This window comes from Azohydromonas lata, assembly GCF_034427735.1.
Taxonomy (GTDB): domain Bacteria; phylum Pseudomonadota; class Gammaproteobacteria; order Burkholderiales; family Burkholderiaceae_C; genus Azohydromonas; species Azohydromonas lata.
Genome location: NZ_JAXOJX010000043.1, coordinates 1 through 57671, shown reverse-complemented (window position 1 = coordinate 57671; position 57671 = coordinate 1). Strand labels below are relative to the sequence as shown.

Genomic DNA, 57671 nt, shown 5'->3' with positions numbered 1-57671 from the left:
AAGAAGCGCGCCGCACGGGCTCCGCGCCCTGCAGGCCCGCCGGGCCCGGCAAGGCCGCCGCGCACGGGTTCGCCCCGGCTGGGGCTCAGGGCCCCTGGCGTGCGGCGGCGGCCGTTGCGCCCTGGCCGGCCAGTTGGGCCGCCATCCAGTCCGACACGGCGTGCGCGCCGTAGACGTTCACATGGTCGGCGTTCTGCCACAGGGTGGAGGAGCGCAGCAGCTCGCGCGCGTCCAGCAGCGGGCCATAGGCCTGCGTCCAGCGCGCCACGCGTGGCAGCCGCCGGGCATCGGGCGCCGGCAGGTACAGGAACACGACCTGTGTGCCCTTGGCGCGGGCCAGCTCGGCGATGCGGCGCAGGTAGATCTCGTTGTAGCGGAACAGCAGGTTGGCCTCCAGCGGCAGCGCGTCCAGGCGCCGGGCCAGGGCCTCCTTGCCGTCGGTTTCGCGGCGCAGCCGCATCAGCTCGGCCTGGTGGAACTCCCAGCCCATCCGGCGCGTTCGCGGCTCGGTGAAGCCATGGCCGACGTAGGTGTCGTTCCAGTGCGGCCCTTCGTAAGTGGCGGGGTCGAAACCCGGCTGCACGCCAAAGGCGCCCGGCATGGCGCTGGCCAGCGCGTACTTGGCCTGGCGCAGCGGCAGCCGCACCAGGTTCTCGAACAGGCCCGTGTTGAGCAGCAGCGGCGCCTGCACGAAATCCAGCGGCAGGCCCAGGCGCTGGAAGCCCGGATGCGGCGCGCGCGCCTCGGCCTCCTGCAGCTCCACCACCAGGGTGCGCACGCGACGGTGGGCCAGCAGCTCGCGCGCCACCACGAACTCCATGTCGCGGCCCAAATGCGGCACGGCGAAGTTCACCACGCGCTGCGCCACGCCCAGCTCGCGAAGCCCGGCCTCGACCCGGGCGTCGTCTATGCCGCTTTGGGTGTGCGAGGTGCCGATGAAGGCGACGTCTATGGGCGTGTCGTCAAAGTGGATGCGCTCGTAGATCCACTTGAGCCGCAGGTAGTGCACGCTCTCCCGGCTCACGAGTTGGTAGCGGACGTAGCCGTCATGCGGCAGCAGCGCCAGCGCCAGCAGGACCACCAGGGTGGCGCCCATGAACCAGAGCAGGAACGCCCGCGCGGTGAGGTGTCGCATGGACCCGGGCCCTCAGAAGTTGAAGTAGAGGAACTGCGTCGGCTGGGACACGTGCATCAGGCCCACCGCGGCCACGACGCCCCAGGCGATGGCCACCCACAGCGGCGGGCTGCGCCAGGCCAGCGCGCCGCTGCCGCCCACGCCGGCCGCGCGCGGCGCGGGTTCCTGCACCAGCCAGCGCGCCACGAGCTGCTGCGAGTTGGGCAAAGCCGCCACCGCCGGCAACAGCACCGCCAGGGCGCCGAACAGCGCCAGGTAGTCCAGCGTTTGGGCATCAGCCAGGTTGAGCGTGAAACCGCCCACCCCATGCAGGCCGGCCATGCCGGCAATCACGCTCCACGCGCTGGCGAAGTCATGCGCGCGGAAGAACACCCAGGCCACGACCACGGCCACGAAGGTCAGCAGCCAGGCCGCGGCGCGCTCGGCCGCACCCGCGCTCCGTTGCCCGCGCACATGCTGCCAGGCATGGTTGATGACCAGGTAGCTGCCGTGCAGCCCGCCCCAGACGATGAAGGTCCAGCCCGCGCCATGCCACATGCCGCCGATGAGCATGGTCAGCAGCAGGTTGGCGTAGCGCCGCACCCCGCCGCAGCGGTTGCCGCCCAGCGGGATGTAGAGGTAGTCGCGCAGGAAGGTGGACAGCGAGATGTGCCAGCGCTTCCAGAAGTCGGCGATCGACAGCGCCTTGTACGGGGAGTTGAAGTTGTAGGGCAGCCGCACGTTGAGCGCCAGCGACAGGCCGATGGCCATGTCGGAGTAGCCCGAGAAATCGAAGTAGAGCTGGAAACTGTAGGCCAGGGCGGCGCCCCAGGCGTGCAGCAACTGCGGCGCCGCGCCGCCGTCGAACACCGGCCCCACGTAGGGCACGAGGCTGTCGGCGATGAACACCTTCTTGAACAGCCCAAGCATGAAGAACGCGGCGCCGGCAGCCACGTTGGCGCTGCACCAGCGGCCCACGTCCGCGCGCTCGAACTGCGGCATGACGTCCTTGTGGTGGATCACGGGGCCGGCCACGAGGTGCGGAAAATAGGTGACGAACAGCAGGTAGCGCAGGAAGTCCGACTCCTTCACCTTGCCCTGGTAGGTGTCCACCAGGTAGGCCAGTTGCGTGAAGGTGAAGAACGAGATGCCCAGCGGCAGCACGATGGCCGGCACCTGCCACTCCTGCCCAAGCAGCGTGGTGGCGGTGGCAACGAAGAAGCCCGCGTACTTGTAGTAGCCCAGCGCCGCCAGGTTGGAAATGACCGCCAGCGCCAGCACGCGCCGCGCCGGCAGGCTCTTGGGCGCTCCCGCGTGCACGATCCAGCGCCCAACCAGGTAGTTCAGCACAATGGATGCCAGCAAAACGAGCGTGTGCTTGGGCAGCCACCAGGCGTAGAACACCAGCGACGTCAGCGCCAGCCACAGCGTGATGGCGCGCGCACCCGCATTGGCTCGGCCCAGCGCGAAGAACACGCCAAAGGTCACGGGCGCGAAGGCAAGCAGGAAAATCAGCGAGTTGAAAAGCATGGCGGAATCAGAAGGAGCGGAGCGCGCCGGCTGCCGGCTGCATCACGGTTTCATGGGGCCGATGTAGCGCCGCGCCACGACGAGGTTGTCCAGGTACAGCGTCAGCCGCTGCGGCGCGGGCGTCTTGCCGCCGTGGTACACGTCCACCCACACCGTCTCGATGTGCAGCTCCGGGGTCATGCGAAACAGCAGGTTGGAGCGCTCGAAGGCCAGTTGCCCATCCACCCAGCCGCGCACCGCGCCGTCGTGCTCGCCGGGCTTGTTGAGCCGCACGTACTGCTCGATGCAGTACCAGCGGTTTTTCTCCAGCAGCCCGGTGGGCCCGGCGTTCCAGCCCTGGAGCTCGCCATAGCCGCCTTGCCGGGAGTCGATGTGGTACAGGTAGAGGCCCACGCCCCTGCGCTGCGCCACCACGGTGTCCTCGCTGGCGTGGGAATAGAACCCGCCGCGGGCGGACCAGCCGTTGAAGCCGTCGGCGGTGCGGCCGCCCCAGCCGCCGCGCCCATAGGTGCCCGCCAAGCCAGGCAGCTTGCCCACGTCCGACGGGTCCCAGTCGCCGCCCAGGCGAAGGTAGTAGCGCAGGTAGAGCTCGTCGGGCTCCACCCCCCCGGCCAGCGCCTTGAGCGGCCGCTGCAGGTCTATGCCCGCGAACTTGCCCTGCTCCACCGTCACCTTCAGGGCATTGCGCTGCAGCGGCTCGAAGCCGGCATCGCTGCCTACCAGGCCGAAGGTCTGCACGCGCTCGCCGGTACGCCAGCCCGTGGACCAGTCGTTGCGCTCGAAACGCTCCACGAACAGCACGTCGGCCTGCTGCTCCAGGCCCACGTCGCCGCGCACGCGGTCGGCCAGCCCTTTGCTCACCGGCACCGGCGCCATGGCCGGCGTGCGCACCGCGAAGGCACCCAGCACCATGGGCCCCCACACGCGCTGCATGGACAGGCGAAGCGAGACGCCGGCAGGCTTGTGCCCCGGCCGATGGGGCACCGGAAAGGACAGCAGCGCCACGTTGGGGCCACCCGCGCGCACCATGGGCTGGCTGCCCAAGCTGCTGAGGGCGGGACACGCGGTGTAGGTGTCGGCCACCGGGTCCAGCAGCTCGCGGCGACCGTCGTCCCACGTCACCAGCAAGGCCGGGCGCTGCAGCACCTGCTCGGATTCGCGGCTGGCGATGTCGGCAATGCCGCTGCTCCCCCCAAGCGCACGCAGCATCACGGCACCGGGCGCCGCACTGCCCTGCCGCCATTTCTCCGCCAGGGTCGTGAGGTCCAGCGCAATCGCCACGGCCCCCGTGCTGCGCCGCAGCTCCATGCTGGAAAACGGCTTGTCGCCATAGGCTTGGCCGGCAGCGTCGCTCCAGTCGCCTCCCGTGCGCTCCCAGCGCAGTTTCGCGATGGAGACGTAGTAGTCGCACGTGACGCCCCCGGCGCTGTCGCTGAGCACGGCCAGCGGCTCCGCCTTGTGCTCGTCAGCAAGCGCCGGCGCTGTGCCGGCCACGAGGCCGGCCACGGCCCATGCCAGCCGGCACGCAGCGCGGCGCGCCATGCCCGCCAGCCGGTGGTTGCGAAAAATCATCGTCACAGTGCCACCTCCGTCGGCTGGCGCTTGTTGAGCAGCATGCGCAGCCTGAAACGCAGCGCCGTGCGGTCCCAGGGCGTGAAGCGCGGCAGTTGGTACAGGTCGGCCCCGGTGCGCGACACGCCACTGGCCGTCGTGAGCGCGGCGCTGTAGCCGGCGCGGCGCACCATCTCGCAGTGGCGAGGGTGGTAGTCGGTGCGTGGACGGCCGTTGGGATAGGCGAACAAGGTCACGGGCGCATCGATCACCGCTTCAAGGTCGTCGCGGCTGGCCACGATCTCGTCACGCGCCACGTCGTCAGGCACGGTCGTCAAAATGGGATGCGTGCGCGTATGGCTGCCTATGGTCATGCCCGCGCCGTGCATGGCGCGCAACTGCGCGCGGCTGAGCATGAGGTCGTCAGGCAGGCGCGCGCGCGCGGCACGCGCCACCTGCTGGGCGCAGCGGTCACGCGCCCCGGGCTCCATGTACTTCAGCCTCGTGAGCAGCAGCCTCGCCGCATGCCTGCGGGCAGCCGGCGAATCCAGCCGGTGCCGGCCCAGCAGCAAGTCGTCCAGGTCCAGCACGTCGGCGCTGCAGCGGCGCACGGCCTCAACCAGGGTGTCGGACCACATCCGGCCGCCGTCCAGGTAGGCCGAGGAGATGAAAAAGGTGGCGCTCATGCCATGGCGGCGCAGTATGGGCAGCGCCACGTCATGGTTGTCCGCGTAACCGTCGTCGAACGTGATGGACAGCGCACCCGCAGGCAAGCTGCCCTCGCGCAGCCGGCGGATCGCCTGCTCCAGCGGCAGCACGGTGTAGCCGCGAAGCCAGCGCAGCATCTGGTCAAAATGCGCCGCATCGGGCTCGTAGGGATTGAGCGGATCGGGATGCGGCAGCACGCGGTGAAAGATCAGCAGCGACAGCGGATTCGCAGACGCCGCGCTCCCGCCACCCCACTTGGCCCAGCTCACCGGCCAGCTCCCAAACCCAGCGCGGGCGCCGGGCGCGCAGGCACATTGCGCTGCACGGCTCCAGGGGCCGCCTTGGCCGCGGACGCGGGCGGCGCCAGGTTCTGCTGGACCCAGCGCGCCGTGGTCACCACGATCACCAGCAGGTTGTACTGCAGGTCGGCATAGGCGAAGCTGAGGAAAGCGCCGCCCATGAAGAAGCCGATGAGGGCGACCTGGCACAGCCCAAGCAGGTCATACGCGTTCTTCAGGTGCGGGAGCTTGGCTATCTGGCGCCTGACCTTGGCCGCCAGGTGCAACGTGGTCAGCCATGTCGAGATCCACAGGAACAGGCCAATCCACCCATGCTGGCCCAGCACCTGAAAATAGATGCTGTGCGCAACGTAGACGTGGTGGGTGTCGGCCACCGCGTTCTCCACGACCGGCGCGTACAAATCCTGGACATGCTGCGTGTAGGCCTGAAACCCGGCCCCGGTGATGCGATGGTTGGCAATGTTGATGGCGGTGATCCACTGGTGAACGCGCGTCATCGCCGACTGGTCCTGGTCATAGGACTTCACGGTGTTCATGCGGTTTGTCCACTTTTCCGGAATCGCCGGAATCAAGGCAACCGCCACGCACAGCACGATGACGGCAATCTTCAGCCGCCGCCCCTTGGCTCGCCACCACAGGACGCACAGCATGCCCGTGAGCGACAGGAAGGCGCCTCGGGAATAGGTGCCCAGCACGGCGATTACGGTCAGCAAGATGACCACGCGCATGATGCGCCGCGTCCAGAGATGCGGCGAGGTGCTGTAAAGATAGAACAGCAGCGGGACCGTCATGATCATCGACAGTCCCAGCAGGTTGTTGTCCATCATGAAGCCGCCAGGCCCCACCATGGTGCCGCCGCCGCCGGTGGCCAGGGCGTAGATGCCGCTCTTGAAGCCGTAAAAGCCAATGGAGCCGGCATCCACCCACACGAAATACCGGATGTGGCGCTCGGAGTGCAGCACGCACATGCCCACGATCGACATCAGCAGGACCTTGGTGACCTGGCTGCCCATCTCCGACGATTCGGCCCCATGGATCGCCATTTGCGTGGTGATCCACGTCCAGATCACGAACGCCCACAAAACCTTGACGGGCAGCGACCGCGGCATCCTCACCGGCGTGCGGCTGACGAACAATCCCACAATGGTTGCGCCCGCGGCCATGGCGGCAAACGGGGCGCTCTGGGCAAAGCCATAAGTCAGCTTGTGCGGAACGCCAACGCCCAGCCAGGTCCACAACAGCACACCTATCCAAACTTGCCGCAGCGAGCCCACCAGCATGACCAGCACGATGGAGGCAAGGATGAGGTCCCGCATGCCGGATCAGCGTCGCCGCGCCGCGGTCCTGGCCGCGCGAACATAGCCCAGCCCCAGCACGGCGGCAGCCAGGCACGCAGCCACGCTCACGCCCAGCACCGCCAAAAGATGCACACGCAACGCCCGCATCTTTTCAACCATGCCCCGGTTGTCGGGCTCCGCCAAAACGCGAATGCGCGGATGCACGCCCTGCGCAATGGCCCCGAGCTGCTCCAGCGAACGCGACAGCGGGCCCAGCAGGTGTACCAGCAGCGCATCGTCGTAGGTGTAGACCGCGTTGCCCCACCACATGTACCACTGGTGCAGGCCGCGGCGGTAATAGCGGGCTGCGGCGGCAGGATCGGCAAAGCCCTGCAGCGCCCTGGGCTCCACGGGCCGCGTCGCAGTATCGTCCGCGCCAAGGCGCACACGCTCGCGAAACTCAAGGCCGGACATCGGCTGGCCCGCTTCGTCCAACGGAAAGAAGTTGTTGGCCACATCGATCATGAGCCAGCGCCCGCGGCGCTCGTCCCACACTTCGTTGAAGATGTGGCCGCGGCCGCCAAAGCCTTCGAACGAGAACGCCCAAGTGCGCACCTTCAGCCCCGCCGCCAGCGCCATGGCGTCGAAGACGTCCGAGAAATCCGCGCAGTAGCCTTTGCCCTCGCCAAGAATGAGAGCGTAGGTCTGCTCAAGATCGGATTGGATGGCCTGGCCCATGGTGGCCTGGTTGGCCCGGTTCTGCAGGAGGTGGCGGCCTATGGCCACCGCACGCTCCCAGTCGCCGGGAAGCCGCTCCAGGCCCAGCGCCTGCACGCGGGCGCTGAACTGCGGCGACGGCGCAGCCCGCTCCAGCACGAAATCGGCCGGCGTGGCCTGCGGCTTCCAGTCGAAGCTCGGCGTGTCCACAAAGTCCATCAGCAGCGCATTGCGCATGCGCACGAGCTCCGCCGAGTCCTTGAAATGGGGCAGCAGCGACAACGCCGCAGCCGCCACCACCAGCAGGCAAAACAACAGTGCGCGCAGCCTGGAACGTTGGGTCATGCACCTACTCCCGCCAAGTGGATCACGACGCGACAGGCAACCCGCTGGAAGCGGCACGCCAGCGGCCGACACAGCGGTCGATGATGGCGTCCAGCCGCTGCATGGACTGCGGCCAGGCATGGTTGCTCAGCATGCGCTCACGCCCGGCTGCCGCCAGCCGTGAGCGCTCGGCCGGGTCCTGAACGATGCGCAGCACCGCATCGGCGTACTCCTGCGGGGTGTCGGCCACCAGCAGGTGCTCACCGGCCACCGCATCCACGCCCCCGGCGGCAATGCGGCTGGAGACCACGGGAACCCCCATGGCCATGGCTTCGAGAATCTTGTTCTGCGTGCCGCGCGCAATGTTGAGCGGCGCCACCATCGCGGCCGAGCGCAGCACGTGCGGCCGCACGTCAGCCACCGAGCCCGTGACGGTGACCCCGGGCAGCTCGGCCAGCTTGCGTATCGCGGGCGACGGATCGGCCCCCACGATCACCAGCTTCATCCCCGGCCGGCGCTGGCGCAGCAGCCCCCAGGTGTCGCCGCAAAAGCGCAGCATCGCCTCCTGGTTGGGGTAGTAGTCCATGCGGCCGATGAAGCTGATGGTGTCGGCGTCATAGCCCTGCCCGTCCGGGCAAAAGTACTGCGCATCCACGCCGTTGGGGAACCAGTCGGTGGCCACGCCCGTGCCGTAGGACTCCAGCGTCTGCCACTCGGCGCGCGTGGTGGCGGTGCACAGGTCGAACTGCCGCGCCAGGCGCTTTTCCTCGCGGAACATCTTGCTGCCTTCGAGCCGGTAGCCCAGGTTCAGCGGGAAAGGCTTGAAGCTCACATACTCCAGCCACTTCTGCGAGTCCATGTCGCCGAAGTCCAGGATCTTGGGAATGCCGCGCACGTGGCTCACGTACTGCGCCACCGAGGAGCAATGCACGAAGATGAGGTCGAAGCGCTCCTGCGCCAGCAGCGCGCGCACCTTGCGGTCCAGCTCCGGGGAATAGAAGAAGCCCATGGACGAAGGCTCCAGCGTGGGCAGCCTGGCCACCATGCGCAGCGACTGCACGGGGTTGGACACCAGGCCCATCTCGAAGCGCGCGCAGTGCGGCGCGATGCCACGCCCCTCCTCGGCCTCCTGCGGCGTGCGCGCCAGCGAACACACCGTCACCTCGTGCCGCTGCGAGAGGTGCCTGATCATGTTGAAGGGCCGGATCTTGCCGCCGCGCTTGGGCGGAAACGGGAAGCGGTGGCAGACGTAAAGAATCTTCATCGGGCCAGGAAGCTCTTGAGCTCGGCCGTCACGTCCTCGTGGGAGCGGCGGTCCAGGTAGATGCGGCTCCATATCTCCAGGTTCATCAGCGAGATCAGGACATCGGTGCCGTCCATGCGGTTGGCCTGGTGGTCGGCGACCAGGCGAGAGACCACGCGCGGCTCGAACAGGCCGCGCGCGCGCACCACGTCGGCGCCGAGCAGCCGCGCCAGCACCGGCGCCAGCTCGTGCTTGAGCCACGCACCCATGGGCGTGCCAAAGCCGCGCTTGGCGCGATAGAGAATCTCGCGCGGCAGCATGTCGGAGAGCGCCTGCTTCATCAGGTGCTTGAGCTGCGTGCCCGGCACCTTGTGCTGCTGCGGGATGGAGGCGGCCATCTCCACGAGGGCCTTGTCCAGCAGCGGCACGCGGCACTCCAGCGACACGGCCATGCTCATCTTGTCGGTCAGCATCAGCAGGTCGTCAGGCAGCTGGGTCTCGGCATCCACGGCGAACATGCGGTTGAGCGCGTCACCATCACCGGCCGAGGCAAAGGCGGCGGCCAGCGCGTCGGTGGGCGCCGCCGCCCCCTTGAGCAGCTCGGCCACGTGGTCCTGCCCAAGCACCTGCAGGTAGCGGCGGTAGCGCTCGTCCGGCGACAGCGATGCGGACTCCAGGAAGCCCCGCGCCAGCCTGAGCTTGTTGAGCAGCTGCGAGTGCCTGTCCACCGGCAGGCCCTGCGAGGCGCGCACCATGAGATCGCGCGCCCAGCTCGGCAGGCGGCCGAACTTGGCCGCGTAGTGCTCGCCCAAGTAGCGCCGGTAGCCGCCGAAAAGCTCGTCGCCGCCCACGCCGGAAAGAATCACGGTGACGTCGCGCCGAGCAAACTCCGACACCAGGTAAGTGGTCACGAAGGCCGAGTCCGCCACCGGCTCGTCCATGTGCCACAGCAGCCGCGGCAGCAGGCCCACGACATCCGGCTTGACCACGATCTCGTGGTGCTCGGTCTTGAACAACTGCGACACCTGCCGCGCGTAGGGCAGCTCGTTGTAGAGCTGTTCGGCCTCGCCGCCGTCAAAGCCGATGGCATAGGTGCGTATGGGCGCCTCGGAGTGCTTGGCCATGAAGCCCACCACCGCGCTGGAATCCACGCCGCCGGAGAGAAACGCGCCGATGGGCACGTCCGACACCATCTGGCGGTGCACCGCCGCATCCAGCGCCGCGCGCGTGCGCTCCACCCATTGCGAGGCGCTGAGCGTGTGGTCCTGGCGCGAGGGCAGCCGCCAGTAGCGCCACTGCTTGACCTGCCCGTCCTCGATCGAGAGCATCGTGGCCGGCGGCAGCTTGGCAATGCCGCGGAACATGGAGTGCGGCGCCGCCACGTAGCCCAGGTGCAGGTAATCGGCCAACGCCTCCCGATTGAGCTGCGGCGTGACGTCAGGCAGCGCCAGCAGGGCCTTGGCCTCGGTGGCAAAGGCCAGCCGCTCGCGCGTGTGATGCACGTACAGCGGCTTCACGCCCAGGTGGTCCCGGCCGATGAGCAAGCGCCGCCGCCGCGCATCCCACAGCGCGAAGTTGAACATCCCGTCCAGCCGGTGCACGAACTCGTCACCCAACTGGTCGTAGAGGTGCAGCATCACCTCGGTGTCCGAACCGGTCTTGAACCGCACGCCGCGCTGCTGCAGCTCGGCGCGCAGCTCGCGAAAGTTGTAGACCTCGCCGTTGCACACGATCCACGTCGTGTCGTCGGCATTGCTGATGGGCTGGTGCCCGCCGGCCAGGTCGATGATGGAAAGGCGGCGCATGCCTATGGCGCAGCGCTGCTGCGCCGGCTCGATATGCCAGCCTTCGTCATCCGGGCCGCGATGCTGCGTGACGCGGCCCATGGCGGAAATGGTCGCAGGCTCAACCCGCTGCCCGTCAAAGCGGTAGATGCCGTGAATGCCGCACATCGTCAGATCTCCACGCCGGCCAGGGTGCCGGCATTGCGCCGCGCGCCGGGCGCGCCAACGCGAGCGCCGCACAGGCGCACCGCGCAAGGGGTCAAGGGGTGTCCGCGTTCGCCACCAGTCCGCACACACGCCCATGCGGCCGGGCCATACGCTGTTTGATACAACCGTTCGTTACGACTCAATCTGCCGTCCTCGTGCAGCAGCTCGGAATTATGGAGGCTTGACAAGGGTTCTCCCGAACATGCGGTGGCGCAAGCCGGCCTGCCCGTTGACGGAAATCACAGCAGGCCCGGCCTTCAACGCCTGAATGAGCGTTACAGGTTGGTAACTTCAACGAAGCGCCCAACGGCGCGCAGGCCTCAGGTGCTGCTCAGGGACAGGCCCGCCAGGCGGCCAAACAGGGCCAGCTGGGCCTGCGTGGTCTGCTGCCAGCTGAACCCCTCGGCATAGCGGCGCACGTCCTCCCGCGCCGGCATGGCCGCCAGCAACTGCTGCAGCGCCGCAGCCAGCGCCGCGGCTTCGCGCGGCTCGAACAGCACGCCGCCGGACTGCGGCGTCACCACCTCCGGCGTGCCCCAGATGCGCGTGGCCACCACCGGCGCACCGCAGGCCATGGCCTCCAGCAGCACGTTGGCCCAGCCCTCGCGGCTGGAAGCCAGGATCAGCGCATCGGCCGCGCTGTACCAGCGCAGCAGTTGCTCGTTGGGCACGGCGCCGACGAAGCTCACGCGCGCCTGCACGCCCAGGTTGCGCGCCAGCGCCTTGAGCCGCTCGCGCTCCGGGCCGTCGCCCACGATGGCCAGCCGGGCCTGCGGGTGCGTCTGCAACAAGGCCGGCATGGCCTCGATGGCCAGGTGGTGGCCCTTGCGCTCGATGAGCAGGCCCACCGAGAGCAGCAGCGGCGCGCCGTCCAGGCCCAGCTCCTGGCGCATCTGCGCCTGCGGCAGCGGGCGAAAACGCTCCAGGTCCACGCCGTTGCGCATGACGTGCAAGCGCTGCCCGTCTATGCCCCAGCCGCGCAGCACGTCCATCAGCGCCGAGCACACGCCAATGGAGGCGTCGGCGCGGCGGGCGGCCCAATGCATCATGGCCCGCGGTAGCGCGTACTGCGGCAACAGGTTCAGGTCGGTGCCGCGCGCGGTGATGGACAGCGGCTTGCCCAGCCAGCGCGCAAGCAGCGCCGCGGCCACGCCGTCGGGGTAGTAGTAGTGGGCGTCCACCACGTCGAAGTCAAAGCCCTCGGCCTGCAACTGCCGCACCGCGGGCAGCGCGGCCAGCGCAAGCGCCAGCGGCGCCGTCGTCATGCCCACCTTGGGCAGCAGCGGATAGCGCGGGTGCAGCACGTCGATGCCGTTGCGCGTCTCGCGCTTGGGCACGGCGGCCCAGCGCGCGTACTCGCCAAAGCGGGGGTTGGCTGACGGGAACCAGGGGACCGGCGCCACCACCTTGGTTTCCACCGCCCCGCTCTTGAGCAGCTCGCGCAGCCGCGTCTCGACGAAGATGCCGTGCACGGGCTTCACGCTGTTGGGGAACAGCGTGGAAAACAGCAAGGTACGGATGCGGCGGTTCATGCGCCCACAGGCGGGCCGGCGCGGCCCGCGTCCATCACAGCAATCGTCATCGGTTCACCTGAAATGCGGGCCTGGAATACGGCGCTGGAGCACATGCCCGGTGTGCGGGCGGTTCACTTGCCGGCGCCGGCGCTGCCATGCGCCACGCCGGAGGACGGCCTGCCGCGGCTCAGCAGCTGCCGCGCCAGATCGACTGCGCGCTGCGCGTTGCCGCGCCAGGTCAGGCCCATGCGGGGCACCGTGGCCGCCGCACCGGCCGCGACGCGCTCGCGCAGCGCGGGCTCGGCGCACAGCCGGGTCAGCGCCTGCTCCAGCGCGCCCTGCGCCTTGTCGTCAAACAGCAGGGCATTCTCGCCATCGACCAGCAGCTCCTGGATGTTGGGCACGCGCGGCGCCACGATGGCCTTGCCCAGCGCCAGGTACTCGAACATCTTCAGCGGCGAGGCGTACTCCACCACCGCGGGCTGCAGCGCGATGTCGAAGGCGGCCACGTGCGCGGGCACCAGCTCCCGGCCGATCAGCCCGGTAAAGCGCACCCGCTCGCCCAGATTCAGTTGCGCGGCCAACTGCTCCAGGTCGGAGCGCGCCGGGCCGTCGCCCACCACCAGCAGCCGCGCATTGGCCGGCGCCGACGGGCCGGCCATCCAGCGCAGCACGCGGTCCACGCCGTGCCAGTCGCGCACGAAGCCGGTGAAGCCCAGCACCAGCGCGCCTTCCAGCCCAAGCTGCTTCTTGGCCTGCTGCGGCGACGGAGCCGCCCCGAAATGCGCCTCGTTGATGCCGTTGTGAACGACCACGATGCGCTCGGCCGGCACGCCGCGGCCCATCACGTACTTCTGGGCCAGCACCTGCGTCACGGGCAGCACCACGTCGGCGCCACGCCAGACCTTGCCTTCGGCCCACGCCGCCATGCGCGGCAGCCCAAGCCCGCCGTAGCGCTGGCGCTCGTCGGCCAGCGGGGCATTGATCTCCAGCAGCATGGGCAGGCCCAGGCGGTGCTTGGCCATCAGCCCCCCCAGCATGTAGAGGTTGTAGCGCTCGTACAGCACGTCCGGCTTGAAGCTGCGCGCCGCGGCCATCAAGCGCCGGTAAGCCACCAGCGAATACGCCAGCTCCAGCACTTCGTACGCAGCCTTGCTGCGCACCAGCGTGCGCAGCAGCCGCACCCACCAGACCTGGCCGCCCATGTCCTTGCCCGGCGGCGGCGCCGCCGGGGCCACCACGTGGACCTCATGCCCCGCCTCGCGCAGCGCGTGGATCATTTCGTCGATGTGCACCGCCTGCCCATCGCGCGAGGCCGTCCGGTGGTGGTAGAGGATTTTCATGCGGAGCGCGCCCCGTTGGCCTGGCTGCGGCCAATGGCCACGTACTCCAGCCCGTGGGCCTTGAGCAGCGCCGGCTCGAACAGGTTGCGCCCGTCAATCACCAGCGGCTGCTTGAGCGCCGCACGCATGGCGTCAAAATCCGGGCTGCGGAACTCGCGCCACTCGGTGACGATCACCAGCGCATCGGCACCGGCCAGCGCCGCCTGCGCGCTGTCGACGAAGCTCACGCCCGGCACGCCCTTGAGCGCAACCTGCGCCTGCTCCGTGGCCACGGGGTCGTAGGCCTGCACCCGCGCGCCGCGGCGCACCAGGTCGTCGACGACCACCAGGCTGGGCGCCTCGCGCATGTCGTCGGTGTCGGGCTTGAAGGCCAAACCCCACAGCGCGAACGTGCGTCCGGCAAGGTCTTCGCCAAAGTGCTCCACCACCTTGCGGCCCAGCACGTGCTTTTGCAGGTCGTTGGCCTCCTCCACGGCTTCGAGCACGCGCAGCTTCACGCCGTACTCCTGCCCGGTGCGCACCAGCGCCTTGACGTCCTTGGGGAAGCACGAGCCGCCATAGCCCGCGCCGGCGTACAGGAAGTGCGTGCCGATGCGCGGGTCGCTGCCGATGCCGCGGCGCACCATGTCGATGTCCGCGCCCACCTTCTCGGCCAGCAGCGCCAGCTCGTTCATGAAGCTGATGCGCGTGGCCAGCATGGCGTTGGCAGCGTACTTGGTGAACTCGGCGCTGCGCACGTCCATGAGCTGCAGCCGCTCGTGGTTGCGCGTGAACGAGGCGTACAGCGCGCGCATGAGCAGCACGGCGCGCTCGTCGTCGGCACCCACGATGATGCGGTCCGGCCGCATGAAGTCGCCCACCGCCGCGCCTTCCTTGAGGAACTCCGGGTTGGACACCACGGCGTAGGCCACGTCCACGCCGCGGCGCGCCAGCTCCTGGGCCACGGCCTCGCGCACGCGGTCGGCCGTGCCCACGGGCACCGTGCTCTTGTCCACGATGACCTTGTAGTCCGTCATGTGCGCGCCGATGCTGCGCGCCGCGGACAGCACGTGCTGCAGGTCGGCCGAGCCGTCCTCGCCCGGGGGCGTGCCCACGCCGATGAACTGCAGCGTGCCATGCGCCACCGCCTGGGCCACGTCGGTGGTGAACTGCAAGCGGCCCATGGCCGCGTTGCGCTGCACGATGGCCTCCAGCCCCGGCTCGTGAATCGGGATGCCGCCGTCCTGGAGCACGCGAATCTTGCGCTCGTCCACATCCAGGCACACCACGTGGTTGCCCATTTCCGCCAGGCAGGCGCCCGTGACCAGGCCCACGTAGCCCGTACCGATGACAGTGACCTTCATTGATTGCTTTCCTTGATGATTCTTCGCGCCCGGCACCACCGTGCCGGGCCTGGGCGGCAGCGGCTTACCAGCAAAGCCCTTCGTAGGCCGGGCCAACGGCGCGCAAGGCCTCGTAGCCCGCAAGATCGATCACGCGGCGAGCACCGGCATGCGCCAGGATGGCCTGGCGCGCCTCGGGGTCGGCATGGCCCACCACGATCACGTCCGCGCCCTCCATCGCCTCCTCGGCGGAGTTGCGCAGCAGGTGTTCCAGGTGCGGCACCTCGCGCTCGATGTATTCCTTGTTCTTGCCCAGCAGCCGCGCCAGCTGCACGTTGGGGTCGAGGATGGCCAGCGGGAAGCCCTTGCCTATGAGCCGCTCGGCCAGCACCACCAGCGGCGAGTCGCGCATGTCGTCGGTGCCGGGCTTGAAGGCCAGGCCGAACAGCGCCACGCGGCAGCGGCCCTTGGCGGCGATCACGTCGAAGGCACGGCCGATGTGGGCGTCGTTGCTGTCGAGCAGACCGGCCATGGTGGGCACGGCCACGTCGGCCTGGCGCGCCAGCGTCAGGAAGCCCTTGACCTCCTTGGGCAGGCACGAGCCGCCGAAGGCAAAGCCCGGCCTGAGATAAGCCGGCGAGATGTTGAGCTGCCTGTCCTGGCAGAAGATGCGCATGACCTCGCGCGAGTCCACCTCCAGTGCCTTGAGCACGGCGCCGGCCTCGTTGGCGAACACGATCTTGAGCGCGTGGAACACGTTGCAGAGGTACTTGACGGCCTCGGCCACGCGCACGCTGGTGCGCACGAACTCGCCGGGCACACCGGCGTAGAGCTGCTCCATGGCCACGTAGCCCGCCTCGTCCAGGCTGCCCACCACGGTCTGCGGCGGCTGGTTGAAGTCCTTGACCGAGGAGCCCTCGCGCAGGAACTCGGGGTTGAACACCAGCGACAGCCGGTCACCCACCTCGCGTCCGGCGGCCTTGGTCAGGATGGGCAGCAGCCGCTGCTCGGTCGTGCCCGGCGGCAGCGTGCTGCGCAGCACCAGGGTGTGGGCGCCGGGCTTGTCGCGCAGCACCTCGCCGATGTCGCGCACCACCGCCTCCACCGCGCTCAGGTCAGGCACGAAGTTGGGCAGCGCGGGCGTGGCCACGGAGATCAGCGACATCTCGGAGTTCATCACCGCGTGCACCATGTCGTCGGTGGCGCGCAGCCGGCCGGCGGCCACGTTGGCTTCGATGAGCTCGTTGATGCCCTCCTCCACCACCGGAGAACGCCCCTCGTTGATGAGCCGGACCTTGGTCGGGTTGGTGTCAACGCCGATCACTTCGTGACCCATTGCCGACAGGCAGCCGCACGAGACGGCGCCGACATAACCCAGGCCAAAAACGGAAATCTTCATGTGTGCTCTTTCGATGACGGGTGTCCCGCTGGGGTGAACACGTATTGCAATACGACAGGTATTAAAGCTGCGTGACGGGTCTCAAGCCGGCGCCAAGTCGAGGCCGCGAACCTCGCTGGCGGCACCGACGCCGGCCACGTTGCGCAGGAAGGCGTCGAACATCAGCAGCGTCCACAGCGCGCGGCTGTGGTCGCCGGCCCCGGACTCGTGCTGCGCAATGAGCTGGCCGATCGCGCGGGCATTGAACCAGCCCGTGGCAGCCATGGCACCGCCCAGCAGCGAGTCGCGCACGCGCTGGCGCAGCGGGCCGCGCAGCCAGCGTGCCAGCGGCACCGAGAAGCCCATCTTGGGCCGGTACAGCACGTCGTGCGGCAGCCGCGGCTCCAGGGCCTTCTTGAAGAAGTGCTTGCCTTCCTGGCCGCTGATCTTGAGCGCCGAGGGCAGCGAGGCGCACCACTCCACGAGCTCGTGATCCATCAGCGGCTCGCGCACCTCCAGCCCATGCGCCATGCTGGCGCGGTCAACCTTGGTGTTGATGTCGTCGATCAGCCAGGTCTTGAGGTCGATGTACTGGATGAGCGCCAGCGGGTCGTCCGTGCCGGCCTTGCGCGCGTGGCGCTCGAACACCGCCTCGGCCGAGTAGCCGCCGAGCTCGCGCTTGAGCGCGTCGCTGAAGATCTGGTCGCGCTGCGGCTGGCGCAACTGCGCGAGGCTGTGGAAGTAGGCCTGCACGGCGCTGCGCGACATGCCTTCGAACGTGGTCTTGGCGCGCAGCACGCGCGGCGCCCAGTCGGCCTTGGGATACATGCGCGCCAGCAGGCCGAACATGGGCCCGCGCAAGCCCTGGGGCAAGGCGCGGCGCATGCGCTCTTCCATCAGGTGCATGCGGTAGCGGCGGTAGCCGCCAAAGGTCTCGTCGCCGCCGTCGCCCGACAGCGCGACTTTCACGTGGGTGCGCGCCAGCTGGCAGACGCGGTAGGTGGGAATGGCGGAAGAATCGGCGTAGGGCTCGTCGTACAGCCGGGCCAGCGTGTCCACGAGGCCAAAGTCCTCGCTGTCCACCATGTCCACATGGTGGTTGGTGTGGTAGCGCTCGGCAACCATCCTGGCGAACTCGGCCTCGTTGTAGGCCGGGTCCGCGAACGCCATGGAGCAGGTGTTGACCGGCGACTGCGACAGCCCGGCCATGTGCGCCACCACCGCGCTGGAGTCCACGCCGCCGGAAAGAAAGGCGCCCAAGGGCACGTCGGCAATCATGCGCAGCCGCACCGACTCCTTGAGCCGCGCATCGAGCTCGGCACAGGCCTCCTCCAGGCCCACGCGCCGCTGCAGCGTGAAGCGCAGGTCCCAGTAGGGCTTGGGCGCGGGCAACGGCTGGCCGCGACGCAGCAGCAGCGTGTGCCCGGCTTCGAGCTTGCGGGCCTGGCGGAAGATGCAGCGCGGCTCGGCGACGTAGCCCAGCGCAAAGTACTCCTCGACCGCCAGCGGGTCCAGCTCACGCCTGAGCCCGCCGTGCGCCAGCAGCGTCTTGAGCTCCGAGCCGAAGACCAGCGTGCCATCGTCCAGCAGCGCGTAAAACAGCGGCTTGACGCCCAAGCGGTCGCGCGCGATGAAGAAGCTCTGCTGGTTGCGGTCCCACAGCGCGAAGGCAAACATGCCGCGAAAGCGCTGCACGCACTCCGCCCCCCAGGACTCCCAGGCATGCACGATCACCTCGGTGTCGCTGTGCGTGCGAAACACATGGCCCAGCGCCTGCAACTCGGGCACCAGCTCCTGGTAGTTGTAGATCTCGCCGTTGAAGACCACGACCACCGAACCGTCTTCGTTGAACAGCGGCTGCTGCCCCGTGGCCAGGTCGATGATGGACAGGCGCCGGTGCCCCAGCCCCACCCCGGGCTCCAGATGCAGATCGCCTGCATCGGGGCCGCGGTGAAACTGGGCATCGTTCATGCGCTGCAGCGTCGCGCGCTCGAAGTTGCGCACGCCACGAGTGTCAAAAAGGCCGGTGATGCCGCACATGTCGTTCAGTTGCTCCGAGCTCGGTGCCGGTCGTAAAGGCACTGGTAGTCCGCCACCATGGCCTGCTGGCCGTAATCCTTCTCCACGCGCAGCCGCCCGGTGCGCCCCATGCGCCGCGCCTGCCCGGGGTCGCCGGCCACGCGCGCCAGCGCGCTGCCCAGGGCCTGTGGGTCGTTGGGCGGCACGGTTTCACCGGTGACGCCGTTGGCGATGAGCTCGGGGTTGGCGCCCACGGCGGTGACCACGGCGGGCAGCCCGCTGGCCATGGCTTCAAGCAGCGTGTAGGAAAGCCCTTCGGCCTTGGACGGCAGGGTGAAGCAGTGCAGGCCACGCATCACCTGCGGCACGTCGCTGCGCTCACCGGGCAGCCAGGCCAGGTCGGCCAGCCCAAGCTCCTGCAGCAGCGCCTGCGCCTGCGCGCGCAGCGGGCCATCGCCCACCATCACCAGCCGCATGCGCTCGCGCAGCGCCGGTTGCTCGCGCAGCGCGTGGGCAAAGGCCCGCACGAGGTTGAGCTGGTCCTTGACCTCCTGCATGCGGCCCACGGTGCCCACCAGCCAATGCCGCTGGGCCGAGAAGGGACAGCCCGGGATCGGCGTGGGCTGCTCGCCTTCCACCGGATGGAAGCGCACGGTGTCGACGGCGTTGTGTATCAGGCTCACGCGGCCTTGCGGCACGCGCACCTTCTCCACCAGGTAGCGCTGGATGTCAGAGGCCACCGCGACGAAGTGGGAGACGAAGGGACGGTACAGGCGGCGCACCTTTTGATAGCGCGGATTGCTGCCGTGAAGGTCCGACACGTCCCAGCCATGCTCGCTGTGAATGCGCAAGGGCACGCCGGCGGCCCAGGCGGGCACCGCGCACTCCAGCGCGGCAATGTTGTTGGTGTGCACGACGGCTGGGCGCAGCTCGCGGAAAAGACGGTACATGCGCGGATACAGGCCAATGGCATGGCCCGGTCCCTTTTGAAGCGCGATGAACGACACGTCCTTGCGCTGCACACGGCGGCTGAAATCCGTGACCGCCGTCAACGACAGCACGGCATGCCGGTAAGCCTGCAGCGGCATGTGGTTGATGAGGTTCACGATCCCGTTTTCCAGGCCCCCGGTGTCAAAGCGGTAGACCACGTGCAACACCAGCGGCCGCACAGCGCCTTGTGGCCGCAGATCCGTCCGCTCAAGGGCGTGCACGTCGGTCATGTCCGTCACCCGTGCGCCCCTTCGCTCCAGCCCAAGCAGCCCGTTGCGGTCTTTGCCATCACCAAACTCGACTTTCTCCACGCCACTGCGGCACCCGGTCACCAGCCAGCGGAAACGCGCCCAAGCACGCCCCCGTCCAAAGCCTCGCGCAGCGCAACCCATTCAGCGCCCACGCACACTTGAAAGCTGGAATTCTAATTTGTAACACCCATGAAACAGACCCGAGCATTGCACCGGAGAAATAGGAAGGCGTGAACGATTGCGCCGGCAATCGGGCCAATAAGTAACCAAGTTGACACAATTCAGGCGTGAAAAGATGCTGGCGGCTGTTTTCTGCCGCGAAGCTTGAGCAGCCATGGGCGCAACAGCGTCGTCAAACCCTCCCGCGCCGCACCCACCAAGCCGGGCACCGTGTGCAGGTTGTAGGCGCGCAGCCCCCGCCGCTCCCGGCGATGGCTCATCCAGTGGCGCTTGTAAGGGTCGTCGCCCATGAGGTAGTCCACCTCCGCGACGCCATCGATTTCCAGCACATGCCGCATCAAGCGCGCGGTCAGCACCGTGCCGGAGCCCAGCGCCTTGAAGGCTTCGTCGTAAGCAAGCTTGTAGATGGCTGCTTTGCCGTGGGCGACTATCCACACTTGTGCCGCGATGGGTTGCCCCTCCAGCCAGACCACGCCCAAGCGCAGCCACTCCTGCCGGGCGCAGCAGCGTATGAGCTCCTGCATGAAACCCGGATGAGGCTCGGCCTGTTTCCAGCTGGCGGCATAGACATGCTCGTAGGCCCGCAGGGCCGCTGCCAGCCGCTCGCCACCGCAGACGATCTCGATCTGGGCGCCGGCTTTGAGCAGGCGCTTTTCACTGCGGCGCAACGTGTTGCGCAGCTCGCCGGGCCGCTGCGCGAGGTAGCCGGCCCAGTCAGAGCTCACCTGCAGGTACCAGTTGCCGAAGGCCAGGAAATCCCAACGTCCCCAACCGGCCAGACGCAGCGCGTCCTGCATGAGGCTCCAGGCGCGCGAGCCGGGATCCATGGGGGCGAAATGCAGGCTGTGTACCGGCGCGTGCCAACGCGCCACATGGCGCAGCAGCTCGGCCAGCAGCTCCGGGGTGAGGGCCGAATCCAGCGCCGGCGCCCAAAGCGCGCTGTAGTAGTTGGCCAGCGACTGCACGCGTCCTCGCGGCACGGCGGGCTGCCCATGCCGTGCGGCCAGCACAGGCAGTACCGCCACCGCACGCCCCGCCTGCCGCAGCACATGGAAATGCGCCAGCGCCCCCAGCTCAGGCAAGCTGGCAACGAAGTTGGCATACCAGGCCGCACCCAGCTCCACGCCCGCGTGTTCGGCCTGCGCCAGCAGTGCCAGGGCATCGGGCGCAAGCTCGTCCGGACGGCGCACCACCAGGACGTCCGTCAGGAGGGCTGCCGGCGATGACGGCTGAAGCCGTTGCCGAGCCGTCTGCTGGGCTTGGCCTGCCGGGCCCGGCCCTGGGTCAGCTGCGCTCACCATGGCGCGCCTGGCGCAGCCCGGCCAGCAGCGCGTCCAAGTGGTCGCGGACGAAATCCTGCAGCGTTTGCGTCGCCTGGTCCGCCGAGATGCGCTCCGTGTACACCATGATGGCCGCGCCATCGCCACCACGACCGGCCAGGCGGTTGAGCGCCAGCAAGGCCTTGGCCCAGGCTTCACTTGCGGTGAGCTCCCCGTTGACCCAATAGAGCTGCCACACCAGCACGCGGCCGCTGTTCTGGTCGTCCAAAGCAGCGCTCACATGGCGCAGCTCGGCGGTACGCCAGGCGATGGAGCGGCCGCCCACCTGCGTCGTCTGGCTGCCGCGCTGTACTTGGGCCCAGGGGCCGTCCTTCCCTTGCCCCAAGGCATTGGCCGAGCTCACGAGCTTGCTGTCAGGCGTTTCGGCGGCGTAGTAGGCCAACTGCAGGCCGACATGCCGCCCATCGCGCACGAAGTTGCGCTCCAGCCGCAGGGTTGGGTTGACGTAAAGGTTTTGCCAGTCGGCCGGCGCTTGCGTGGTCGAAGCCCACCCCTGGGCCGGCGCCACCAGGGCTGTTGCGCCTGACAGGCTGGGCGCCGCGACGTCCTGCACCCGGGCCAACAGTCCATGGGGCAGCGCCAGCACGGCCAGCACACCTGCGACCGCCACTGACAGGCTGACCCCCACACCAGCGGCGGACTGCGCGGGCGGCGCCGGATCGCTGGCCTCCAGCGCATGCTCCGGCTGCGACCAGAACGCGCCTATGGAGAGCATCAGCAGGATGACGATGCCAAAGAAAAGCCAGCCGTAGACCAGGTGATCGGCACCCGTGGCGATCTCGTTGCCGCTGAGATGCCCAACCAGCACGATCAGGTACGCCCTCATCCAATTGGCCAGGATGGGCACCACGATGGAAACGCCCACGAACACGCAGCGCCGCAGCGTGGACGTGTAGTTCAGGTACGCGAACAGCACGCCCACCATCAGGGAAGCCATCAGGTAGCGAATGCCGCTGCATGCCGTTTCGACCGACCAGTGGCCGCTGGGGATGGTGAACTGCAAGCCGTCACGCAGCACCGGGATGCCCGACAGCTGCAATGCCTTCACGGTGAAGTCCGCCGTTCCGTCCATGAGCAGCGGGATGAGGAATTCGCCGAACGGTACGCAAAAATACAGGAACAGCAGCGGGAAGCGAATGTCGCGCGCCACCTGCCATCCCAGCACCGCAGGCACGCTGAGCACCACCAGCGTGACCAGCGCGAACTGCGTCAGCGCATTGACCGCAGCCAGGTATCCGAGCAGCCATGCCAGCGCCACGGCGGCCATGGGCGCGAGCAGCCATGGCTCCGGCTTGGGCACCATCGTCGCCAGCCGCGCGCGCCGCCTCCAGATCAGCCACAAGGCAATCGGCGGCACGGTGAAGGCATGTGTGAACGTCTCCGAGCGCAGCCAGATCCCCACCATGCCCAGAGCCGTATCGCGGTAAAGCCACAGCAGCGCAGCCAGCACCGCAGCCAGCGCCAACAGCGCGCGCAGCCAACGCTTGCGCTCAGGCAGCGAAAGCACGGCGCTCATCGGCGTTGCTCCGACAACGACCTGCACAGGGCCTGGAACCACAGTACGAGCACGGCTCACCCCAGGCTGCGCACCACGAGCGGCCCAAGCCGGTTGGCCAGCGCGATGGGCATGCGGCGCCAAGCTTCAATGAACAGCTTGTACTTGGCGTTGGAAGGATTGTTCTGCGGCACCGAATCGCGCTTGTAGAGACGGTATTCGTAGTGCAGCGGCGTGGGCTCGAAACCCCAGTTCTTCTTGAAGGCAAAAGAGCCCGTGCCCTGCTTGCTGCGCCCGTAGTCGAAAACCTTGGCGCCGCGCGCCAACGCATGGCGCATGAGCTCCCAGTACTTGAAGTCGTTGGCAGCCAGATCGCGCGCGGCAACGGCATCGCCTGCGTAGTACGGGAGGATTTCGTCGCGAAAGTAGAAGCTCAGCACGCCGCTCAATGGTTGCCCATCCGGGCCATTGACGGCCATGAGCTCCAGTGCATCGCCGAACTCGGCCTGCAGCAGCTGAAAGTAGCGGCGAGGCAACGCCGGGGTGCCATGGCGGTGGACGTTGTCGGCGTAGAGTCCGAAGAAGCGGCCTACGTCCCGGTGCACCTCGCTGGTCAGGCCGTTCTTGATGCCCTTGCGCACCATGGCCCGCTGCTTGCGCGGAATGGCCAGCATGTTGGCCTCCTCGTCTTCCAGCAGTTCCTTGCGGAAAGTGACGTAGAGGTCCTGCGCCGGCCAGTCGGGATGCCGCTGCGACGTGTGGCGAAGCTCCAGGTGTTGCACGCCCAGCTTGCGGCCCAGCTGGTCGGCATGCTCCTCAAGCGCCTGTGCAGCGTCGTTGCTGGTGGCGGCCACGCCGCCGTACACGGCAAAGGGCAAGCTGGTGAGCGAGCTGCCGAACAGCCAGCTGCGCACATGCGCCAGGGGCAGCACGCCCTCGATGGCGCCGGCCCGCCGCGCGAGAAGAAAATGCGTCTGGTGGCCGAACGCCTCTTGCAGCACGCGTTGCCATCCGGCGCGATGAAAAAACGTGGCCTGAGGACAGGCAAAGACGAACTCGTCCCATTGCGCCGCGGCGCGCTTGTCGCCTGCGGCGAGCAATTCGATTTGGATCATGCGTTGAGGGAGCCCGTGCCCAGAAAAATGCGGTCCATGCGGCCCCAATGAAAATCAGCCAGCAGCCGCTCCAGCCGAGACTCCATGCGCTGCAGGTTCAAGTAATGGCGAAAGCGCGCCTTGGCGCCCACGCCGTCCACGCGAGGCTGATCGGGATCTATTTCCCACGGATGAAAATAGAAGATCGCAGACTGGCGCTCGGCCTCGTTGACATGCCTCAACATCCGGCGCGAGACGCCGTAAGGCAGCAGCCGGAAATAACCGCCCCCGCTGCACGGCAGGTTGCGCGAGAGCAGGCGCAGCGTGGTGGGCGGCACCTCCATGAAGCCACGCGTGGTGGCGTCGAACGCAAAGCGCGGGGCCTCGGGCATGCCGTAATGGTCGTGCACGATGGGATAGACGCTGGAGCTGTAGCGGTAGCCTGCGCGCTCGAGTTCGTCAAAGGCCCAGGGATTGGCGCGCCCTATCGAAAAGCTTGGCGCCCGGTACCCCAATACCGGCACGCCCCCGAGGTCCTCCAGCAGCGCCTTGGCACGGCGAACGTCCTCGAAAAACGCCTGCGGCGTGAGATCGCTGGCACGCTGGTGGTCCCAACCATGGCTGGCAAGCTCATGGCCGCCAGCCACGATGGCTTGCACGAGATGCGGATAGCGCTGCGCAATCCAGCCTAGCGTGAAGAACGTCGCATGCACCTTGCGCCGCCGCAGCATGTCCAGAATGCGTTCGACGTTGCGCTCGACTCGGCATTCGCGCAGCTCCCATTCACTGCGCGGAATGTGCGGAGCAAATGCCGAGACCTGGAAATAGTCCTCGACATCGATGGTGAAGGCGTTGGTAACAGGGGCTTGTCGCATGTTGTTGTTGGCCCAATGACGCACAGGCTGGTTTCAGTCCTGGTTTTCCTCAGGCTTGCCGGCATTGCGCTGCTCGCCCTCTCCCAATAGTCGCTGCAGCAAAGTCAGCGTCTGCAAATTGATGTGCTCCAGGCGCAGCAGACTTTGCTCAAGCCGCTGCAACCTTTCGCCATGCTGCAACGCGATCAGCCGAGCAACCTCTTCTGACATCGGCTGAACGGCGCCAAACTGAAGCCCTGTCGCCATCCCCGCAGGCGTGCTGCCAGGCAACGCGGCTTCGCTGGCGAATTCCGCCACGACTTGTTCGATGTCCTTGAGCGTCAAGCGCGTGCTGCCCGAGAGGTATCCCAGCAACAGCAGCCTGTCGCACAGCGCATTGATGCGCCGCGGAATTCCGGCACCGGCCTGATGCACGGCCTCGATGACGCCAGACTCGAACTCAGGCACACCGGGAGCAGCACCGGCGCAGCGCAGCCGGTGTTCGATGTAGTGTTGCGCGTCTTCCAAATCCAGCGGGCCGATGTGGCAGGTGGCGGCCACGCGCTGGCGAAACTGCTCCATCTCCGGGCGCTGCAAGATCTGCCGGAACTCGGGCTGCCCAAGCAGGAAACTCTGCAGCAGCGACTGATTGCCAAGCTGGTAGTTGGAGAGCATGCGCAGCTCTTCCACCGCGCGCATCGACAGATTCTGGGCCTCGTCCACGATCAGCAAGCAGCGTTTGCCTTCCTGCGCCATGCTCAGCAGGAACGCCTCCAGCGCAATGAGCAGCTCCGACTTGGGCACGTCCTTGACGCGCAGGCCAAAAGCCGCGCCCACCATGCGCAGCGTGTCTTCGGCATCGAGCTGCGTCGTCACGAGCTGGCCAACCACCACGTTGCTCTGGTTCAGCCCCTCCAGCAATCCTCGCAGCACCGTGGTCTTGCCGGCACCGATTTCACCAGTGATGACGATGAAACCTTCGTTGCGCAGCACACCATAGTCAAGATAGGCCTTGGCACGCCGGTGTTGCTTGCTGGCGAAATAGAAAGCAGGGTCGGGATTGAGCTGGAATGGCTTGCAAGTCAGCCCAAAGAATGCTTCGTACATGATGGTCAGAACGTCATCGCAAACGTGCCCACCAGCGCCGACTCGGTGTATGGCTGCGAACTGCCTTTAGAGCTTGCCCGTCGGGCCAGCAGGGAAAAACTGGTACGGGGGCCCAGCTTGGTCGAAAGCTGGGCCGTCATCGAGCGCAGCTTGCTGCTGTTCACGTCGCCAATGCTGCGCCGCTGGGTCAGCCCCAGCGTGAGCGTAGACAAAGGCGTGAGCCTGTGGGCCAGCGACATCGACAAGCCACGCTGCCGGATGCCGCTGTTGACCGAGAAGGGATCGCCGAAGACCTCTCGATTGTCCACTCGCCGGCCCGTGGTTTGCTGCAGTGAAACAGTGAATGTGTCACGCACGCCCGTCCAGCCATAGGTCATTTGCTGCGCCCGCTGCAGCGTCACCGACGAGCTCAGGAACGCAGGAAGCAGGTTGGTCGCGTCGGTTGCGGAATACCCGTTATCACGAAGCACCTGCAACACCTTGGCTTCACGCGCGCTGGCATCGGGTTCACTGGAGGTGTAGAGCTGATCGAAAAAATCATAGACCGTGCTGTGCCCCACCGTGAGCGGTTGCCCTAATCCGTAGGAAATCGTTCTCGTGTCGCTATAGCTCACCAAGGAGCGGGCCATGCGATGGGAGAAGCGGAGTGTGTGGGCATTGCCGAAGAACCGCTTCTCCGTTTCCGCAAACAAATTCGTGCGCTCGCTGGGGGCCCAGCCCGCGCGAAGACCGTAAGTTGCCCGCCCCTGCATATCCTCGCTGGCGATGTCGCTGGACTCGTAACCCGCAATGACGCCAGCAAACACATCTTGAGCGAACCGCCAATCCACCACGCCACGAGCAATGTCGTTCGCAGTACGGCGGCCAAGGCTGAAGTCCTGCACGTTGTGCGAGAGCTGTGCCGTCCAACTCGTTGTGGTCCGCTGTTGCGCGGCGTTGCCAACCTGCAACCGCCATTGCGTGGACGAAGAATCGGAAGAGGACGCGGAAACGCTGTGCGTGGCGCGATGCGACACGCTCGCATCCCAGTTAGCCAAGTCGCCCAGGCGCCCTTCCACGCGAGGAGCCAGCTGTACGGTCCTGACTTCCGAACGGTTGCTGCGTCCCAGCTGGCTGTCCTCGGAGTCGACCCCGAGCGGATTGACGGCTTGCTGCATGATCGATGCTTTCGCATCGATATACGCGCGCCGCTCCAACAGTTCCGCGCTTGCGTTGGCGCTTAACTGGTGGTTCAAGCTGTTGGAGCCACTGGTGCGGGCGTAGGCCACCCCAGCAAGGGCATAGTTCAAAAAGCCCTGCACTCTGCCGGAGTGGCTGCTGACGTACAACCCGGGCGAAATGCGCGTTATGGCATCGCTGTCCCCGCCGCTTTTCAACGCCACGTTGCTGGTGATCGTCTGCCCCAAAGTCAGCTTGGCCTCGACGAAAGTCGTGGGCTGAGAAGTGGAAGTCTGCTCCAGCTGCGGCACCGGCGACGGCTGCACGACACCGGATGCAGGCTGGGCAAGCTGTTGTGCGCACAACGGCATGCTCGCTGCGGCCAGACACCCAAGCACAGGCAAGGCCGCTCGGCGATGCGCAAAGGATTTCATCGCCGTGCGCTCCGCGGTGAAACACAGGTCTCAGGCCGCCTGATCACCATGCTCCTGACCATATCCGTAGCCATACCCATACTTGTATCCTGTTGCGTAGGCATCCAGCTTGGTGCCGCGCGCCTGATTAAGCAGCAGCAACTTCACAGGACAAAACTCAATGGTTGCAAGCGCGGTTTGCACATCGGACTGGCTGGTCTGGCCTGCCTGCACCACAATGATGACCTGCCCCATATGGCTGGCCAGAGCACGCGCCTCCGTGGTCAGCAGCAACGGAGGCGAGTCAAAGATGATGACGCGATCGTCGTAACGCTGCGCCACTTCCTGCAGCAGCGCATGCATGCCATCGCTGGCCAGCACCTCGGTGGCGCGGTCGTGCAGCGTACCGGCGGACAGCAGCGTGAGCTTGTCCACGTTGGTGCGCAGCAGCACCTCCGGCATGGTGGCACGCCCTTCGAGCACATCCAGCAGCCCGGGCCCCGGAGCCAAGCCCAGCGTCTTGAGCACGGATGGTCGGCCAACGTCCGCGTCCACCAGCATCACGGTCGTGTCCAGCTCCGCAGCGATGCTCAGCGCCAAATTCACCGCGGTAAAGGTCTTGCCCTCGCCTGGCAGCGCGCTGGTCACCATGATGCGGTTGCCATGCGCAACGGGGGCAGCACCTTTGCCCAACGCATTGGCGATCAGTGGGCGCTTGATCACTCGGTACTGGTCCGCGATGCGCGATCGCGGCGACCCAGGCGTCACAAAGTTGAGAGCCGCCAAGCGTTGCAGATCCAGCTCCACGCGACGCGATGTGGCTTGCACCAGGCGAGAAGCAGCGCCTGCAGTGGCCGCCGGCATGGCCGTTGCCGCAATGGCGGACGGCACAGACCGTTCTTCGTGAAAAAAACCACCCTGCGCCTTGACAGCAGATGCGGCTTCAGATGCAGCGTGTGAAGAAGGAAAAACCGCAGCAGGAATGGCTGGAAGTTCGGGCAGTTGAACTTCGGGAAACTCATGCACCGGCGGAAATTCCGGCATAGGCGGAAATTCTGGTGCAGCAGTGAAACCCGGGAAATCGCTGGGCTGCAATGACGCATTGCCGGCGTCACTGGTCGGCACCACGCCTGCAATGGGGTCCTGTACAGCGGGAAGTGCCGTGGTCTGCCCCGGATCGGCCACGCCAGCATTTCGCAATTGCGCCAAGCGTGCAGCGGCTTGTTCTATCAAACTGCTCATGGCCTCATTTCATGGTTTTCAACGCTGTAGCGGCCATGACCAGCAGCATCACCCCCACCAGCGCACCCAGAGCCCCGAGGAAACGCAAACGGTCCAGCCGCTCCTGACGCTGTTGCGTCTCCGTCATCACCAGCGTCACAACGCCGAGCAATGGCAATCCCAGCTTGTTGCGCAATTCACCACCTTGGTAAAACACAGGGCGCAGCTGGCTCATCGCCAAAGAGATGACCACACCCAGCACCAATCCGGCTACCAGCACCACCGGAAGCAAAAGCAGCCGATTGGGGGCGGCAGGTTTGGGCGGCACACGCGGCGGGTCTATCAGCCGGAACTCGGCCACGCCTGCATCCTCCAATTGACCGGACATGGTGGCGGACTCGCGCCGTGCGACCAGTCCTTCGTAGTTCTTCTTGTGGATGTCGTAATCGCGGTTGAGCTGCGCAGCCTCTGCCTCCAGGGCAGGGGCCGTCTTCATTTGCTCACGGGCCACGGCATAGCGGGCGGTGAACTCGGCCACGCGAGCACGCAGTGTGGCGACCTGCACCTCCGACGAGGCCAAAAGCTTTGAAAGCTCCAATGCCGCGGGACTGGCATTGCTGCCTGTGGCAACTATGGCGCTGCCGGAAGCAGCTGCCGATCGGCGCAGGTCATCCACCTCGCGCCGCTTCTGCTCCTCAAGATCCTTGAGAAGCCGCCGCGTGGAAAGCACCTCCGGATGCTGATCCGTGAAGCGCTGCAGCAACTCGTCGAGGTGGCGCCGCTGCGCTTCCAAACGTGCGTCGATCTCCGGCGTTGCCAACGCCAGCGCGGCGCTGTCCACGGAAGCCGAAGCGCTGCCGCTGGCCGCAACGACCGACTTGCCGGCCAGTTGTGCTCGAGCGGTGTCTCGCGCAGTTTCGGCTTCACGCAACTCCAGTTTGGCTTGCTCAAGCAAGCCGCTCAGTTCGGTCAAGCGGTTGGCACTGTCTTTGCCAGAGCCGGTCTGCAATTCGATATTGCGCAGCCTGAATTCTTTGAGCCTGGTTTCAGCCTCCTCCAGCTTGGCGCGATATGCCTTGATCTGTTCGTCCAGGAAAAGCTTGGCCGAGTTGGTGTCTTTGCGGCTCGCGCCCAAACTGGATTCCACAAAAATCGAAACCAGCGACTGAATCACACGGCGGGCTTTTTCCGGATTGGAATCCAGATAGCTGAGCTGGTAGAAGTTGTCGCGGCCTACAGCTTTGATGGAGAGCTTATTGGTCAGAGATTCAATCAGGGCCTCCTGCTCGGGAATGGAGGCTTCTTTCAGGTCGAGATTGGCCATGTGGATGAGCTTCTCCACATTGGGGCGACTGATGAGGGTGCGACTGAGCATTTGCAGCTGCTGATCCACGTTGGGCTGCACGGCCAAACCCAACATCAGCGGGCGCAGGATGGATTGCGTATCAACGTAGATGCGCGCCGAAGCTTCGTAACGATCGGGAAGGCGCCACACCACGGTGGCACCGACCACCGCAACCACCCAGGCCACAACCAGCCCGTGCCAGCGGAAGCGCCACATGCCGCGCGAGAAAGCAGACAGCTGCTCAAGCAGCTCTTCCATCAAGATTCCTTTAAGTACACCAAGCGGGACCCGGCATCGTGGTCCCGCGGCCGCCAGCAGCCTCGCAACAGGCAGCCGTCAGAAATAGCTCTGGGGAATGATGAGGATGTCGCCCGGACGCATTTCGACGTTAGCGGAGATGTCTCCGCGGTTGAGCAGGTCCTTCAATCGCACCGAGTACTGCTTGTTGCCTTCGGCCGTGCGCAGAATGGTGGCACTGTTGCCGGCAGCAAAGTCGGTGAGCCCACCCACGGCGATCATCACATCCAGCAGCGTCATTTTCTGCTTGTATGGCAGGAATTGCGGCTTGGCGGCCTGCCCCACGACGCGCACTTGTTCACTGTAGGGCCCAACAAAATTTGTGACGATGACCGTCACAACCGGATCACGCACGTACTTGGCCAACGCCTGTTCGATTTCACGGGCCAGCTGCTGCGGATTTTTTCCCTGTGCCACCAGTTCGTCCACCAGCGGCGTGGCGATCTTGCCATCCGGACGCACCGGCACGGGCATGGAGAGCTCGGGGTTGCGCGACACAATGATGTTGATGGTGTCGCCCGGCCCAATGAGGTAGGAATAGTCGTCAGTGCCGGCTGTCGCGGGCGCCGGCGGAAAGTCCGGCTGGCTCGCACAGGCACCCAACATAGCCAGCACGGCAGCCATGATCACTGCGCGACCGGACCGGACGCATTGCTTGCGCTTCATTGTTACCCCTCCCACCAGCACCAGAAACCAGCCAAGACTCTGGATGGTTCGGCATGCCGCCGCCACCCGTGTTGCACGACGTCCACCTCTCGGAAGGGACTGCCGGCTCTTCGTACAATTTTGCAGGATTTATCAGTCACAAGTGCTCGAACGGCTTACGCAATGCCCTGAATGAGGGACATCTCTGAGGCAAGCTGGCAACTTTGCACACTGGCACCGAGCAAAAATGAAACGTTCAAGCTCACAGGTGATGAGTAAGACAAGAGTCAAGCCTCCTGAAGACAACGGCTTGCACAATGCGAAATCTCATTTTCGTGATGAACGTATCAGCCATACAACGTGAATTTGGTGGATTGCTGAAAACGGGTCCAAGCCTTTTTGCATATTCAATTTGAAGGGAAGTTATGAAGGTCTTGCTTACAGGCGCCGCGGGATTTATCGGTATGGCAACAGCATTGCGCTTACTGGAGCGCGGCGACCAAGTCGTAGGCATTGACAACCTCAACGACTACTACGACGTCAATCTCAAGCAGGCGCGCCTGCAGCGTTTGCAACCCCACGCCAATTTCCGCTTCTCCAAGCTTGACATCGCTGACCGCGGCGGCATGGAGGCGCTTTTCAAGAACGAAGCGTTTGAAGGCGTGATTCACTTAGCGGCGCAGGCAGGCGTTCGGTATTCATTGATCAATCCTCACGCCTACGCCGACAGCAACCTGTTGGGCTTCATGAACGTGCTGGAGGGCTGCCGCCACGGGCAAGTACGGCACCTGGTCTATGCCTCAAGCTCCAGCGTGTACGGTGGCAATGTGCGCATGCCTTTTTCGGAATCCGACGGCGTGGACCACCCGGTAAGCCTGTATGCGGCCACCAAGAAAGCCAATGAGCTGATGGCGCATACCTACAGCCATCTCTACGGGCTTCCCACCACGGGCCTGCGCTTCTTCACGGTTTATGGCCCATGGGGACGGCCCGACATGGCCTTGTTTCTCTTCACCAAGGCCATCCTGGAGAACCGCCCCATCGACGTGTTCAACCATGGCCAGATGAGGCGTGACTTCACCTACATCGACGACATTGTCGAGGGTGTGATCCGGGTGCTGGACCGCCCTGCCACGTCAGACCCGGACTTCAATCCCCAAGCCCCCCATCCCGGCCGCAGTCGCGCCCCCTATCGCGTCTTCAATATTGGCAACCATGAGCCGGTGCCGTTGCTGGAATTCATCGGATGCGTGGAGGAAGCTCTTGGACGCCAAGCCGACAAGCGGCTGCTGCCCATGCAGGATGGCGACGTGCCGGCCACTTTTGCCAACGTCGATGCGCTCAACGACTGGGTGGAATTCGCCCCGCGCACGGGCATCCGTGAGGGCGTTGCCCGCTTTGTGCACTGGTATCGCGAGCATTACGGCGTCTAGATGAAGACGGCGGCCCGGGTGCCTGTGCACAAGGGGGCCGTGTTCCCAGGCGCGAGGCAGCGGCGCAGCCGCCCCGTCACCGCAGCCGGCCATGACCGGCATGTGCCGGGCAAAGCAAAAACGGCCTGAGCCCGCGGACGGCCTGCTCATGCGGACGGCGGATTGCGCATCAGCGCGCGACCTTGATGGACAGCCGCCCCAACAAGTCGTAGAGGGTCGGTCGGCTCACGCCCAACAGCTCCGCGGCCTTGGCCAGGTTGCCGTCGCTGCGCGCCAGCGCCATCACCACGGCCGTGCGCTCTGCACGGTCGCGCACGGTGCGCAAGTCCAGCGTGTCGGCCTCGTCGGCTTCGTCGCGACCCTGGCTGGTCAAGCCGAGATCGTCCACCGCGACGAGCTGCCCGTCGGCCATGATGGCCGCGCGGCGCACCACGTTGATGAGCTCGCGCACGTTGCCCGGCCAGGCATGGGCCTCGATGGCGTGCAGCGCCTCCTCGGTGAAGCGCAGCGAGCGGCGCTGCTCTTCGCTGAAGCGGCGCAGGAAGGCATGGGCCAGCAGCACCGCGTCGCCACGGCGCTGGCGCAGCGGCGGGATCTGGACGACGATCTCCGACAGCCGGTAGTACAGGTCCTCGCGAAAGCGCCCTTCCCGTATGAGTGCCTGCAGATCCTGGTGCGTCGCGCAGACGATGCGCGTGTCAATGGGAATCTCCTGGCGGCCGCCCAAGCGCTCTATCGTGCGCTGCTGCAGGAAGCGCAGCAGCTTGGCCTGCAGCGGCAGCGGCAGGTCACCTATCTCGTCAAGCATCAGCGTGCCGCCGTGAGCCGTTTCTATGCGGCCGACGGTGGTCTTGGTGGCGCCGGTGAAGGCGCCGCGCTCGAAGCCGAAGAGCTCGCTCTCCAGCAGGGCTTCGGGAATGGCGGCGCAGTTGATGGCCACGAAGCGGCCGTTGCGCCTGGAGGCTGCGTGCACGGCCTGCGCCAGCACCTCCTTGCCCGTGCCGCTTTCGCCCAGCAGCATCACCGACGCGCTGCTGGGAGCCACCTTTTCTATCGTGCGGCAGATGCGCAGCAGCCCCTCGTCACGGGTGATCACACTTTGCGTGGCCTCGCCCTGGTTGAGCGCGCGCAGCCGCGTGTTTTCGGCCTGCAACGCGTAGAGCCGATAGGCCCGCTCCACGATGAGACCCAGCACGTCAGGGTCGAAGGGCTTTTCCAGGAAATCGTAGGCACCCAGTTCCACCGCGCGCAGCGCATTGGAACGCCCGTTCTGCCCCGTGATCACGATGACCTTGACCAGCGGATCGAGCTCCAGCAACTGCTCCAGCAGCTTGAAGCCCTCGGACACCGAATCCGGATCCGGCGGCAGGCCCAGGTCCATGGTCACCACCGCCGGACGGTGGCGGCGGCTTTGGCGCAGCGCGGTTTCGCGGTCGGCAGCCTCCACGCTGGCGTAAGCGTCCAGTGACCACTTGATCTGTTTTTGCAGTGCGAGATCGTCCTCGACGATCAGCAGCGGGGTATTCGTCGTCATGCCACACCAGCCATGAACGCGTCGGCGGGACGCTCGGTTTCAATCAACGGTATCAGCATCGTGATCACCGTACCCTTGCCGGGCTCGCTGTGCACCGAAATGCTTCCGCCCAACTCTTTGAGGTATTGCGCGCTTTCATAAGCTCCTATGCCCATGCCGCCGGCCTTGGTCGTGTTGAAGGGCTTGAACAGGCGGTTGGCCACGAAGTCGGCGGACATGCCGCAGCCGTCGTCACCCACGGTGATCCTGGCCTGCCCCACACACCGTTCCACGCGCAGCCACACGTGCTTGTCCGTGGGCGTGGCATCCAGCGCGTTTTGCACCGCATGGCCCACCACGCGCTCCAGGCGCTGCTCGTGGCCGCGAGCCTGCACCGGCTGCACGACCTCGACGTCCAGCATCCGGCCGTGCGACTGCGCCGCGGCCTGCAGCCGCTGCGCCAGCGCGGCCAGATCAACCCCGTAGCGCCCATGCGCGGGCGCCTCGCCCTCGCGCAACTGCAGCATGAGCTGGCGCATCTTCTCCAACGCGTTGTCCACCGTGGCCAGCATGTCTTGCTGGAACTCAGGGTTGTGCTGCAGCCGCTTGGCGTTCTTCATCATCAGCGACAACTGCGTCACGATGTTCTTGAGGTCATGCACCACGAAGGCCGACATGCGGTTGAAGGCCTCGAACTTGCGTGCTTCGAGCAGCGCCTCTGACGCACGCATGCGCGCGATGAAGATGCCAGCCTGGCGCCCAGCCGTCTTGAGCAGGTCGCGCACTTCCCAGTTGAGCGGCAACGGCGTGCGCGGCCGCGCCAGTACCACGAAGCCGGTGAGCTCCTGCGCCGCCGGCAGCGGCACCACAACCCAGGCCGATGCATCCGCCGCCAGCCAGGACGGCGGGGCGAGACCGTCATAGCGCTCGGGGCACTGGAGAAGCTCGTGCACATCCACCAGCCAGTCGCGCTCGCGCATGAAGTTGACGAAGGCGGACCCCGCCGCTTCGCGCTCCTGCACGCGGGTGCTGTTCCAGTAGGCCGCGGGGAAGTAATGCGTGCCGTCGGACGCAGCCATCCACAACGTGCCGGCGGGGCTCTCCACCATGTCGCCCAATCCCCGGATGACGTGGGAGCCTATGTCGCCGCTGTCGGGATGAGCCGACAGCGCCGCCGTGAAACGCAGCCATTCCGTGCGGTAGTCGTAGTGGTAGCGAAAGAAGTGCTTGCTGACGAAAACCCGCAGCCGAGCGCGCATCGCGCCTGAACCCACGAGCAGGGCCAAAGCTGCCAGCGCCGCCACACCGAAGGCCACCTGCAGCGCCTGACCCCAATCACCGCCGAATTCCCGCAGGTAGTAGCCGATGGCGGAGATGACGAGCAGGTAGCCGCCCACCAGCAGCAGCGTCAGCGTATGGAACACCATGCTGTGCGAGAGCTGCAGGGCCCGCGGCCGCAGCGCTTGGCGTCGCAGCGCCACGGCCAGCGCCGGCACGGCCAACGAGTGCACGGCCGCACGCACCACCAGCGTGTGCGGCTCCGGCTGTCCAAACAGAACGCCGTGGGAATGCAGGTACAGGTCGAACAGGTACACGCAGCCCAAGCCAATGCAAACGGGTTTGACGCTCCAGCGCCTGTCCTGGTCCACATTGCGGTAGAGCTGTTCCAACAGCAGCAGGCCCAGCACCGGCAGGCCGAGCGCCACCGAGGAGCTCAGATAAGGCAAAGGCCATCCGACCAGGGCCAGCACCGGCAGCGCCACGGCCGTCCACACCAGCGTGCACGCAGACCCGCGCAGCCAGCGCTGCGGCTGCAGCAGCAACAGCACCAACTGGAACCAGGCGCCGTAGCGCCACGCGTCCAATGCCAGTGCGGCGGCGATCCAGCCCGGCTCGCCGCGCAGTTGCGTGATCAGCGCAACGACCGCCCAAGCCGCAGTACACAGCAAGGCAAAGCGCAGCGCCCGCGCAATGGGTGTGCCCCGCTCGGAGGCCGCGCTCACCAGGACCAGCCGCAGGCCCAGCCACAGGTGCAGCACTGCCGCCAGAGCGTAGCTGGCGATCGCGGCCTGGCCAAAAGTCACTACCACCTGGGCTCGACTCCGAGTTGTCGCGTGCGCGCAAGGCCCGCCCGCCCCCCGGGCGTCAGCGTGCGCCCTTGCCGGTAAGCACCACGCCCACGGTCTCGAACAGGACGAGCAGGTCCAGCGTCAGCGTGTGGTTCTTGACGTAGTAGAGGTCGTACTGGAGCTTTTGCAGCGAATCCTCCACCGTCGCGCCGTAGGGATAGCGCACCTGCGCCCAACCGGTGACGCCGGGTTTGATGCTGTGGCGCAGGCCGTAGTAGGGCAGCTCGCGCGCGAGCTGCTCGACGAAGAAGGGACGTTCGGGACGCGGGCCGACGATGCTCATGTCGCCCAACAGGATGTTGAAGATCTGGGGCAGTTCGTCGATGCGCAGCCGCCGGATGATGCGTCCGATGCGCGTGACGCGGTCGTCCTTGGCCGTGGCCCAACGCGGCCGCCCGTCCTTCTCGGCATCGGTGCGCATGCTGCGGAACTTGATGACGTCAAAGCAGCGCCCGTTGAGGCCCACGCGCTCTTGCTTGTAGAGCACCGGCCCGGGGCTTTCCAGCTTGATCAGCAGCGCCGTGATCAGCATGACCGGGGCCGACACCAGCAGCAGCAGCGCCGCGCTCAGCAGATCGCACAGCCGCTTGACGCCCATGCGCAGCCGGCCCTGGTTGAAGCCGGTGCCGAACACCAGCAGTGCAGGCTCCAGGCAGTCCACGCGCAGCTGGCCCAGGGTCTTTTCGAAATGGCTGGAGACGTCTAGCACGCGTATGCCTTGGGTACGGCAGGCCAGCAGCTGGTCCATGGGCATGCCGCCACCGCGCCGCTCGCTGGGCGCCACGATCACCTCGTGGACCTTCAGGCGCTGCGCCAGTTGGGCCAGCGGCTCATGCGTGGAAAGCAGTTGCTGCGCAGGCACGCCAAGGGCACCTTCGTTGACCGTGGGGTAGTAGCCCACGAGCTCCACCGAGGCTTCAGCTTCCTTGATCGTGCGGCCCACGTTGGCGGCCCGCTCACCGGCGCCGAGCACGAGCACCCTGGTCCTCAGCCGTGCGGGCCAAAGGGCATGCGCCGCGTACACCCGGTGCGCCACCACCACCGCCGTTCCCAGCAAGGCCGCCGTGGGCAGCGCCGCAGCGGGCACCAGGCTGTTGGGCATGAGATGCGCGATCAGAAAAGCCAGAGGAAGCACCAGCAGCACGCACACCAGCGCACGCACACATGACTGGCCCAGCGAACGTTTGTGTGCAGGCTCGTAGAAGCCGGAAGCCGTGGCGATGACGCAAAGGAAAGCGGCCAGCGACATGCCCTGCGCCGCCATGCCGGGCATGGTCAACACCAACGCCTCGCTTGCCTGGCTCATGCCGAAAAGAACCACGACAAGGGTAAGCGCCGCGAAATCGAACCCAACCTGATAAAGCACTCGCTGGTGCACGTGGTGCTTGTAGACGCTGATCACCTTCCCCCCTCACCGCCCCTCAGGGCGGAAATTCCTCTTGCGCCACCAGGGCCCAAGCCATCTGCCGCAGATGACGCCGCGGATCTCGCCGCTTCGCTCTCCTGTGCAAGAGCACGCCATCCGGTCATCGAACGCACCTTTTCCGTCAAGGGTCCAGGTCACCGCGGCGGCCGGTATTTGTAGCTATTTGCTACGAGCACAGGACCATGAATCAAGTAGAAATATATTATGCAATATCCCGACTTTTATTAATTTCAATTATGCATGTGATTATTTGCACATAAACTCCTTGATATACCTCATTGATCACGAACTTTCTGACGGGCACAGCGTTTATATACACAATTCCTTACAAAAGTCCGCAATGGAGCACGGCGTGCGCTTGCACGGCTCAGTGCATGGGACGGGTGAGGCACCTACGCGCCAGGGCTGGGACCGTTCGGCCCAAGACTGGGCATGAAGGGTTGAGACAGCCTTGCCTTCCAGAGCCAGCGGCTTCAGACCAGCCACCCGTGGTCAGCGCCGCCGAGGTTGACAACCAGGCCACCGACGGACACGGGCCAGCCATGCCGGGAATACATGCAGCCCGCCGCTCTCTACGAACATGAGGCGGCCTCCGTAAAGTTGCTTGCTCCGCTGGCGGCAATCATGGGGATTGCCGCCTGGGGGTGCAACGGCGCGAAGTCAAGCAAAGCCGCGCTGCGTGCGATGCATCACTGCACGCGCCGGGCCGGGGATGGCCCGGAGACGCCGGCGGGGTGCCGGCGCAACGCTTCAGTCGTCCAGGCCGAGATCCTGGATCTTGCGCGTGATGGTGTTACGCCCAATACCGAGCTTGTGCGCGGCCTCTATGCGGCGCCCGCGCGTGAGTTCTAGCGCGGTGTGGATCAGGCGGCCCTCGAACTGCCGGGTCAGCGTGTCCCACACTTCCGGCGAGCCCGCTTCGAGCATGCCCCGGGCCTGGCGCTCCAGATCGCGCAGCCAATCGGCTTCCAGCGTGGTCGCGGCCACGGCTGCAACGCCGGCCGCCGGCACGCCGGACTCGGCCGCCAGAACCGGCTCGGCAAGCGGCGCGCTCGGCACACTGAGTGCCGGCGCTTCCTGGGCCGACAGCACGCTGCCGCCCATGAGCTCAGGCGGCAAGTCCTTGGGCTCGATCACTTGGGCCGGCGCCATCACGGTGAGCCAGTGGCAGATGTTCTCCAACTGGCGCACGTTGCCGGGAAAGTCGAAGGCCGCCAGGCGCTGCAGCGCCGCGTCGGTGATTCGCTTGGGCTCCACGCCCAGTTCGCGCGCGCTCTTGGAGAGGAAGTAGCGTGCCAGCGACGGCACGTCCTCGCGCCGCTCGCGCAACGGCGGCAGCCGCAGCCGGATGACGTTGAGGCGGTGGAACAAGTCCTCGCGGAACACGCCTTCCTTGACGCGCTGCTCCAGGTTCTGGTGCGTGGCGGCGATCACGCGCACGTTGCTCTTGAGCGGCTGGTGGCCGCCCACGCGGTAGAACTGCCCGTCGGAGAGCACGCGCAGCAGCCGCGTCTGCAGATCGAAGGGCATGTCGCCGATTTCGTCCAGAAACAGCGTGCCGCCGTCAGCCTGCTCGAAGCGGCCGCGACGCATGCTCTGCGCGCCGGTGAAGGCGCCGCGCTCGTGGCCGAAAAGCTCTGACTCCAGCAAGTCCTTGGGGATGGCCGCGGTGTTGATGGCCACGAAGGGCCCGTTGCCGCGTGGACTGTGCTTGTGCAGCGCACGCGCAACGAGCTCCTTGCCCGACCCGCTCTCGCCGGTGATGAGCACCGTGACGTTGCTTTGGGAGAGGCGGCCGATGGCGCGGAACACGTCCTGCATCGCCGGCGCCTGGCCCAGCATCTCGGGCATCTGCGCCATGCGCTCGCCCTGCACCTGCTCGCGCAGGCTTTCCTCGACGGCGCGGCGTATGAGCTCCACCGCCTTGGTCACATCGAAGGGTTTGGGCAAGTACTCGAAGGCACCGCCCTGGAAGGCAGAGACGGCGCTGTCCAAGTCGGAATACGCCGTCATCACGATCACCGGCAGGCCCGGCAGGCGCTGCTTGACCTTGGCCAGCAGGTCCAGGCCGGAGCCGCCGGGCATGCGGATGTCGCTCACCAGGACCTGTGGCTCGTCGTCGTCCAGCGCGGCGAGCACGTCGCGCGGGCTGCCGAAGCTGCGGACCTGGAACTGCTCGCGCGCCAGCGCCTTTTCGAGCACGAAGCGTATGGATTGATCGTCGTCTACGACCCAGATCGGTTTCATGCTTGGGCGCTTACCTCGTGGTGTGTCAGGGCAAAGGGATGAGGATCTTGAAAATCGTCTGGCCCGGCGTGCTGTCGCATTCGATGGTGCCCTGGTGCTGTTGCACGAAGGTCTGCGCCAGCGTCAGTCCCAAGCCGGATCCGCCTTCGCGTCCCGACACCAGCGGGTAGAAGATGCGATCGCGAATCGAGTCGGGGACACCCGGACCGTTGTCCTCGATATGCAATTCCAATGCCAGTCTGTACCGCGTCTTGCCTATGGTGACCTGGCGCGTCACGCGCGTGCGCAGCACGATGCAGGCGTCGCCCTCGGCAATGCGCTGCGTGAGCGCCTGCGCCGCGTTGTGGGCAATGTTGAGCACGGCCTGTATGAGCTGCTCGCGGTCGCCGCGGAACTCGGGAATGGAGGTGTCGTAGTCGCGTTGCACGGCCAGCCCGCGCGGGAACTCGGCCAGGATCAGCGCCCGCACCCGCTCGCACACCTCGTGGATGTTGACGTCGCCCACCACGTGCGGCTTGCGGTGCGGCGCCAGCAGCCGGTCCACCAGCGCCTGCAGCCGGTCGGCCTCCTGGACGATGACCTGCGTGTACTCGGTCAGCTCCTTGGACTGCAGCTCCATCTGCAGCAGTTGCGCCGCGCCGCGGATGCCGCCCAAAGGGTTCTTGATCTCGTGCGCGAGGTTGCGGATGAGCTCCTTGTTGGCCTGCGCCTGGTCCAGCGCGCGCTCCTCGCGGTCCTGGCGGGTCTGCTGCTCGATCTCGATCATCTCGACGAGCACGCGATCCGCGCTGTCCGTCTGGTTGACGATGACATGGACCGGCAGCGCCTCGGGCTGCATGCCCGGCAGCCGCTTGAGCATGGCGTCGAAGCGGCCGCTGGCGTAGTCGTTGCGCGCCACGGCGGCCAGCGTCTCCTGCAACTGGCGCGGCAGCACGAACCACTGCGGCAGGTGCCCGCCCACCAGACTGCGGCGCGACAGGCCGATCTGGTCCTCGAAGGCCGAGTTGACGAACAGGCACTGCCCCTGCGGCGAGACCACGGCCACCAGCGTGGCGAGCAGGTCGAAGTTGTCGAAGTTGGATTTGGTGGAGCGGGAAGGCTTCATGGGCGGGAAAGGCGGGCCAGTTCGCGCTGCAGCGCGGCGATGTCGGCGCTGCTGCGCTCTATGGAGGCCTTGAGTGCGGCCACGCGGTCGAGGTAGCGCTGGTTGTTGCGCTCGTGCCCCAAGCGCTCAGGCTGGCCATCGTTGTATTCGGCCAGCAGTTGCTGCAGCCGCGTCTGCTCGCGCTGCAACTCGGCCTGCAGGATGGCGCGCGCGTCGTTGTCGCGCTCGCGCTGCTGCGGCGCCGTCACGCGCTCGGCGGGCCGCGCCACCACCGGGGCCGTCCCTGATGCGGCCGCGGCCGTGGCCGATGCCACACCGGTGGCCGGCGGTGTGGCCCTGGAGGCCGCATGCGGCCGCGTGCCGGAAATGGTCACGGGCGAAGCATCCACGGCCTGGCAGCCGCGCGCGCGCGCCTGCTGGGCGCTGATGGCATCGGTGTAGAGAATGGGCGGTCCCGGGCAGCGGTAGACCGTGGTGCTGCCCTGGGCCTGCGCCGCCGCGCCGCTCAACAGCAGCGCCGCGTGCAGCAGGGCCCGGCTGGTGTGCTTCATGCGCAAGGCTCCGTGGAAGGCAGCCCGATTTTCGCAAAGGCCGGTGGGGCCGCCCCCATAAACAAAAAGGGACGGCCCAGAGGACCGTCCCTTTCGCACACGTCAGGATCCTTGAGGGATCACAGGGCGTAGTACATGTCGAACTCGACCGGGTGCGTGGCCATGCGGAAGCGGGTGACTTCCTGCATCTTCAGATCGATGTAGGCGTCGATGTAGGAGTCGGTGAACACGCCGCCCTTGGTCAGGAAGGCGCGATCCTTGTCCAGAGCTTCCAGGGCCTGGTCCAGGCTGTGGCAGACGGTCGGGATCTTCGCGTCCTCTTCCGGCGGCAGGTGGTACAGGTCCTTGGTGGCAGCTTCGCCCGGGTGGATCTTGTTTTCCACGCCGTCCAGGCCCGCCATCAGCAATGCGGCAAAGCCCAGGTACGGGTTCATCAGGGGATCGGGGAAGCGGGCTTCCACGCGACGGCCCTTCGGATTGGCCACGTAGGGGATGCGGATCGAGGCCGAGCGGTTCTTGGCCGAGTAGGCCAGCTTCACCGGGGCTTCGAAGCCAGGCACCAGGCGCTTGTAGCTGTTGGTGCCGGGGTTGGTGATGGCGTTCAGGGCACGGGCGTGCTTGATGATGCCGCCGATGTAGTACAGGGCGAAGTCGGACAGGCCCGCGTAGCCGTCGCCGGCGAACAGGTTCTTGCCGTCCTTCCACACCGACTGGTGCACGTGCATGCCGCTGCCGTTGTCGCCAACGATGGGCTTGGGCATGAACGTGGCGGTCTTGCCGTAGGCGGCCGCGACGTTGTGGATCACGTACTTCTGCAGCTGCACCCAGTCAGCGCGCTCGATCAGCGTGCTGAACTTGGTGCCGATTTCCATCTGGCCGGCGGTGGCCACTTCGTGGTGGTGCACTTCGACCGGAATGCCCAGCTGCTCCAGCAGCAGGCACATTTCCGAGCGCAGGTCCTGGCCGGAATCGACCGGGGGCACGGGGAAGTAGCCGCCCTTGACGGAGGGACGGAAACCGGAGTTGCCGTGCTCGTATTCCTTGCCGGTGTTCCAGGCGGCTTCTTCGCTCTCGATCTTGGAGAAGCAGCCGGACATGTCGATGTTCCAGCGCACGCTGTCGAACACGAAGAATTCCGGCTCCGGACCGAAGTAGGCGGTGTCGCCCAGGCCGGAAGCGCGCATGTAGGCTTCAGCGCGCTTGGCCAGCGAGCGCGGATCGCGCTCGTAGGGCTTGCCGTCGGCCGGATCGATGACGTCGCAGGTCAGGATCAGCGTCGGCTCTTCGAAGAACGGGTCGATGTTGGCCGTGTTGGCATCCGGCATCAGCAGCATGTCGGAGGCTTCGATGCCCTTCCAGCCAGCGATGGACGAGCCGTCAAAGGCGTGGCCCGACTGGAACTTGTCTTCATCGAAATGGGAGACGGGCACCGAAACGTGCTGCTCCTTGCCGCGGGTGTCGGTGAAGCGGAAGTCGACGAATTTGACTTCGTTCTCCTTCACCATCTTCATCACGTCGGCGACAGTCTTGGACATCAATTTCTCCTAGCGGATGTGCTGTGCGAGTGGGTCAATAACTGCTAGATCGAACAAAGGCCCGGTGCGAGACCGGGCCTTTGCTTGAGCACTGGAATCTAGCAGAAAGCATGCCGATTTCAGCGATCTTCGCCCTGTGCTGCGTCAAGCCGGGGCAGGCACTCGTGAAAGAGGCCATGATCCTGCTCAAATACGCCCCATTTCGATGCATTTTTACGCACCGAAATGGTGAAATGAAATTCCTGCTAGCGCACCAACTCAGGGCCCAACTTGGCTTGCAGCTTTGCCAGGCCCGCGCGGAGGTCGTCGAACGCGGCGTCCACCACCGCCGCAGGGCCCTTGACACCCAGCTCCACGTGGCGGCCCCACTGGGGGTGGTCCACGCTGGGCAGGCTGAAGACGCGCACGCGCTCATGCGCGGCCTCCACCGCTTCCATCAGCGGCGTGAGCACCGCCTCCATCGCGCCCATGACGATGACAGAGTGCTCGCGCTGGCGCTGCGTGCCGTGCAGCGCCGCGTAGCGCGTGTCCAGCACCGCCTCCATCATCGGGTGCGCCATCACCGGAAAGCCGGGCAGGAAGTGCACCTCGCCCACGCTGAAGCCCGGAATGCGGTTGTAGGGGTTGGCGATGATCTGCGCCCCGCGCGGGAACATCCCCATGTTGAGCCGCTGCAGGTTGTCCGGGCTGTCCGGGTCGAAGGCCACGCCCTTGTCGGCCGCCATCTCCCGCATGCGCTGCGTGATGAGCTCCCTGGCCTGCGGATGCAGCTCCAGCGGCACCCCCAGCGCCGCGGCGGCAGCCTGGCGCGTGTGGTCGTCGGGCGTCGCGCCTATGCCCCCGCAACTGAACACGGCGTCGCCGCTGCTCAGGGCTTGGCGCAGTACGTCCGTGATGCGCTCGCGCTCGTCGCCCACGTAGCGCGCCCAAGCAAGCTGCAGCCCGCGCGCGGACAGCAGTTCCACGGCCTTGGCCATGTGCTTGTCCTGGCGCTTGCCGGAGAGGATTTCGTCGCCGATGACGATGAGGCCGAAGTTCATGCGTGCGGTTCCCGGGGCAGTTGAAGCGGCGAAGGCGTGACGGACAACGGCATGTCGATGATCTCGCCACCTGGCGGAGGCGACGGCGCCACCGCAGCCGCCTCCTGCGCACGCAGCCGCTGCAGCGCCGCCAGCGAGAAGTGGGCGAACCACAGCGAGGAGAAGGCGAACACCAGCGTGTACAGCCACACCGACACCACCACCAGCAGCGGCGCCAGGATGAGCACCGTCGCACCGAAGGCCCACAGCAGCGAGGGCGCCGCGCTCAAGTAGCCGCTGATCACGCCCATGGCCAGCAGCGGCCAGCGCTGCTCGCGCAGGATGCGCCGGCGCTCCTCCTTGCTGGCGTGGTCCGAGAGCACGTCGAAAGCCACGAGCTGGTAGGTCAGCCAGCCCCACACCAGCGGCGGCAGCACCAGCACCAGCGGCGGAATCAGCCACAGCGGCACCGACAGCACCAGAACGAACAGTGCCAGCAGCGAGCAGCCCAGCGCCCACAACACGCTGAGCATGAAGCTCGCGCCGTGGCGGCGCTGCAGCGCGGGGAAGCGCCGCCGCGCCACCAGGTTGGTGAGCGCCGGCGTGGACAGCGTGGACACCAGCAGCAGCGACACCACCACCAGCACCGGCACCGCCAGCGCCACCACCAGCAGCGGCGCGATCACCGCGCGCAGGCCCTGCCCGCCCATGGAGTCCAGCCAGCCCAGCACCGCCGCGGTGAGCGACCAGCGCTCCAGCAGCTCCCGCACGCCGTCCACGGCGCCTTCCCAGTACAGCCAGCCCAGGCCCAGCGCCAGCGCCGCCGCGATGAGCAGCGGTGCCAGCGTGAGCACCACCACACGCGGGTGCAGGCAATAGGCCGCGGCGCGCCAGAACGCGTCCAGCAGCTCCCTCAGCGGACGCATGGCAGTCCTTTCCAGGGCAAAGGGGCCGCGGCGGCCCCCAGGTTCAACATTGAAGACGGATGCGCCGTGCCCCGCCGCGCTCAGGCCCGTCCGACCAGGCGCTTGAATCCCAGCCACTGCTGGGCCCAGAAGCCGCGGCCCCAGTCGCGCCCGTCGGCGGGCAGCCCGGTGGGCACGTAGCGCTCGCCGAAGTTGGCCGTGCCGAAGAGGCGGTCCCAGATGGGGAACAGCACCGAGAAATTGTCGCCGCCCGGACGGCCGTGGCCGTCGTCGACTTCACCGTCGCCGGTGCGGTGGTGCCAGCGGTGGTAGCGCGGGCTCACCACCCAGCGCTCCAGCGGACCGTAGGACAGGCGCACGTTGGCGTGCGACATGCTCTCCAGCAACTGCGTGAAGGCCACCACGGCCACGAACTGCCCCGGCGCGATGCCCACCAGCAGGCCCACGATGACCAGCGCGCTGTCGCGGATCACGTCGTCCAGCAGGTGGTTGCGGTTGTCGCTCCACATCGTGAGCTGCTGCTGGCTGTGGTGCAGCCCGTGCAGCGCCCACCACCACTTCCAGCGGTGCTGGCCGCGGTGCAGCAGGTAGTCCACGAAGTCGAAGAGCAGCAAGTACATCGCGAAGCTCACCAGCGCGATGTCGGTGACGCCGGGCCACAGCGCGTCGAGCTGGAAGGTGGGCATGCCCTCCACGCGCAGCCAGCCGATCAGGTCGTTCCACAGCGGGTCCAGCGTGAAGAACAGCACCACGCGGAACAGGCCCAGGCGATGGATGAGCGTGTAGACCACGTCCACCCGCACCGCGGCGCGGTCGCGCACCGGCTCCACCGGGCGCCACTGCTCCAGCAGCCGCATGAGGCTGAGCATGAGCGCCAGCTGCACCAAGCCCACCATCAGCCAGCCGGTGGCGACGAAGGCGTCTTCCATGATGCTGGCCAGGCCAAGCTCGAACAGCGCGGGCTGTACGAGCTGCTCGAACAGCCACTGCTGCACCTGGCCGAAGAGATCAAAAAACCATTGCATGGGGAAAAGCGAAAAAAGCGGGTCAACGTCCCGCGGCCAGCGCCGCGTACTGCGGATGGTCGCGCAGCGTGGCGAAGCAAAAGCCGCGCTGCTTGAGGCCTTCTATCAGCGGCTCCAGCACCGCCGGCGCCCACGGGTCCTGGCGCGACCAGATGCCCAGGTGCGCCAGCAGGATGTCGCCGCCGCGAATGTCGTGCAGCGCCTTGGCCAGCAGCTTGTCGTTGGGGAACTTGCCGCTGTCGAGCTCGTCGCCCAGGAAGCCGGCCGGCGCCCAGCCCACGTGCGTGAAGCCGCAGCGCTGCGCCGCGGCCAGCAGCGCCGGCGAGGTCTTGCCGCCCGGCGCGCGGAACAGCGGCAGCATCTTGTGCCCCGTCATGGCCTCGAAGCGTCGCGCGGGCTTCTTCAATTCCTCGCAATAGGCCGCCTCGTCCAGCGTGAGGCGCTGGCCGGACTGCGCCCCGGCCGTGGGCTGCATGCGAAAGGCCGCGCCCTGGTCGCCGCGCCAGATCACGTGGTCCCAGGTGTGGGAGCCGAAGGCGTGGCCCTCGGCGGCGCGCTCGCGCCACCAGGGCGCCCAATGCTCGTCCAGGCTGCTGCCGTTTTCGAGCGTGCGCTCGTCGGCCAGGAAGAACGTGACCTTCACGTGCTGGCGCTGCAGCACCTGCGCCACCAGCGGCGCCACGCCCATGTGGCCGGTGTCGAAGGTCAGATACACCGGCTTGTCGCAGGCCGGTGCCGCGGCTGCCGCACCGGCGGCCGCGATCAACAAGGGGAGGCCGAGTCGCTTAACGGCGCGAAGCATGGTCCAGGGTCCAGATGCCGTGCGGCGACCGGCCCACGGCCACCTGCTGCACGATCTGCTTGGTCTCGGTGTCGATGACGGTCACCTTGCGCGCCCAGCGCGAGGACACCAGCAGCGTCTTGCCGTCGGACAGCAGCTCCATGCAGTCCGGGCCGCCCGGTGCCGGGAAGGTCGTCACCACCGACAGCGCCTGCGTGTCGATCATGCTGATGGTGTTGGCCACGCGGTTGGAGACGAAGAGGTGCTTGCCGTCGCCGCGCGTGCGGAAGGCGTGCGCGCCCTTGCCCGTGGCGATGCGCTTGACGAGCTTGGGCTGCGCCCCGCTCACGTCATAGGCCTCCACGAACTCGTCGCCGGTCAGGCCCACCAGCAGCGTGCGGTCGTCGGGCGTCAGGTACACGTCCGCCGGCATCTTGCCCACGGGAATGCGCCAGCGCGGCGCCTGCGTGTGCAGGTCGATGGCGATGAGCTCGTCGCTGTCCTGCAGCGAGCCGTACACCACGCTGGACTTGGTATCTATCGTGATGTGGCTGGGCGTCTTGCCCGCGGGAATCCGCTTGGCCAGCTGCAGCGGCTGCGCCGCGTTGGTGGGCTCCCAGCGGTAGAGGTCGATGTGGTCCAGCCGGTTGCCGGCGGTGACGAACCACTTCATGTCCGGCGAGAAGCGCAGCTGATAGGGGTCGCTGATGTTGTTGATGGTGCGCTGCACCTGCGCCGTCTTCGGGTCGATGAAGGTCAGCGAGTCGCCCACCGCGTTGGCCACGATGATGGATTTCTCGTCCGGCGTCATGTAGAGGTGGTGCGGTTCCTTGCCGGTGGGAATGAGCGCCTTGGGGCTCATGGTGGCGCGATCCAGCACGCTCACGTTGGCATCCAGCGAATTCAGGACGAACACCGGCGGCAGCGCACCTTGGGCCGATGCCTGCTGGGCCGCCGCCCACGACGTGGCCGCCAGCAGGAACACACCGGCGCCGGTACGCGCCACCTTGGAAAACAGCTTCATGGGATGCACACCACACCGATTGCAGAGGGCCGCAAGTGTAGTCACGCCCCCCTGCCCCGGGCGCAGGCCGGGGCGTTCGGATGTTGACGTCCGTCACACCGATTGAAGGCAAGCCGGGCGTGGCGTGCCCCGGTTCCACAACACCCCCGCGCAGCGCCGGGTCAATCGTCGCCGTTGTCGCCGCCGAATAGGCCGCCCAACAGCCCGCCGGCCGCAGCGAAGGGCAGCACCGACCCCTCCTCGCGCCCGCCGCCGCCCGTCTGAGGCGCCGCGGCGAACACGCGCGAGGCCAGGCGCGAGAACGGCAGGCTCTGCAGCCACACCGTGCCCGGGCCGGTGACGCGGGCGAAGAACAGGCCCTCGCCGCCGAACAGCGCCGTCTTGACCTTGCCCACGTACTGGATCTCGAAATTGACGTTGGGCGTCATGGCCACCACGCAGCCCGTGTCTATGAGCAGCGTCTGCCCGGGCTGCAGCTCGCGGCGCACCACGGTGCCGCCGGCGTGGACGAAGGCCAGGCCGTCGCCGTCCAGCCTTTGCATGATGAAGCCCTCCCCGCCGAAGAAGCCCACCGAGAGCTTTTGCTGCAGGTACACGCCCAGCGAGACGCCGCGCGCGGCGCACAGGAACGAATCCTTCTGGCAGATCAGCGTGCCGCCGAGCTGGCGCAGGTCCATGGGCAGGATCTTGCCCGGGTAAGGCGCGGCAAAGGCCACGCGCTGCTTGGCGCTGGCCTGGTTGGTGTAGACGGTGGTGAACAGCGACTCGCCGGTGACGAGCCGCTTGCCAGCGCCCAGCAGCTTGCCAAACAGCCCGCCGCCGCCCTGGCGCGAGCCGTCGCCGAAGACCGTGTCCATGGCGACGCCGCCGTCCATGAACATGAGGCTCCCGGCCTCGCCCACTGCGGCCTCGCCGGGATCAAGCTCGATCTCGACGAACTGCATCTCCGCGCCCCTGATCTCGTAATCAACGACGTCCATGGCCATGGTGCGTAACCCCTCTAAATGGAAAAGCGCCGGGATGGTACCCAACCCCCCCGGGCACCGGCCCTGCTGTATCCAGGCGTCAGCCGCCCCGCCCGTGTGTCGCAAGCGGTTGCAGGGCGGGTGGCGGCTAAACCGACAGTGCGGCTGCGTGCGCGCCTTGGTGGCCGCAGGCAACGCTGGAAAAACATGCGACCTGACTTACCGACCCTGCTGCTGGCCGATCTGGTGCTTACCGCCGGCGTGGCCATTTTGATGGCGGCTTGGGGACTGCTGCGCACCGTGCCGCGCGGCCATTGGGGCTGGGTCGCCGCCCCAGCGCTGGCCGCCGCCGGGGCGGGGCTGCAACTGGTGGCCGGGCGGGGCTCGCTGCTCTCCGGCCTGGGCCTGTGGCTGCTGTGCCTGTGGCCGCTGGCGGCGCTGCAGGGGCTGCGCCGCTTCGACGCGCGCGCCCGGCTGCCCGGCAGCTCACGCGCCGACGCGCTGCTGGCAGGCCTGGCGGCCCTCTGGGCCCTGGGCCTGGAGTTCGAGGAGGGCCCGCACCGCGACGCCCACGCTGCCGTGCTGGCCGCGATGCTGCAGGCCAGCGTGGCGGCGGTGCTGGCGCGCTCGCAGGTGCGGCGGCTGAGCATGGTGCTGCGCGTATCGGCCCTCACGCTGGGTGCCGGCGCGCTGCTGCAGGGCGGCGCCGCCTGGCTGGCGCTGCGCGGCCAGTCGCCCTGGGTGGGCCCGGCGGCACTGCTGCTCAACGCCCTGCTGGCCGTGGCCGCCAGCGGCGTGGCGCCGCTGCTGGCCCAGGAGCGCGCGGAAAACGCGCTGCGCGAGACACGGCGGCGGCTGCGGCTGCTGGGCCGCAGCGAGCTCATGGCCCCGGGCAGCGCGCACTTCGACGTGCTCGCGCGCCGGGTGCTGCGCCGAGAGACGCGCGCCGCGGCGGTACTGGTGTTCGACATCGACGCCCCCGAGCGCGCCGGCCAGGAGCTCATGCGCGCGCGCCGCCGCGTGGTGGCGCACGCCGTGCACGCCACGCTGCGCGGCCACGACCTGGCCGGCCGCCACGGCGAGGCTTTTGTCCTGCTGCTGCCCGGCACCTCGCTGCGCAACGCCATGGCGGCGGCCACGCGCATCGCCGAACGGGTGCGGGCGCTGTCGCTGCTGGAAGAGACGGTCGACGAGGTCAGCCTGAGCTTCGGCGTGGGCGAGCTGCGCAGCGGCGAGGCCCTGGCGCAAGGCCTGCATCGCGCGCGCGCGGCGCTGGACGAGGCGCAGCGCCAGGGCGCGGGCCGCGCCGTGGGAGCGGCCGCCGGCGGCAAGGAGCCGCTGTTCGTGGAAAGCCGCCGCCTTGGGCCGCGCCCGGCCCAGACCATGGCGGCACCGGCGCCGCAGGGAGCGCAGGCCGGGGGGTGAGGCAGAGGCGGCGCGGGGCGGTCGCGCCTTCCCAGTCAGCCCCGGGCCGCGATGCCTGCGCCAGCACGCTGGCAGCATGGCGCCCCATGGACTCCCTTACCCACCTCGCCCTGGGTGCCGCCGTCGGCGTGGCCTTCATGGGCCGCCGCGTCGCGCCCTGGAAAGCCGCCCTCTGGGGCGCCGCCTGCAACACGCTGCCGGACCTGGACGTGTTCATCGACCACGGCGACGCCGTGCGCAACATGGTCCTGCACCGCGGCCACAGCCATTCCCTCTTCTGGCTCACGCTGCTGGCGCCGCTGCTGGCCCTCGGCGCGCAGCGCCTCATGGGCGGCTCCTTCCGGCGCTGGTGGCTCACCACCTGGCTGGCCCTCGTCACCCACCCGCTGCTGGACCTCATGACCGTCTACGGCACGCGGCTGCTGCTGCCCTTCGACGACAGGCCCCACGCCATAGGCTCCGTCTTCATCATCGACCCGCTCGTCACCCTGCCGCTGCTCGCCGGCCTGGCCGTCGCGCTGCTGCGCCGCCGCCCGCAGGCCCTGCGCTGGAACGCCGCGGGCCTGGCCCTGGCCGTGGCCTACGTCGGCTGGAGCGCCCTGGCGCAGCAGCAGGTGCGCGACGCGGCGATCGCCGCCGCCCACGCCCAGGGCCTGGCGCCGCAGCGCGTGCTGGTGACGCCCGCGCCGCTGACCACGCTGCTGTGGCGCGTGGTGCTGGTGCAGGACGGCCACTACCACGAGGGTTTCAAGTCGCTGCTGGACGACGACGCCCCCATGGCCTTCGAGCGCTTCGACCGCGGCGCCGAGCTTTCGCCGCTGCTGATGCCCGTGGAAGCCGCGCAGGAGGTACGCGCCTTCAGCCAGGGCTTCTACAAGCTCGCGCGCGCGGGCGACGAGCTGCTGATCACCGACCTGCGCATGGGCCAGGAACCCTTCTACGCCTTCACCTTCGCCGTGGCCCGCCGGGATGCCGACGGCCAGGTGCGCCCGCAAGCCCCCGTGCAGCTCAGCGCCCGCGTGGACGCCGCCCGCGGCCTGGCCTGGCTGCTGCCACGCATGTTGGGCCGCCCGCTGCCGCCGCCGCGCTGAACGACGGCCCCAGGCCCGCAGCCGCCAGGGGCGGCGGCGCGATAAAGGCCGCGGGAGGCCCGCTAAAGGGCACGTTGTGGTACGTCATGTGACGACTCAGGGCAAGCCCTGACGACTCCGGATTTGTCAGCTTGATGTGGGTTCCGCCGCCTACCGTGAACAAGTCCACACAAGGAGACACCCCCATGACGCAAGAAGTGTTTGTTCTCTCGGCCATGCGCACTGCCATCGGCACCTTCGGCGGCACGCTCAAGGACGTGCCGCTGGCCGACCTGGCCACCACTGCCGTCAAGGCCGCGCTGGAAAAAAGCGGCGTTGACGCTGCCCGCATCGGCCACTTGGCCATGGGCAACGTCATTCCCACCGAGGCGCGCGACGCCTACCTCAGCCGCGTGGCCGCCATCAATGCCGGCTGCCCCAACGAGACGCCGGCGTTCAACGTCAACCGCCTGTGCGGCTCCGGACTGCAGGCCATCGTCAACGCCTCGCAGTCCATCATGCTGGGCGACTGCGACTTCGCCATCGGCGCCGGCGCCGAGCACATGAGCCGTGGCCCCTACCTGATGCAGTCGGCCCGCTGGGGGCAGCGCATGGGCGACGCGCAGATGCAGGACTACATGCTGGGCATCCTGCACGACCCGTTCGGCCGCATCCACATGGGCGTGACCGCCGAGAACGTGGCTGACCGCTTTGGCATCACCCGCGACGAGATGGATGCCCTGGCCGTCGAGAGCCACCGCCGCGCCGCCGCCGCCACGGCCGAAGGCCGCTTCAAGGGCCAGATCGCCCCGGTGCTGATCGCCTCGCGCAAGGGCACGGTGAGCTTCGAGGTGGACGAGCACATCAAGGCCGACACCACGCTGGAGACGCTGGCCAAGATGAAGCCCGCCTTCCGCAAGGAAAACGGCCGCGTCACCGCGGGCAATGCGTCGGGCATCAACGACGGCGCCGGTGCCCTGGTGCTGGCCAGCGGCAACGCCGTGCAGGCCCAGGGGCTCAAGCCCATCGCGCGCCTGGTGGCCTACGCGCACGCCGGCGTGGAGCCGGAAATCATGGGCATCGGCCCCGTGCCGGCCTCCAAGATCGCGCTGCAGCGCGCGGGGCTGAAGGTGGCTGACCTGGACGTGATCGAGTCCAACGAAGCCTTCGCCGCCCAAGCCTGCGCCGTGGCCAAGCAACTCGACCTGGACCCCGCCAAGGTCAACCCCAACGGCTCCGGCATCTCGCTGGGCCACCCGGTGGGCGGCACGGGCGCCATCATCGCCACCAAGGCGCTGCACGAGCTGCAGCGCATCCAGGGCCGCTACGCACTGGTGACCATGTGCATCGGCGGCGGCCAGGGTATCGCCGCCATCTTCGAGCGCTGCTGACGCCAGGCGCGGCGCCCCGCCCGCGCGAGGCGCCCGTCTGAAAACACCAAGGGCCCGCATGCGGGCCCTTGGTGTTTGTCGGCGGCGGCGCCTGGTGGCCGGCCGCGGGCGGGACATCCAGCCGGTCAGCCCCAGCGCGTGGTGCTGCTGACGGAGATGCGGTTGTCGCCGTCGCGGTCGCCGAACTGCTCCTTGGGCTTGGTCAGCACGTTCTCGATGAGGGTGCCCCACGGCCCGTCGGTGGGCAGTGCTTCCAGTTCCTTCTCGCGCTCGGCCACCAGCTCGTCGAAATGCTTGGTCGCGATGTTGGGCGCGCGGTCGGCCGCACGGAGCTGGCTGTGGCCGAAGTGCGTGGAAATGCGCTGCAGCACCGACTTGTAGAGCTGCGACACGCGCGAGGGCGTGACCTTGAGCGAAGCGGCCAGCTCCACCGGCGTCATGCCCACGCCCAAATACGAGTCGATGACCTGCCGGTCGCGATCCGGCAACTGCGCGAAGAACTTCTCCAGGTGGCGCATCACGATGCTGGTGTCCACGCGGGCCTCCACCTCTTCCTTCTCGGTGGCGGGGTGGAATTCGTAGTGCGGCTGCTCGTCGAACTCCGAGTCCGGCCCGCTGCTGCTGCGGGTGCGGCCGGCCTGGTCCAGCATTTCCAGCGCGGAAATCTCGTCCACCGAGAGGCCGCAGACCTTGCTGATCTGCGCCAGCGTGGCCTCGCCGCCGTTGGTGGCGCGCCAGCGCTCGCGCGCGATCTGGATGATCTTGACCTTGCGGCGCTGGCCGCGGCCCAGGTGGTCCATCTGGCGCAGCTCGTCGAGCATCGCGCCCTTGACGCGCATGCGCGCATAGCGGACGAAAGCCTCCTTGGCCTCCTCGGTGTCGCGGTCACCTTCCCACTCGAAACTCAGCGCCGCCTGCGCCACCGCAATGAGGCCGACCTGGATGAGGTCGGCCTTCTCCACGTTGGCTGGAAGGTGACGTACCAGCGCCTGGGCCTGCTTGCGCACCCAGGATTCGTTACGGGCGATCAGTGCCGAGGGGACGCCATGCATAGGAAGGACCATGGTTGGATTTTAGGCTGCCCGCCTAGGCGGGGACTTGCACAGGCTTTCACGCTTTTGCCTTATCCAGCCACCGTTGCAGCGTCGAGTAAAGCAGCACGGGGTTGACGGGCTTGGCGATGTAGTCGTTCATGCCTGCGGCCATGCAGGCGGCGCGGTCCTCGGCGAAGGCGTTGGCCGTCATGGCCAGGATGGGCACCTGCGCCACGTCCGGCAGCGCGCGAATGGCGCGCGCGGCCTCCAGACCGTCCATCACCGGCATCTGCATGTCCATGAGGATGAGCGCGTAGCCGTCGTGGCGCCGCGCCATGGCCAGCGCCTCGGCGCCGTCGCCGGCGCAGTCCACCTCGAAGCCTGCATAGCGAAGCAGCTCGGTGGCCAGCTCGCGGTTGACGGGGTTGTCCTCCACCAGCAGCACGCGCAGCCCGGCGTAGCGCGCGCGCAGCGCCGCCGCGCTCACCGCGGGCGACGCCGGCGCAGCCGCCACGGCGGCCACCCCTGCGGAGGGCCCGGCGGACGACGGGGCCGGCGCCCCATTGCCCGGCATCGCCCCGGGTATGGAGGCTGGCAGCCCCTGGGCCAGCGCCGGCAGCTCGGCCGCCGACGGCGCCAGCGGCAACTGCACCAGCCGGTCCAGCAGCGTGGAGGCGGTCACGGGCTTGGTGAGCACGGCACTGAAGCCCGCGCGCTGCGCGGCGGTCTCGACCGCGTCGGAGTCGTGCGCGGTCACCAGCAGGCTGGGCGGCAGCTCGGCGCCCAAGCCGCGCAGGCGCTGCAGCGTCTGCAGCCCGTCCATGCCGGGCATCTGCCAGTCGATGAGCAGCAGCTCGTAGGGCTCGTTGCGCAGGCTGGCGCTTTGCACGGCCTGCAGCGCCTGCTCGCCGGAAGACGCCAGGTCCACCGTGAGGCCCATGACGCGCAGGAGCTGCTCCATGGCCTCGCGCGCCTCGGCCAGGTCGTCCACCAGCAGCACGCGCCGGCCCCGCAGGCCCGGCGGCGGCAGCGGCGCGGGCGCGCCCCGGGCCACGCGCAGCGGCAGCGTGAACCAGAAGCGGCTGCCCTGCCCCGGCACGCTGTCCACACTGATGTCGCCGCCCATGAGCTGCACCAGGCGCCGCGTGATGGCCAGGCCCAGGCCCGTGCCGCCGAAGCGCCGCGTGGTGGAGCTGTCGGCCTGCTCGAAGGCGTTGAAGAGCTGCGCCTGCTGCGCCGCCGTGATGCCCATGCCCGTGTCGCGCACCTCGAAGCGGGCCAGCACCGCGTCGCCGTCCAGGCCGAGCTGCTCGGCGCGCAGCAGCACCATGCCCTGCTCGGTGAACTTCACGGCGTTGCTCAGCAGGTTGACCAGCGCCTGCGACAGCCGCGTCGGGTCGCCGTGCAGCGCCGCGGGCAGCCCGGCGCTGTCCACCACCAGCTCCAGGTCCTTCTGGCGGGCGCGGCCGGCCACGAGGTCGAAGCTGCGCGCCAGCAGCTCGTCCAGGCGGAAATCGACGCACTCCAGCTCCAGCTTGCCGGCTTCTATCTTGGAGAGGTCCAGCACGTCGTTGATGACGCTGAGCAGGTGCTGCGCGGCGTCCTCCATCTTGGCCAGGCGCTCGGCCTGCGCGGGCGTGGGCTGGTCGCGGCGCAGCAGGTGCGTGAGGCCGATGACGGCGTTGAGCGGCGTGCGGATTTCGTGGCTCATGTTGGCCAGGAAGGCGCTCTTGGCGCGGTTGGCGCTCTCGGCCTCCTCGGCGCGCTGCGCCAGCCGCGCGTGCAGGGCCTGGATCTCGGCCTCGCGGGCCTTGCGCTCGCGGTTGTCGAACATGGTGGCGCGGGTGCGCAGCAGCCGGCCCTGGGCGTCGAGCTCGGCGGCCACGTCCACCACCACGGGCAGCAGGCTGCCGTCCTTGCGCACGAAGTCGTACTCCAGCCCGCGCAGCATGCCCAGCCGCTCCAGTTGCGCGCGGTACTGCGCGAAGAGGGGCCGCTGCGAGGGCGTGAGCAGGTCCGGCAGGCGCAGCCGGTTGACGACTTCCGTGCGCTCGTAGCCCAGCATGGCCAGCTCGGTGTCGTTGACGGCGATGAAGAAGCCCTCGGCGTCGGTGGAGTGGTAGCCGCAGGGCGCGCGGTTGTAGAGCGTGGCCACCTCCTCGGCCTGCACGCGCAGCGCGAGGTTCAAGTCTTCCAGTTGGCGGGTGCGCTCGACCACGCGGCGCTCCAGCAGGTCGCGGTGCTGGGCCAGCTCGGCGGCCTTGCGGCGCAGCGCGGTGACGTCCTCGAACACCAGCAGCAGCTCGTGCTTGCGTCCATCGGGGTGCTGTATGGGCACCAGGCGCACGCGCAGGTCGTGCGCCTGGCCAGTGCGGCCGTTCAGGTGCAGCTCGCCCGTCCAGGGCTCGCCGGCCTCCAGGGCGGGCCACAGCGCATCGGCCACCTCGCCCAGCCCGGCCTCGCGCAGGCCCTGGCCCTCGAAGCTGTCCACGGGGGCGCCCGCGATGGCGGCCCAGCCCTCGTTGGCGTAGCGCACCACGCCGCGGCGGTCGGTGATGAGGATGGCGTTCGGGCTCTGCTCCACCGCCAGCGACAGGCGGCGCAGCCTGTCCTGCGTGGCGTGCAGCTCGGAGATGTCGCGCGAGACGCCGAAGATGCCCACCACGCGGCCCTGGCCGTCGCGCAGCGGGCCCTTGGTGGAGAGGTAGATGTGCGGACCGCGCGCGGTGCGGAACTGCGTGACGCGGGTGGTGGTGGCGTCGTCGGCCAGCACTTGGCGGTCGAGGGCCTGGATGCGGGCGGCGTCCTCGGAGGGCATGAGCGCCGTGTCGTCCTGCCCAATCACTTCCTCGGCCGGGCGGCCCAGCGCGCGCAGCGCCTCGCGGTTGCAGAAGAGGTAGCGGCCCTGCAGGTCCTTGGCGTAGATGGGGTCGGTGGAGGCCTCGGAGATGGCCTCCAGCAGCGCCAGGGCGCGCAGCCGCTCCTGCTGCTCGGCGGCCAGGCGCTGCGACTCCTCCAGCATGCGGCGCTGGCGCTGCAGGTACAGCGCGGCGGCCGCGGCGGCCAGCAGCGCGGCGGCCGCGGCGGCGATGCTCACGGCCAGGCGCTGCGTGGGCGCCAGGGCCTCGCTGCGGTCCATCTTGGCCACCAGCACCCAGTCGGTGCCGGGCACGGGGCGCCAGGCGGCCAGCACCGGCACGCCGCGGAAGTCCTGGCGCTCGGTCGTCGCGCCGGGTGCCGGCGTGCCCTGGCGCAGCACGTCGCCCATCAGCCAGCCGGGCTGCGCCAGCGGGCGGCGCAGGGTCAGGGCAGCCTGCGCGTCGGCGCGCAGCGGGCTCAGCGCCTCGACCTGCTCGCCCGCGCGGTGCCACATCACCGTCTCGGCCGTTTCGGTGGGCACGGGCCAGCGGGCGAGCTGCGGGAAGAGCTCGGTGGCCGGGTCCATGCGGAACACCAGCAGCGCCTGGGGCTGCGCATCGCCGCTGTAGAGCAGCGGCATGACCATGTCCAGCCGCAGCGCATGGGCCTGGTCTTGGGTGCGGTACAGGCCGCTGTGTTCGGCCTGCCCGCTGGCCAGCGCGCGTTGGATGGCCTCGCGCAGCGGCGGCGGCGCCTGGGCTTCGGCCGGCCCGCCTTGCAGCAGCACGCGGCCCTGCGGATCCACCACCAGCACGTCGCGGGAGGCGATGACGTTGCGAAAGCCGTGCACGCGCTCCTGGAAGATGCTGCGTGCGCTCTCGCTGCCGTCGTCGTGCCACTGGCGGAACAGATCGCCCAAGGGCTGGCTGCTGCCCAGGTAGCGCGCGGCGCGGCGCGCGTCCTCCAGCCATTTCACGACCTGCGTGGCGCGCAGCTCGGCCACGGCTTCGAGGCGGGCGCATTCGCGCAGCTCGTCCTGCTGGTAGAGGGTGCGCACGCCCAGGAAGGTCAGCAGCGCGGCCAGCACGGCCAGCAGCAGCAACGGGCCCCACAGGCCGGTGCGCAGGCTTCGGGAAATGGCGGCGCCCGTCATTGGAGCGCCTCGGCTTGTACTTCTTTCGGTAATTTTCCCGGGTTCATCAGGGTTTCACTGGGATAGGCCTGGCCATCATGCGCGACGCGGCGGACGCGCAGCAAACCCGCTGCCCAGACCCTGCCACGGGGCAAGCTATAGTCGCGCGCTTTGGCCGCGCCCCGTGGCGCGCACCCGTCTCACCCGATACGGCCTTTCCCAGCCGCACGCCCCGTGGATTTCGCCAGCCAGCAACGCAACCCCGCACGCCACCTCCTGGGCATCGCGGCCGTGGTGCTGATGCATGTGCTGCTGGGCTGGGCGCTGTACTCCGGCCTCGCGCGCAAGGTGGTGGAAGTCG

Annotated in this window: 43 protein-coding genes (1 of these 43 running past the window's edge); 5 read left to right on the top strand and 38 right to left on the bottom strand. The window is 67.7% G+C overall.

Annotation, left to right across the window (positions count from 1 at the left end; translation table 11 throughout):
* A protein-coding gene (locus SM757_RS22805) for an oligosaccharide flippase family protein (RefSeq protein WP_322467158.1) crosses the window boundary here: on the top strand, position 1 shows a 1-nt sliver of it. 1460 nt of this gene lie to the left of the window's left edge; only 1 of the gene's 1461 nt is visible here; its start codon lies off the left edge, out of view; only part of the stop codon is in view: it crosses the left edge, with 1 base visible at position 1.
* Positions 2-85: 84 nt separating this feature from the next.
* On the opposite strand, the gene SM757_RS22800 is transcribed toward SM757_RS22805, so the two are convergent.
* The 23 genes from SM757_RS22800 to SM757_RS22690 form a co-directional block, all read right to left on the bottom strand.
* A complete protein-coding gene (locus SM757_RS22800) occupies positions 86-1135 on the bottom strand; it encodes a hypothetical protein (RefSeq protein ID WP_322467157.1) in 1050 nt (349 codons plus the stop codon).
* A gap of 12 nt (positions 1136-1147) precedes the next feature.
* Complete coding sequence (locus SM757_RS22795; protein WP_066341989.1) at positions 1148-2644, bottom strand: MBOAT family O-acyltransferase; 1497 nt, start codon at positions 2642-2644, stop codon at positions 1148-1150.
* A gap of 42 nt (positions 2645-2686) precedes the next feature.
* A complete protein-coding gene (locus tag SM757_RS22790; RefSeq protein ID WP_407655793.1) occupies positions 2687-4216 on the bottom strand; it encodes a polysaccharide lyase in 1530 nt (509 codons plus the stop codon).
* Positions 4217-4218: 2 nt separating this feature from the next.
* Complete coding sequence (locus SM757_RS22785) at positions 4219-5172, bottom strand: polysaccharide deacetylase family protein (RefSeq protein ID WP_322467155.1); 954 nt, start codon at positions 5170-5172, stop codon at positions 4219-4221.
* Positions 5169-6518: a putative O-glycosylation ligase, exosortase A system-associated gene (locus SM757_RS22780; RefSeq protein ID WP_322467154.1), complete on the bottom strand. Its 1350-nt coding sequence runs from the start codon at positions 6516-6518 to the stop codon at positions 5169-5171. The genes SM757_RS22785 and SM757_RS22780 overlap by 4 nt, the downstream gene beginning before the upstream one ends.
* A 6-nt stretch (positions 6519-6524) precedes the next feature.
* Entirely contained in the window at positions 6525-7541 is a 1017-nt protein-coding gene (locus SM757_RS22775) for a transglutaminase domain-containing protein (protein WP_322467153.1), read from the bottom strand.
* Between the two features lie 22 nt (positions 7542-7563).
* Complete coding sequence (locus tag SM757_RS22770) at positions 7564-8784, bottom strand: TIGR03087 family PEP-CTERM/XrtA system glycosyltransferase (RefSeq protein ID WP_066341994.1); 1221 nt, start codon at positions 8782-8784, stop codon at positions 7564-7566.
* Positions 8781-10715, bottom strand: a complete 1935-nt coding sequence (gene asnB, locus SM757_RS22765) for an asparagine synthase (glutamine-hydrolyzing) (RefSeq protein ID WP_322467152.1) — start codon at positions 10713-10715, stop codon at positions 8781-8783. Before asnB ends, SM757_RS22770 begins: the two co-directional genes overlap by 4 nt.
* 359 nt (positions 10716-11074) lie before the next feature.
* Positions 11075-12286: a glycosyltransferase family 4 protein gene (locus SM757_RS22760; protein WP_066341996.1), complete on the bottom strand. Its 1212-nt coding sequence runs from the start codon at positions 12284-12286 to the stop codon at positions 11075-11077.
* 113 nt (positions 12287-12399) lie between these two features.
* Positions 12400-13611 carry a glycosyltransferase family 4 protein gene (locus SM757_RS22755; RefSeq protein ID WP_322467151.1) on the bottom strand — a complete coding sequence of 404 codons (1212 nt, stop codon included), beginning with the start codon at positions 13609-13611 and terminating at the stop codon, positions 12400-12402.
* The gene (locus SM757_RS22750) at positions 13608-14954 is read right to left on the bottom strand and encodes a UDP-glucose dehydrogenase family protein (RefSeq protein ID WP_322467150.1); all 1347 of its coding nucleotides are present in this window, start codon (positions 14952-14954) and stop codon (positions 13608-13610) included. Before SM757_RS22750 ends, SM757_RS22755 begins: the two co-directional genes overlap by 4 nt.
* A 64-nt stretch (positions 14955-15018) precedes the next feature.
* Entirely contained in the window at positions 15019-16332 is a 1314-nt protein-coding gene (locus SM757_RS22745) for a nucleotide sugar dehydrogenase (protein ID WP_322467149.1), read from the bottom strand.
* A gap of 81 nt (positions 16333-16413) precedes the next feature.
* The gene (locus SM757_RS22740) at positions 16414-18351 is read right to left on the bottom strand and encodes an XrtA/PEP-CTERM system amidotransferase (RefSeq protein WP_066339587.1); all 1938 of its coding nucleotides are present in this window, start codon (positions 18349-18351) and stop codon (positions 16414-16416) included.
* 5 nt (positions 18352-18356) lie between these two features.
* Positions 18357-19550, bottom strand: a complete 1194-nt coding sequence (locus SM757_RS22735; protein WP_322467148.1) for a TIGR03088 family PEP-CTERM/XrtA system glycosyltransferase — start codon at positions 19548-19550, stop codon at positions 18357-18359.
* 302 nt (positions 19551-19852) lie between these two features.
* Entirely contained in the window at positions 19853-20944 is a 1092-nt protein-coding gene (locus SM757_RS22730; RefSeq protein WP_322467147.1) for a GNAT family N-acetyltransferase, read from the bottom strand.
* A gap of 91 nt (positions 20945-21035) precedes the next feature.
* A complete protein-coding gene (xrtA, locus tag SM757_RS22725; RefSeq protein ID WP_322467146.1) occupies positions 21036-22607 on the bottom strand; it encodes an exosortase A in 1572 nt (523 codons plus the stop codon).
* Positions 22608-22663: 56 nt separating this feature from the next.
* Positions 22664-23701 (bottom strand): FemAB family XrtA/PEP-CTERM system-associated protein, encoded by a 1038-nt coding sequence (locus SM757_RS22720; protein WP_066339578.1) that lies wholly within the window; start codon positions 23699-23701, stop codon positions 22664-22666.
* Positions 23698-24555 (bottom strand): XrtA system polysaccharide deacetylase, encoded by an 858-nt coding sequence (locus SM757_RS22715; protein ID WP_066339606.1) that lies wholly within the window; start codon positions 24553-24555, stop codon positions 23698-23700. The genes SM757_RS22720 and SM757_RS22715 overlap by 4 nt, the downstream gene beginning before the upstream one ends.
* 33 nt (positions 24556-24588) lie before the next feature.
* Positions 24589-25641, bottom strand: a complete 1053-nt coding sequence (locus tag SM757_RS22710; protein WP_066339575.1) for an XrtA/PEP-CTERM system-associated ATPase — start codon at positions 25639-25641, stop codon at positions 24589-24591.
* 5 nt (positions 25642-25646) lie between these two features.
* Entirely contained in the window at positions 25647-27233 is a 1587-nt protein-coding gene (locus tag SM757_RS22705; protein ID WP_322467145.1) for a TIGR03016 family PEP-CTERM system-associated outer membrane protein, read from the bottom strand.
* Positions 27234-27263: 30 nt separating this feature from the next.
* Complete coding sequence (locus SM757_RS22700) at positions 27264-28454, bottom strand: XrtA-associated tyrosine autokinase (protein ID WP_322467144.1); 1191 nt, start codon at positions 28452-28454, stop codon at positions 27264-27266.
* Positions 28455-28458: 4 nt separating this feature from the next.
* The gene (locus SM757_RS22695) at positions 28459-30036 is read right to left on the bottom strand and encodes an XrtA system polysaccharide chain length determinant (protein WP_322467143.1); all 1578 of its coding nucleotides are present in this window, start codon (positions 30034-30036) and stop codon (positions 28459-28461) included.
* A gap of 78 nt (positions 30037-30114) precedes the next feature.
* The gene (locus SM757_RS22690) at positions 30115-30741 is read right to left on the bottom strand and encodes an XrtA/PEP-CTERM system exopolysaccharide export protein (RefSeq protein ID WP_066339570.1); all 627 of its coding nucleotides are present in this window, start codon (positions 30739-30741) and stop codon (positions 30115-30117) included.
* Positions 30742-31145: 404 nt separating this feature from the next.
* On the opposite strand from SM757_RS22690, the gene SM757_RS22685 reads away from it, so the two are divergent.
* Entirely contained in the window at positions 31146-32153 is a 1008-nt protein-coding gene (locus SM757_RS22685) for an NAD-dependent epimerase (protein ID WP_066339561.1), read from the top strand.
* A 169-nt stretch (positions 32154-32322) separates the two neighbouring features.
* Here SM757_RS22685 and prsR read toward each other — a convergent pair whose 3' ends face one another.
* The 13 genes from prsR to SM757_RS22620 all read right to left on the bottom strand — a co-directional run bounded on the left by prsR (position 32323) and on the right by SM757_RS22620 (position 48420).
* Positions 32323-33687 (bottom strand): PEP-CTERM-box response regulator transcription factor, encoded by a 1365-nt coding sequence (gene prsR / locus SM757_RS22680; protein ID WP_066339554.1) that lies wholly within the window; start codon positions 33685-33687, stop codon positions 32323-32325.
* A complete protein-coding gene (gene prsK / locus SM757_RS22675) occupies positions 33684-35756 on the bottom strand; it encodes an XrtA/PEP-CTERM system histidine kinase PrsK (RefSeq protein WP_322467142.1) in 2073 nt (690 codons plus the stop codon). The genes prsR and prsK overlap by 4 nt, the downstream gene beginning before the upstream one ends.
* Before the next feature lie 55 nt (positions 35757-35811).
* Positions 35812-37197 (bottom strand): TIGR03013 family XrtA/PEP-CTERM system glycosyltransferase, encoded by a 1386-nt coding sequence (locus tag SM757_RS22670; protein WP_066339549.1) that lies wholly within the window; start codon positions 37195-37197, stop codon positions 35812-35814.
* Between the two features lie 774 nt (positions 37198-37971).
* Positions 37972-39468: a nitrogen regulation protein NR(I) gene (gene ntrC, locus SM757_RS22665; protein WP_322467141.1), complete on the bottom strand. Its 1497-nt coding sequence runs from the start codon at positions 39466-39468 to the stop codon at positions 37972-37974.
* A gap of 25 nt (positions 39469-39493) precedes the next feature.
* A complete protein-coding gene (glnL, locus tag SM757_RS22660) occupies positions 39494-40573 on the bottom strand; it encodes a nitrogen regulation protein NR(II) (protein WP_066339546.1) in 1080 nt (359 codons plus the stop codon).
* Entirely contained in the window at positions 40570-41124 is a 555-nt protein-coding gene (locus SM757_RS22655) for a hypothetical protein (RefSeq protein WP_066339545.1), read from the bottom strand. Before SM757_RS22655 ends, glnL begins: the two co-directional genes overlap by 4 nt.
* 119 nt (positions 41125-41243) lie before the next feature.
* Positions 41244-42659, bottom strand: a complete 1416-nt coding sequence (gene glnA, locus SM757_RS22650; RefSeq protein ID WP_066339543.1) for a type I glutamate--ammonia ligase — start codon at positions 42657-42659, stop codon at positions 41244-41246.
* A 245-nt stretch (positions 42660-42904) separates the two neighbouring features.
* Positions 42905-43699, bottom strand: coding sequence for a competence/damage-inducible protein A (locus tag SM757_RS22645; RefSeq protein ID WP_322467140.1), 795 nt, complete (start codon positions 43697-43699; stop codon positions 42905-42907).
* Positions 43696-44604, bottom strand: a complete 909-nt coding sequence (locus SM757_RS22640; protein WP_322467139.1) for an EI24 domain-containing protein — start codon at positions 44602-44604, stop codon at positions 43696-43698. Before SM757_RS22640 ends, SM757_RS22645 begins: the two co-directional genes overlap by 4 nt.
* A gap of 80 nt (positions 44605-44684) precedes the next feature.
* Positions 44685-45629, bottom strand: a complete 945-nt coding sequence (locus SM757_RS22635; protein WP_066339539.1) for a sterol desaturase family protein — start codon at positions 45627-45629, stop codon at positions 44685-44687.
* 22 nt (positions 45630-45651) lie between these two features.
* Positions 45652-46431: a polysaccharide deacetylase family protein gene (locus SM757_RS22630; protein WP_322467138.1), complete on the bottom strand. Its 780-nt coding sequence runs from the start codon at positions 46429-46431 to the stop codon at positions 45652-45654.
* Positions 46415-47434 (bottom strand): YVTN family beta-propeller repeat protein, encoded by a 1020-nt coding sequence (locus tag SM757_RS22625; protein ID WP_084267715.1) that lies wholly within the window; start codon positions 47432-47434, stop codon positions 46415-46417. The genes SM757_RS22630 and SM757_RS22625 overlap by 17 nt, the downstream gene beginning before the upstream one ends.
* Before the next feature lie 161 nt (positions 47435-47595).
* The gene (locus tag SM757_RS22620) at positions 47596-48420 is read right to left on the bottom strand and encodes a TIGR00266 family protein (protein ID WP_066339534.1); all 825 of its coding nucleotides are present in this window, start codon (positions 48418-48420) and stop codon (positions 47596-47598) included.
* 186 nt (positions 48421-48606) lie between these two features.
* On the opposite strand from SM757_RS22620, the gene SM757_RS22615 reads away from it, so the two are divergent.
* The 3 genes from SM757_RS22615 to SM757_RS22605 all read left to right on the top strand — a co-directional run bounded on the left by SM757_RS22615 (position 48607) and on the right by SM757_RS22605 (position 52285).
* Complete coding sequence (locus tag SM757_RS22615; protein ID WP_066339528.1) at positions 48607-49824, top strand: diguanylate cyclase domain-containing protein; 1218 nt, start codon at positions 48607-48609, stop codon at positions 49822-49824.
* A gap of 86 nt (positions 49825-49910) precedes the next feature.
* Positions 49911-50915, top strand: coding sequence for a metal-dependent hydrolase (locus tag SM757_RS22610; protein ID WP_322467137.1), 1005 nt, complete (start codon positions 49911-49913; stop codon positions 50913-50915).
* 185 nt (positions 50916-51100) lie between these two features.
* On the top strand, positions 51101-52285 hold the full coding sequence (locus SM757_RS22605) for an acetyl-CoA C-acyltransferase family protein (protein ID WP_322467136.1): 1185 nt from the start codon (positions 51101-51103) through the stop codon (positions 52283-52285).
* 125 nt (positions 52286-52410) lie between these two features.
* On the opposite strand, the gene SM757_RS22600 is transcribed toward SM757_RS22605, so the two are convergent.
* Entirely contained in the window at positions 52411-53349 is a 939-nt protein-coding gene (locus tag SM757_RS22600) for a sigma-70 family RNA polymerase sigma factor (RefSeq protein ID WP_066339516.1), read from the bottom strand.
* 46 nt (positions 53350-53395) lie between these two features.
* Entirely contained in the window at positions 53396-57331 is a 3936-nt protein-coding gene (locus SM757_RS22595) for a response regulator (RefSeq protein WP_322467135.1), read from the bottom strand.
* Between the last annotated feature and the right edge of the window lie 340 nt (positions 57332-57671).

Coding starts and splice junctions, on each gene's coding strand:
- SM757_RS22800 (WP_322467157.1), bottom strand. CDS start 1,135: ATGCGACACCTCACCGCGCGGGCGTTCCTGCTCTGGTTCATGGGCGCC.
- SM757_RS22795 (WP_066341989.1), bottom strand. CDS start 2,644: ATGCTTTTCAACTCGCTGATTTTCCTGCTTGCCTTCGCGCCCGTGACC.
- SM757_RS22790 (WP_407655793.1), bottom strand. CDS start 4,216: ATGATTTTTCGCAACCACCGGCTGGCGGGCATGGCGCGCCGCGCTGCG.
- SM757_RS22780 (WP_322467154.1), bottom strand. CDS start 6,518: ATGCGGGACCTCATCCTTGCCTCCATCGTGCTGGTCATGCTGGTGGGC.
- SM757_RS22775 (WP_322467153.1), bottom strand. CDS start 7,541: ATGACCCAACGTTCCAGGCTGCGCGCACTGTTGTTTTGCCTGCTGGTG.
- SM757_RS22770 (WP_066341994.1), bottom strand. CDS start 8,784: ATGAAGATTCTTTACGTCTGCCACCGCTTCCCGTTTCCGCCCAAGCGC.
- asnB (WP_322467152.1), bottom strand. CDS start 10,715: ATGTGCGGCATTCACGGCATCTACCGCTTTGACGGGCAGCGGGTTGAG.
- SM757_RS22760 (WP_066341996.1), bottom strand. CDS start 12,286: ATGAACCGCCGCATCCGTACCTTGCTGTTTTCCACGCTGTTCCCCAAC.
- SM757_RS22755 (WP_322467151.1), bottom strand. CDS start 13,611: ATGAAAATCCTCTACCACCACCGGACGGCCTCGCGCGATGGGCAGGCG.
- SM757_RS22750 (WP_322467150.1), bottom strand. CDS start 14,954: ATGAAGGTCACTGTCATCGGTACGGGCTACGTGGGCCTGGTCACGGGC.
- SM757_RS22745 (WP_322467149.1), bottom strand. CDS start 16,332: ATGAAGATTTCCGTTTTTGGCCTGGGTTATGTCGGCGCCGTCTCGTGC.
- SM757_RS22740 (WP_066339587.1), bottom strand. CDS start 18,351: ATGTGCGGCATCACCGGCCTTTTTGACACTCGTGGCGTGCGCAACTTC.
- SM757_RS22735 (WP_322467148.1), bottom strand. CDS start 19,550: ATGACCGACGTGCACGCCCTTGAGCGGACGGATCTGCGGCCACAAGGC.
- xrtA (WP_322467146.1), bottom strand. CDS start 22,607: ATGAGCGCCGTGCTTTCGCTGCCTGAGCGCAAGCGTTGGCTGCGCGCG.
- SM757_RS22720 (WP_066339578.1), bottom strand. CDS start 23,701: ATGATCCAAATCGAATTGCTCGCCGCAGGCGACAAGCGCGCCGCGGCG.
- SM757_RS22715 (WP_066339606.1), bottom strand. CDS start 24,555: ATGCGACAAGCCCCTGTTACCAACGCCTTCACCATCGATGTCGAGGAC.
- SM757_RS22710 (WP_066339575.1), bottom strand. CDS start 25,641: ATGTACGAAGCATTCTTTGGGCTGACTTGCAAGCCATTCCAGCTCAAT.
- SM757_RS22705 (WP_322467145.1), bottom strand. CDS start 27,233: ATGAAATCCTTTGCGCATCGCCGAGCGGCCTTGCCTGTGCTTGGGTGT.
- SM757_RS22700 (WP_322467144.1), bottom strand. CDS start 28,454: ATGAGCAGTTTGATAGAACAAGCCGCTGCACGCTTGGCGCAATTGCGA.
- SM757_RS22695 (WP_322467143.1), bottom strand. CDS start 30,036: ATGGAAGAGCTGCTTGAGCAGCTGTCTGCTTTCTCGCGCGGCATGTGG.
- SM757_RS22690 (WP_066339570.1), bottom strand. CDS start 30,741: ATGAAGCGCAAGCAATGCGTCCGGTCCGGTCGCGCAGTGATCATGGCT.
- SM757_RS22685 (WP_066339561.1), top strand. CDS start 31,146: ATGAAGGTCTTGCTTACAGGCGCCGCGGGATTTATCGGTATGGCAACA.
- prsR (WP_066339554.1), bottom strand. CDS start 33,687: ATGACGACGAATACCCCGCTGCTGATCGTCGAGGACGATCTCGCACTG.
- ntrC (WP_322467141.1), bottom strand. CDS start 39,468: ATGAAACCGATCTGGGTCGTAGACGACGATCAATCCATACGCTTCGTG.
- glnL (WP_066339546.1), bottom strand. CDS start 40,573: ATGAAGCCTTCCCGCTCCACCAAATCCAACTTCGACAACTTCGACCTG.
- SM757_RS22655 (WP_066339545.1), bottom strand. CDS start 41,124: ATGAAGCACACCAGCCGGGCCCTGCTGCACGCGGCGCTGCTGTTGAGC.
- glnA (WP_066339543.1), bottom strand. CDS start 42,659: ATGTCCAAGACTGTCGCCGACGTGATGAAGATGGTGAAGGAGAACGAA.
- SM757_RS22645 (WP_322467140.1), bottom strand. CDS start 43,699: ATGAACTTCGGCCTCATCGTCATCGGCGACGAAATCCTCTCCGGCAAG.
- SM757_RS22640 (WP_322467139.1), bottom strand. CDS start 44,604: ATGCGTCCGCTGAGGGAGCTGCTGGACGCGTTCTGGCGCGCCGCGGCC.
- SM757_RS22635 (WP_066339539.1), bottom strand. CDS start 45,629: ATGCAATGGTTTTTTGATCTCTTCGGCCAGGTGCAGCAGTGGCTGTTC.
- SM757_RS22630 (WP_322467138.1), bottom strand. CDS start 46,431: ATGCTTCGCGCCGTTAAGCGACTCGGCCTCCCCTTGTTGATCGCGGCC.
- SM757_RS22625 (WP_084267715.1), bottom strand. CDS start 47,434: ATGAAGCTGTTTTCCAAGGTGGCGCGTACCGGCGCCGGTGTGTTCCTG.
- SM757_RS22620 (WP_066339534.1), bottom strand. CDS start 48,420: ATGGCCATGGACGTCGTTGATTACGAGATCAGGGGCGCGGAGATGCAG.
- SM757_RS22615 (WP_066339528.1), top strand. CDS start 48,607: ATGCGACCTGACTTACCGACCCTGCTGCTGGCCGATCTGGTGCTTACC.
- SM757_RS22610 (WP_322467137.1), top strand. CDS start 49,911: ATGGACTCCCTTACCCACCTCGCCCTGGGTGCCGCCGTCGGCGTGGCC.
- SM757_RS22605 (WP_322467136.1), top strand. CDS start 51,101: ATGACGCAAGAAGTGTTTGTTCTCTCGGCCATGCGCACTGCCATCGGC.
- SM757_RS22600 (WP_066339516.1), bottom strand. CDS start 53,349: ATGGTCCTTCCTATGCATGGCGTCCCCTCGGCACTGATCGCCCGTAAC.
- SM757_RS22595 (WP_322467135.1), bottom strand. CDS start 57,331: ATGACGGGCGCCGCCATTTCCCGAAGCCTGCGCACCGGCCTGTGGGGC.